The sequence below is a fragment of the Paenibacillus sp. 01T443 genome, from assembly GCF_056398325.1.
In genome coordinates, this window is sequence record NZ_JBFTPE010000014.1 from 1 (window position 1) to 57671 (window position 57671).

Here is a 57671-nt window from a genome sequence, read left to right on the forward strand (position 1 = left end):
AGGATCAAACTCTCCAAATTGGTGTTTGAAATGCTCATTACTTTTTATCGCTTTTTCGCTTATCCCGAAGGATTTGCGAGGCAGTTATTACTCGTTGTTCAGTTTTCAAAGAGCAATCTTTTCTTTCGTGTCGGCCGTGTGTCTCGTTGGCGACCTAGATAATATATCATGTTCGCCTATGGCATTGCAAGTGTTTTTTTCTTTATTTGCGAAAAAGTTTTTGTTTTAGCATTTTGCCCCTTTTTATAACCGGTATTGCTCGCTCAAACTAAGAAATACAACGGGTCGATTCAACAAAATATAATGTCTCCCGTCATTCCTTTATTATTCATACTGCATATAAAAAAAACAGTAAGTACAAGGATACGCAGCTAAAACATAAGTCTCAGCGTGACATGGATGTACTTACTGTTCATTATAATAAGAGTAACTTATCTTAGTACTTCTTTAATATGAAGATGTCGCTCCACGATTAGGTTTACGATTACCCCTTCAATGGATACCCATGGCCTCGTAGGGTAGTTGCGTTCCGAAAACACAATCTCTCCAACACGCTCATCGCTAAGCCTGACGATCGTGCCATTATGGAACTGAGTCGCCTTCTCTACAAATGTACGGACATAAGTCGGATCCAGCTTTCCGAACGAATCACTTTGAATTTGTTCAAGTACGAGATACGGAGAGGCAGCCTTCCTATATGCCTTATTCAAGGTCATTGCGTGGAAAATATCTGCAATAGCTACAATCTTGGCATATGGGTTAATTTTCGTCGCATCTATGCCAAGCGGATATCCCGAACCGTCAACCTTCTCATGATGCTGCAGGGCAGCCATCTTTACCCCCTCGTTCAGGGCAGGGACATTTTTGAGCAGCTGGTAACCAAGAACGGTATGCCTCATCATTTCTTCTTTCTCTTCCGCTGATAACGGATTGGGCTTGGTGAGAATCATCTTATCGATCCTAACGTTCCCAATATCATGCAATAAGCCGGCAAATGCGATTTGCATCCAATCCTTTTGAGGAAAACCCGTCCATTGCGCGATTTGATAAGAAGTTAATGCACAAGTGATACTATTATGGATCAAGTAATCCTTCTCCACAAATTGACGCGGTACAAAGGTCAGCAAGTTATAGCTCTTAATATGCTCCAGCATCTTCTCTAGCTGTTTGCGGATGTCCATTACTGGCATTGCTTGCCCAGCTACAAAAGAATTGAATACTTGGCGCAAAACAATGACCATTTTGTCATACTCTTCATGCAAGGGAGATTCCACGAATACCGGAGTTGCTTCCTGGCTTGAATCTTCAACTGTATCCTCGCGTGTTTTGTTTGACGCTTGGTTTGATTCAATTTCAACACTTGTAATAAGGAATGCCTGCAGTATTTCTACTTCTTTAGGTGTAACGACTTTACCTTTTTGAAATAGAACACCGCCAAGCGGGGTGAGGACATCTTCAATGATTTTATCGCCTAATTTAAGATGTGATAACGTTACCGCCGCCACAAGAGTCCTCTCCCCTGTAAGTGAATATATTCGACATATGTATTAAAATTGCAAAACACAAGCTGATCCGTACGATGACGGTATCAGCTGTGTCTTTTATCATTATTCTGTTGGTGTTTCGCTACCGTCTTGCTCCTCGTTCTCATCAAGCACTTCATTCTCTTCGCTGCGAGCTACACGTGTTACAGTTGCTACCGTATCATCCTCACGCGTATTAATGAGCTTTACCCCTTGTGTATTTCGGCCCATCGTTGAGATGCCCTCCATACTCGTGCGAATCATCGTACCAGAAGCGGTCATGATCATAAGATCCTCATCGTTCTCAACGACTTTAAGGGATACGATCGGTCCATTCTTATCGGTAACGTTAAGCGTCTTAATGCCTTTACCGCCACGATTTTGAATACGATAATCGGCCACTGGAGTCCGCTTTCCGTAACCTTTGGATGTAACAATCAGAATATCCTTTTCTGGTACGATAACGTCCATATCTATAACGGTATCGTTATCATCGAGCTGGATACCTTTAACGCCTGTAGCTGAACGTCCCATGGATCGAACATCCTGCTCCGAATAGCGGATGGACATCCCTTGCGCCGTACCCATAATAATTTCCTGATTACCATCAGTCAACTTCACGCCAATGAGATCATCATCCTCACGAAGCGAGATAGCAATTAGTCCGACCTTCCGGATGTTAACATAATCGTCCAGAGGTGTTTTCTTCACAACCCCTTGTCTTGTTGCAAAGAACAAGTAGTGCTCAGAATCGAACTCCTGCACCGGTATAACCGCATTAATCGTCTCGCCTTGTTCAATTTGAATAAGGTTAATGATTGGCGTTCCGCGAGCAGTACGATTAAGATCAGGAATCTCATAGGCTTTTAGCTTGTACACCTTACCCTTGTTTGTAAAGAACAATAGATAATGATGCGTATTAGAAACGAATAGATGTTCAACAAAGTCATCATCCTTCGTGCCCATGCCGACTACGCCTTTACCGCCCCGCTTCTGGCTGCGATAAGTACCTACCGGCAAACGCTTGATATAGCCTGTATGAGTAATCGAAATGATAACATCCTCGCGAGGAATGAGATCCTCGTCTAGAATTTCTTCATCACTCGCCATTAGCTCTGTACGGCGCTCATCACCGAAGCGTTCTTTTAATTCATTTAGCTCCGTGCTGATAATATCAAGAACAAGCTGTTCATCGGCCAAAATCGCTTTATATTCAGCAATTTTACGCATTAGCTCTGCGTATTCCGCTTCAATTTTGTCTCTTTCCAGACCAGTCAGACGCTGTAAACGCATATCTAAAATCGCTTGCGCCTGCTCATGTGAGAGTGAGAATCTTGTGATCAATCCCTCGCGGGCTTGATCGGCCGTCTGAGAAGCACGAATTAATGCAATAACCTCATCCAGATGGTCAAGCGCAATGCGCAAACCTTCCAAAATGTGAGCTCTTGCCTCAGCTTTTTTAAGTTCAAACTCGGTACGACGACGAATAACCTCGATTTGATGCTGCAAATAGTGATAAAGCATATCTCGGATGTTAAGCGTCTTAGGCTCTCCATTTACGAGCGCCAGCATGTTAATCCCGAAGTTGGACTGCAGCTGCGTATGCTTGTACAAATTATTCAGCACGATGCTTGGGTTAACGTCTCTACGAAGCTCAATGACGACACGCATTCCGTTGCGGTCAGATTCATCGCGTAAATCCGTAATGCCCTCGATCTTTTTCTCGCGAACGAGCTCAGCAATCTTCTCAACCAAACGAGCTTTGATAACTTGATAAGGCAGCTCATGCACAATAATGCGCGCTTTGCCGTTATTCTCCTCAATGGTTGCCCGCGCCCGCATCGTTACCGAACCGCGCCCTGTCAAATAAGCTTGACGAATGCCTTGGCGGCCCATTACGAATCCGGCTGTTGGGAAGTCTGGACCTTTTATATATTCCATTAACTCGACTGGCGTAATGTCAGGGTTAACAATTAGAGCCTGTACTCCATCGATAACCTCGTTCAGGTTATGTGGAGGAATGTTCGTAGCCATACCTACCGCAATACCCGTAACCCCGTTTACGAGCAAATTCGGATAACGTGCCGGAAGTACTACTGGCTCCGATTCTTCACCGTCATAGTTGGGTGCGAAATCAATTGTTTCCTTGTTAATATCACGTAACAGTTCCATTGCTATTTTCGAAAGACGAGCTTCCGTATAACGCATGGCTGCTGCAAAGTCGCCATCAATTGAACCAAAATTACCATGTCCGTCAACGAGCATATAACGCATAGAGAAATCCTGCGCCATCCGTACCATCGATTCATATACTGCTGAATCACCATGCGGATGGTACTTGCCGATTACTTCTCCTACGATTCTCGCCGACTTCTTATGAGGCTTGTCCGGTGACATGCCTAGCTCTGACATCGCAAACAAAATACGTCGATGCACTGGCTTTAGACCATCCCTAACATCGGGAAGAGCACGGCTTACAATGATACTCATTGCGTAATCCATAAAGGAATCCCGCATCTCCGTACCAATATCCCGATCTCTTATAGATATACGTTGTTCTTCCGCCATGATTTACCTCCCTGACGCCATCTATAGCTACTCTTAAATCAACATAACTCTTATATTACTTTCTCAAAAAGCGAGCATATAAACATTTTTAGCTCTTGCTTTTGAAATTCCGGTAAAACAGGCTTCATTCTTCAAAAAAAATAGGTAAATTCCCGCTATCCATACATGGAAAACCGCCATAAAATAAACAGACCCAACTTTCATTATACCACTCAATTCCAAGTCTGTCTCCTTCATCATTTGAATTCCGTTCGGAGAAAAGAAACAACGCGAGAGGAGAAAAACCGTTGAGCATTCGACGTGTTAAGAGCAAATGGGCTAAAACAAATATCATGCTCAAATCAGAGTATTTAAGTCAATATATGCCTACAACGAAGTTATTTGGACGCACTAATCTTCAATCCATGCTGAGTGAATATGGAATGGTCTACTTCAAACCTATTAACGGTACTTTTGGCAATGGCGTTACTCGAATAGAAAGAACGACTGAACCCGCCCTCGGTTACCGCTATCAGCTAGAAAAGCGTATTTTGTTCTTCCCTACTTTTGAGGAGCTTTACCAAAAGCTTGCGAAACAAAAGAAGAATCGGCAATACATCGTTCAAAAAGGAATCCACTTGCTTCGTCATCAGAAACGCCGCTTCGACATTCGTGTCATGGTGCAAAAAAATCCAAGCAAGGAATGGGAAGCAACAGGAATTATCGGACGTCTTGCGCATCCAGCAAAAATTGTTACAAATTACCACAGCGGCGGAACCCCTATGGCGCTGGAGCGGTTAATGAGCGACCATACCAACTCTTCAGAGCTGGCTGCGTTCAAAAACAGATTGCGAAAACTAAGTATTGCCATCGCAAAAAATCTCGAGGCTGCTTATCCTAACATAAAAGAATTAGGAGTCGACATTGCAATTGATGCCAATCTTCATCCATGGATCTTAGAAGTCAATACATTACCTGATCCCTTTATCTTTCGAAAGCTGCCCGACCAAAGCGTGTTTCATAAGGTATACCGCTATGCAGTTGCCTATGGCCGTTTCAAAAAAAGAAGCAGACGTCCATAATTGGCGGCTGCTTCTTTACCATTTACACGCTTTAGAAATCTAGATTCGTTACGTATCTAGCGTATTTCTGGATGAACTCACGGCGCGGTTCAACGTTATCACCCATAAGCGTATCGAAAACGACATCAGCTTCAATCGCATCTTCGATCGTTACCTGGAGCATCGTACGGCTTTCCGGGTCCATCGTTGTTTCCCAAAGCTGAATAGCGTTCATCTCGCCGAGTCCTTTATAACGCTGGACGTTTACTTTGACGCCTTCGCCAAATTCAGCAATAATCCGATCGCGTTCCTTCTCGGTTTGCGCGTAACGAATCACTTTATTGCGCTCAATTTTAAATAGCGGAGGCTGAGCAATATAAATATAGCCCGCATCAATAATTTGACGCATATAGCGATAGAAGAACGTCAGCATGAGCGTTCGAATATGAGCGCCATCGACGTCGGCATCAGTCATGATTATGATTTTGTGATAACGAGCCTTAGCCAAATCAAATTCATCGCTAATGCCCGTACCAAGCGCTGTAATGATAGCCCGGATCTCCGCGTTGCCCAAAATCCGATCCAAACGTGCTTTCTCTACGTTCAAAATCTTACCCCGAAGCGGCAAAATGGCTTGGAAGTGACGATCACGACCCTGTTTAGCAGAACCGCCGGCAGAGTCACCTTCTACGATGTAAAGCTCACTGATTGAAGCATCCTTGGAGGAGCAATCTGCAAGCTTACCAGGCAATGAACCTACTTCGAGTGCACTTTTCCGACGAGTCAGCTCACGCGCTTTTCGCGCTGCTTCACGGGCACGTGCGGCTTGTAAGCCTTTCTCTACGATTTTGCGTGAAACCGACGGGTTCTCCTCTAGGAATTCCTGCAGCTTCTCGGCAAAAAAGGATTCCACAATTCCGCGAACTTCACTGTTACCAAGCTTGGTCTTTGTTTGTCCTTCGAATTGCGGCTCTGGAATTTTGACCGAAATAATCGCAGTCAAGCCTTCACGCACATCGTCTCCGGAGAAGTTGGAGTCATTGTCTTTAATCAAGTTCGATTTGCGTGCATAGTCATTAATAATACGCGTAAGAGCACTCTTAAAGCCGGATTCATGCGTACCGCCCTCATGCGTATTGATATTGTTCGCAAAAGAATAGATGTTCTCTGTATAGCTGTCGTTATACTGCAATGCGACCTCTACATGGATATGGTCCTTGGAGCCTTCGACATAAATCGGCAGCTCATGAAGCGGCTCGCGATTGCGGTTTAAATATTTTACAAATTCGATGATTCCGCCTTCGTACATAAACGTATTCGATACGCCCGTGCGTTCATCGGAAAGAACGATCTCAATGCCTTTATTCAAAAACGCCAGTTCACGAATACGCGACTGCAGCGTTTCATAATCATAAACGGTTGTTTCCGTAAAAATCTCGCTATCCGGCGTAAACGTGACCTGTGTGCCCGTTTCCGTCGTATCGCCAATTATTTTAATATCATACTGCGGAGCACCCTTGCGGTACTCTTGCTGATAGATGTGGCCCTCGCGTTTTACTTGAACAATGACGAGCTCGGACAGCGCGTTTACGACAGATACACCGACGCCGTGCAAACCGCCGGATACTTTATAGCCCTCACCGCCGAATTTACCCCCGGCATGCAAAACGGTCATAACGACCTCTAGTGTCGATTTTTTCAGTTTTGCATTCTCGCCTACAGGAATACCGCGGCCATTATCAATAACGGTTACGCTGTTATTCTCGTGTACGATAACCTCGATTCTTGAGCAATAACCAGCCAAAGCCTCGTCAATACTGTTATCGACAACCTCCCATACGAGATGGTGAAGACCTTTGCCACTGGTGGAGCCAATATACATCCCCGGACGTTTGCGTACCGCCTCTAATCCTTCCAAGACCTGTATCTGACTCTCGTCATACGTATGCTGCTCCAAAGACATGCAACTTCACTGCTCCTCTCAACTGCTGTTCCTGATCGCCTTCGCTCTAGCCGTTCGCCGCAAAATGATGGGCGCGTTTCTTCAACGTAGAGGATGAAATAGGCGAATAATATATTTTCTGCTTCGTTACAACGATCGATTTCGGCTCTTCCTCGCCTATCGTTTCAACGTCCTTGCGCTTGCGTGCTCCCGCAACAAATTGCTTGGAAAGTTTGGAGGATTGCTCGATAGAAATATCAAAAATGGCCACCAGCTCCGCAGCCCTAATTATTTTCTCGCCGCCCAAATGGATGTACATGTCCTCTTCCTCACCTCTCCTATTCGCACCTAACGCGTCACTCGGCCGCCATGCACATGGTAGATGCCGGCATCCTGAAGCCTGCTTACATTCACGCTTTCAAGGCCGGTCGTTGTAATAAAGGTTTGTACTTTGCTTTGAAACGTCTCAATAAGCTGTGTTTGACGGTTCTGATCGAGCTCCGATAGCACATCGTCAAGCAGTAAAATCGGATATTCACCAATTTCCTCGTTAATGAGCTCTATTTCTGCCAATTTTAAAGATAAGGCCGTCGTTCGCTGCTGCCCTTGGGATCCGAATGTCTGTGCTTCTTTGCCGTTTATAAAAAACGCCAGATCATCGCGATGCGGCCCCACTAGCGTAACCCCTCTGCGAATCTCCTGATCTTTCACCTGTGTTAACTTTATCATAAATTGATCAAATAAAACAGGTTCATCTTGCTGGGCATCCGTATCGAAAGAAGGGCGGTACTCAATTGTGAGCTGCTCAGCACCGTTCGTTATGCCCGCATGGATTTGTTCTGCAAACGTTTGTAATTTATGTATGAAGTGTTTCCTTTTTTTCATGATTTTAACACCATGCTCTGCCAGCTGCATATTCCATACATCCAGCATCGTCTGATTTGCCCCTCCAGGATACGATGCTTTCAGAAAATTATTTCGCTGCTGAAGCACCTTCCCGTACTGCTGCAGGGTATATAAATAGCCGGGCTGCACCTGACCGATTTCCATATCGAGAAACCGTCTTCGCACACCCGGCGTTCCTTTTACAATTTCCAGATCCTCCGGCGCAAACATTACAACGTTGACTGAACCGATAAAATCACTTAGTTTACGCTGCTCAAGTCCGTTAATTTTAGCCTTTTTCCCCTGCGCCGAATAGAGGAGATCGAGCTTAATCGATCCGTATTTCTTATCGACCTCGCCTGAAATGCGCGCAGCATCGGCTTGCCAGCCAATAAGCTCCTTATCTTTGGAGGTTCGATGTGATTTCGTTAGTGCTAGTACGAAGATGGCTTCCAGCAGGTTTGTTTTTCCCTGGGCGTTGGGCCCGAGAAATACATTTACCTTATTGGTCGTTTGCAAATCAAGATCACTATAGTTCCGATAATTTTGCAGCTGTATGTTCGTTAAAAACACGTTTCGACCTCCCGGTCCATTGGTGCGTTACGCTTTACCAACCGTAAATACGCCGCAGCCTTCAACCTCTACTTTATCCCCAGCATACAACTTTCTGCCTCGCCGATTATCTGCTTCTCCGTTAATGATAACGGTGCTCTCTTGAAGAAAAAACTTAGCGTGTCCGCCGGTTGAGATGCAATCGGACAGCTTTAGAAACTGCCCTAGCGTTATATATTCTGTTTTGATGCCAATTTCTTTCATCGAAAAGCTCATTCCTTTCTTGGGCTGGACCTGGTATTAACCGGTTGTGCGGTAAGGCAGGATGACATACATGCTGAATGCATGATCCATAGGACGAATAATAATCGGGCTCATAGCCCCTGTAAAGCCGATGAATAACTGCTCGCTGTCAATAACTTTAAGAACATCAAGCATATATTTAGAGTTAAATGCGATTCTAAGCGGCTCGCCATTGAACTCTTTTGGTTCAAGCTGCTCCGTAACCCGGCCAAGCTCCGTGGAGCTAGAAGAGATTTCAATCGCCCCGTCTTCCAGTGTTATAAGGCGTACGATATTGGTCTTTTCTTCACGGGACATCAGATAGGCACGGTCGATCGCATCCATCACATTTTTTGTATCCAGAACAAGTTCTGTTTTGAAGGTTTGCGGAATAATCTTAGAAGTATCGGGATAGGTGCCGTCAAGAATCCGCGTATAGAACAATACGTTGCCAAGCTTAAATAGAACCTGATTGTCTGCTACAACGATATCTACAAGAGCGTTATGTTCCGGAACGAGCTTTGAAAGCTCAATGAGCGTTTTTGCCGAAATAACGACATTGCTGAATTTAAATTGTGCGTCCGTATCTACTTGAGCCGTGCGGCTTGCAAGCCGATGGCGGTCGGTTGCTACAAATTTAAGCTCGCCTTCGAGCAAATTCCAAAGCACACCTGTCAAAATTGGCGTTTGTTCGCTTGCCGAAGCAGCTAGAACGGTTTGACGAATCATCGCTTTTAATAGATCGCCCGGCATTTGCAATAATTCGTTTTGCTCGATGGAAGGTAGCACCGGGAATTCTTCTGGATCGAGTCCAACCATCTGAATTTCAGTCGAGCCGGAGCGAATGATGGTTTGATAAGTATTGCTTACGTCAATAACGACTTGCTCGGAAGGAAGCTTTTTTACAATTTCGACAAAAAATTTAGCTGGCAGTACTACGCTGCCGGGTTTATCCACATGTGCAATAACGAATTGATCTCTTTCCACAGGGATGAAGCTTTGAATGGAGATGTCGGTGTCGCTCGCGGTAAGTGTTACGCCAAGATGGGTAACCTCGATTTTGATACCGCCGAGAATAGGTATGGCAGGACGTGAAGAAGCAGCTTTGGCTACTTGCTGGATCGCATCGTTTAATTCATTTTTTGAGATTGTTAATTTCATGGTTTCACTCCTAGCGTTCTTATAAATTCATCCAAGTAAGAGCCTGCACGAAACGATAGTTTTTAGAAAAGGCGTTTGCTGTTAATTTTTAAAAGATGAGCGTATAAATTTGAACGTTGTACAAAGCTTGTATAACGTCGCGAAACGAGCTTTTATCGCTGAAGGAAGGAATCTTCCGTTAACGCTTATTTGATGATGTTTTTTTAAAGATTTTTAGTAGTCGTAGTAGTAGGGGCCCTGAATATGTGGATAACCCCTTGGAAGACTGATAAAGCAAGCCTATCCACATGTGCATAGCGTGTGCATAGGCTTGCTTAGTTGTTCACATATGATTTTTGATTTTTTCGGTCAGGTTTTGGACGATTTTGTACAGGTCCTGATCGATCTTCAGCTGCTGCGTAATTTTCTCATGCGCATGAATGACTGTCGTATGATCACGGCCGCCGAATGCTTCGCCGATTTTGGGAAGTGAGAAGTCGGTGAGCTCTCTCGATAAATACATGGCGATTTGCCTCGGATACGCAACGGCTTTTGTCCGTTTCCGCGCTTTAAACTCTTCTAGCCGCAGCCCGTAGAATTCTCCAACCTTCGTCTGTATGTCATGCATCGTAATCATTCTAGGCCTACTGGACGGAATAATATCCTTAAGCGCTTCTGCAGCCAAATGGGACGTAATATCCGCATTTATTAAGGAGGAATAAGCGACTACCCGTATGAGGGCACCCTCCAATTCACGGATGTTCGTATCGATCTGGTTTGCGATATAGATCATCGCTTCGTTAGGGATATCTAAATTTTCAGCCCTAGCTTTCTTTCGCAGAATTGCAATCCGCGTCTCCAGGTCCGGCGGCTGAATATCGGTAATGAGCCCCCATTCAAAGCGTGAGCGAAGCCGTTCCTCTAGCGTCGGAATTTCCTTTGGCGGACGGTCACTCGAGATGACAATTTGCTTACGTTCCTCGTGGAGCGCATTAAAGGTGTGGAAAAACTCCTCCTGCGTTTGTTCTTTCCCAGCGAGAAATTGAATATCATCGATCAGTAGAACGTCGATGTTGCGGTACTTTGTACGAAAGCTTTCGCCCCTGTTATCACGAATGGCATTAATGAATTCATTCGTAAATTTCTCTGACGAAATATATAGAACCTTCGTATTTGGATTGTGATCCATGATGTAATGGCCGATTGCGTGCATTAAGTGGGTTTTTCCAAGCCCTACGCCGCCATACAAAAACAATGGATTATAAGCTTTGGCCGGTGCTTCCGCTACCGCAAGCGATGCCGCATGCGCAAAACGGTTGTTTGCCCCGATGACGAATGTATCAAACGTATACTTCGGGTTAAGCATATGAGTAGGTGTCGCTTCTTCGTTCATAACAGGGGAATTTACCGTTTTTGGCTGGAACGTATAAGCAGGCTCCGCACCCTTCGGTTCCTCAATAGAGAAGCGAACATCAACCTGTCTGCCCAAAAATTCAAACAATGTTGTTCTTATTAGCTTCGTATAACGGCCCTCCAGCCATTCGGCCGCAAATGTTGTCGGCGCTGTTACTTCAAGCATAGAATCATCGACAAAAGAAGCTTTCGTTGCTTTGAACCAGGTGTCAAAGCTCGGTTTGCTTAATTTAGTCTGGATGATCGACAACACTTGCTGCCATAAATCATAGGTATGGCTGTCCACAGACTGTCACTCCTTATCCAATCGCCACGAATGGCGCAGTTGCAAGAAAAAATGTCGAAAATCAGGGTATTATAACGAAAACATCCACATTATACAGAATAATAATTGGATGAGTTATAAATAGGGGATGAGTTTGTTCACAATGTTATCCACAGGCTGTTGATAAAACTGAGGCAATAATGATCTAATCCACAATGAAAACATAATTATCATAGCAAAAGATCCCTTATATTTCAACGAATTCGCATATTTTATCCACATTCTCAACTGCTTGTGCATAAAAGTTATCTACACCACTACATATTGTTTATATCTTGTTAAGATTTCGACAAAGTTCGTTCAAGGTGCCTGTGGATTGTGCACATGTTATTAGTTTTTGATAAAAGAAGATATTTCATGCGTTTATCCACAGAGGCATTCGAAAAACATTTATCAACAATTTGGCGTGAGACCTGATCATTGACTTTTGGCGGCCAACATGGTTTAATAAAAAAAGCGTTTTTTTAAATATAAGACTTTATAAGTAGCACACTTATATCGCTGCTTATATTACACCGCGAAACGATGCTGCTCCGTCCATTAAGACGGCGAGAGCCGTTTACGCTTAATTGGAAACACGCAGTATAGGAGGTGCAGAACGATGAGACCTACATTTAGACCTAATGTTAGCAAACGTGCGAAAGTGCATGGATTCCGCAAACGGATGAGCTCGAAGAACGGACGTAAAGTTTTGGCAGCGCGTCGTCAAAGAGGAAGAAAAGTACTGAGCGCATAAGCAGAAGACCACGTCCGGTGGTCTTTTTTTTTTGCTTATGAGGATGAGGAGTGGGTGAGCAGCTGCTTATGCTGCTCATTTACTGGTGATACTTAGAAGATCAATGAGGGAACGGTGGCCATCAGTCGTGCATAGAAAATTGCGTCTTCGCAACCGTGAAGACTTTAGCCGTATTTATCGAGGCGGTAAATCGTTTGCGAATGGGCAGTTTGTCGTTTATTGGTCTAAGCAGCCATCGGCGGAACCTTTTCGTTTAGGTGTGTCCGCGAGTAAGAAAATAGGCAATGCGGTTGTGCGCAACCGGATGCGCCGAATGATAAAGGAAATCGTTCGTCATCAAGCAAATCGAATTGTTCCAAGGACCGACTTCATTCTAATAGTAAGAAAGCCAGCTACATTGATGAAGATGAAGGAAATGGAGAAAAGCGTTCTTCATGTATTGAAGAAAGCCGGTTTGCTGAAGAGCACAGCGAGCACAAAGGAAAAGCAGGCAGATTGACGTGATTTTGCCGGCTTGCTTCGTGTGCTTAAAATGTCTTCTATAACATGAGTAAAGAAAGCGGATGCAAGGAACGACTCGTTGTTTCTTTGTCCCATAAATTATGGTATAGTCGAGATTGAAAATGTAGTATTGTATAAGTTATACAATGCCTGTATTTTGTCTTGAATCACATGCTGCGCCGCAAGGGTACGGACTTAGCCGTTAGAGCTTGAAATGTAAGAAAGGTATAAGCTTTTCTTCTATACATAACTTATGTTTCATTGCGATACGCGTTTTGCCGAAAGAACGGCCTCAGCCGTTTACGCTTGATGTAAATGCTCTCAGAGAGGAGTTTTAATGTTGTTGTTTTGGACTAAAAACAAGAAATGGATTATGGTGCTTGGTCTTGTTCTGCTTATGGGTGTGCTGGCAGGATGCGGGGCTCCAACAAACCAGACGACGGAGACTGCCGATTTATTGAAGGGCAACTTCTGGGAGAAAAACGTTGTTTACTATTTTGCCTTAACGCTTGATACGTTCGCAGGCTGGTTCAACGAATCCTACGGACTTGCTATATTGCTTCTGACGATTATTGTAAGAACGTTAATTTTGCCGTTAACGCTGAAACAATATCGCAGCTCCAAGGCGATGCAAGCTCTGCAGCCACAAATGGCTGAAATCAAAAAGAAACACAAGGATAATCCGCAGAAGCAGCAAGAAGAGACGATGAAGCTTTTCCAAACCCATAAGGTAAATCCTATGGCGGGCTGCTTGCCTCTAATTGTTCAAATGCCGATTTTTATCGCGTTGTACAATTCCATCTACAAAAACCCGGATATTCGTGAGCATACGTTCTTATGGCTTCAACTGGGAGAGAAGGATCCTTATTATATTCTTCCGATTCTCGCTGCCGCTACGACTTTTATCCAGTCCAAAATGATGCAAAAGCAGCAAACGCAAACTATGCCGGGTATGGGCATGATGCTGGCGATCTTCCCTGTGCTTATTTTTGTAATGGCACTTTCATTCCCAGCAGCACTGCCGCTATACTGGGTTTACAGCAACATTTACACGATTGTTCAAAACTACTTCCTGTACGTTCGTTCATCTGACAAGGGTAAGGAGGTCCCTGCGAAATGAAGAAAATCGTCGCATCAGGGAAAACGGTAGAGGATGCTGTACGTAATGGATTAACACAATTGCAAGTCACTGAAGACCGCGTTAAACAAGTTGTGCTTGAGCAGCCCACAAAAGGTTTTTTTGGACTGTTCGGTGCAAAAGAAGCGAAAGTCGAGCTTGAGCTTATTCCCGATCCTATGCTGGAAGCGGAGCAATTTCTCCGTGAAGTAGCTGGTACGATGGGGCTGCAAGTAAACATCGATCGAAAGCAAACAAGAGAAGGAACCCACCTGTCCGTAACTGGAAGTGGCGACCTTGGTATGCTGATTGGACGTCGCGGACAAACGTTGGATGCATTACAGTACTTGGTTAATATTGTGGCTAATCGTTACTCTGACAGTCATTTGCGTATCGTGCTTGATGCAGAAGATTTTCGAGAGCGCCGCCGCAAGACGCTAGCGGATTTATCCGATCGTTTGGCGGGACGAGTCATTCGAACTAGGAAAGAAGTTGTCCTGGAGCCGATGTCTCCGCATGAGCGCAAAGTCATTCATTCGCAGCTTCAGAACCACCCTAAGGTGAAAACGTTCAGTAAGGGCGACGAGCCTAACCGGCGAGTTGTTATCGCTTTGCGACAATAAGTTACACAATATAAATCAATACGATTCAATACGCTATCCACAGCAATGGCTCATAATGGTCATTGCTGTTTTTCCATTTGAGAGGTGCTGACAGCAATGGTACATGATACGATAGCAGCCATTTCGACAGCCGTCGGAGAAGGCGGTATCGCTATAATAAGAGTTAGCGGGCCGGAGGCAATTGCCGGAATCGCATCGGTTTTTCGTTCGAAAATCAATCTAAATGAAGCAGATACGCATACGCTGCATTACGGGCACATCCTTGACCCGGCTTCAGGTGAAGAGGTGGAAGAGGTGTTGGTTACGCTAATGCGCGGACCACGTTCCTTTACTGCGGAGGATGTCGTTGAGATTAATGCACATGGCGGCGTCATTGCCGTTAAGAAGGTTCTCGATGTGGTGCTGCAGCTGCAGGGATACCGCACGGCGGAGCCGGGAGAGTTTACGAAGCGTGCTTTTCTAAATGGTCGAATTGACCTCATGCAAGCAGAGGCGGTCATTGATTTGATCCGTTCCAAGTCGGATCGCGCTTTTTCGGTTGCAAGGAAACAAGCAGAGGGTATTTTGTCGAAGCGGATTAAAGCTTTAAGGCAGACGGTTATAGAGCTGCTAGCCCATATTGAAGTGAACATTGATTATCCGGAGCATGACGTAGAGGAAATGACGAATTCTTTTATTCGTGACCAATGCGATTCTGCTATTGATGAAATAGATCGTTTGTTAAAAACCGCAAATGAAGGCAAGATATTAAGAGAAGGTATCGTAACAGCAATCGTGGGCCGCCCCAATGTCGGAAAGTCATCGCTTATGAATGTACTGACGCAAGAAAATAAAGCGATTGTTACTGATATTCCTGGAACGACCCGTGATGTCATTGAACAGTTTGTGGCGTTAAATGGCATACCGCTTCGGCTGCTCGACACAGCTGGTATCCGTGAAACGTCGGATGTTGTCGAACGAATAGGCGTAGAGCGTTCGCGCAATGCTCTTGAAGAAGCGGATCTCATTTTATTGGTGCTTAATTATAATGAACCGCTGCAAACGGATGACAGGGAACTTTTGCTCCAAATGAAGGACCGTCCGGTCATTGCGATCATAAATAAGACTGACTTGCCGCGTCAATTAGAAATTGAGGTGGTGGAGGAGTCGATTCCTGCGGATTCCATTGTAAAAATGTCGGTCCTTGAGGAAGACGGGCTTGATCGTTTAGAAAAGACAATAAGCGACATGTTTTTTGAGGGTCAGCTTGAATCCGGTGATTTGACATATGTAAGCAACGTTCGACACATTGCTTTATTGAAGAGAGCGAGACAATCGCTTGTTGATGCTATTGAAGCATCAGACACCGGGATTCCAATCGATCTTATTCAGATTGATGCGCGATCCGCTTGGGAATCGCTTGGAGAAATTCTTGGTGACGAGGCTGGAGACTCATTGATTGATCAGATATTCTCGCAGTTCTGCTTAGGGAAATAGTTGGAAGTAGGCTTTTTTAGATCATTTGCATTATGCTTACTGAAGACAGTTGGGGATTAGTGGTAGTTATCATGCAAAACATTACAGCATTCGAGCTTGTTTTCCATAGAAATGTTCATCTATAGCCAAGCTATAGGAATGAAAGAGGCTATCAGGCTTTCATTAAAAGCCTGATACATGCTTAAGAGGTTTGTTTTCTCGAAAACCTCTGCTTAAGCTTACGAAGTAGGTTTTCTTTGAAAACCTTTAGGAGGGTAAGGATAATGAGATATATTGCTGGTGAATATGACGTTATCGTCATTGGAGCGGGGCATGCGGGTTGTGAGGCGGCGCTTGCTGCTGCACGTATGGGATGCGAAACGCTTCTGCTTACGATAAATTTAGACATGGTTGCATTTATGCCTTGTAATCCATCAATTGGCGGCCCGGCTAAAGGCCATGTTGTCCGTGAAATTGATGCTTTAGGCGGAGAAATGGGCCGTAATATCGATAAAACATTTATTCAAATGAGAATGCTTAATACGGGCAAAGGTCCTGCTGTACACGCTTTGCGTGCACAAGCTGACAAGTTTGATTATCAGCATTTAATGAAGAAAACAATTGAAGAAACACCGCATTTGACACTTCGCCAGGGTATGGCGGAGGAGCTTATCGTAGAAGATGGCAAATGCTTAGGTATCGTTACAAAGACAGGTGCGGAGTATCGTGCTCGAACGACCGTTGTTACAACAGGAACCTATTTGCGCGGTAAAATTATTATGGGCGAGCTGATGTACGAGAGCGGTCCGAATAATCAACAGCCTTCGGTTAGACTTTCTGCAAGCTTGAAGGAAAATGGCCTTGAGCTTGTCCGTTTTAAAACAGGCACACCGCCGCGTGTCCATAAAGACACCATCGATTTCTCAAAAACAGAGATTCAGCCAGGCGACGACAAACCTAAGTTTTTCTCTCATGAGACAGAGTCTTCTACCAATGAACAGCTGCCTTGCTGGTTGACGTATACTTCGGAAGCAACCCATAAAATTATCAATGACAATTTGCATCGTGCTCCGATGTTCTCTGGTGCGATTGAGGGAACGGGTCCACGTTATTGTCCTTCGATTGAAGATAAAATTGTGCGTTTTGCAGATAAGCCTAAGCATCAAATTTTCTTAGAGCCTGAAGGCAAAAATACATCCGAATACTATGTGCAAGGTCTATCGACAAGTATGCCGGAGGATGTCCAGCTCGGCATTTTACGATCAATCCCAGGTTTGGAAAAAGTTGAAATGATGCGTAACGGCTATGCCATTGAATATGATGCGGTTGTTCCTACGCAGCTGTGGCCGTCTTTAGAGACAAAGATTATCGACAGTTTATTTACGGCAGGGCAAATTAACGGAACTTCTGGCTATGAGGAAGCAGCTGGTCAAGGTGTTATGGCCGGCATTAATGCTGCACGCAAGGTACAAGGAAAAGAGCCGATTATTATCGGTCGTTCAGAAGGCTATATTGGCGTAATGATTGATGACCTTGTAACGAAAGGCACTAATGATCCTTACCGTTTGCTTACTTCAAGAGCGGAATATCGTTTGTTGCTTCGTCATGATAATGCGGATTTACGTTTAACGCCAACCGGTTATGAAATAGGGCTTATTTCGGAAGAACGCTACAATAAATTTTTAAGAAAAAAAGAATTGGTTGAAATCGACATTGAACGGCTGCGCGGAACAAAAGTAAAGCCTGATCAAGTGAATGAAATGCTGATTGCTGCAGGAACTGCACCGATGGAGCATGGCACAGATGCGCTTTCCTTACTTAGACGTCCGGAGGTTACCTATGCGATGCTTGAGACGGTAGTGCCTTCTGTCCCGGAAATGACTGAGGAAATGAAGGAGCAAGTTGAAATTCAAATTAAGTACGCGGGATATATTGAAAAGCAGTTGGTGCAAGTGGAGCGCTTGAACAAAATGGAGAAAAAGCGGATTCCGGACGATATTGACTACAATGACGTACGCAGCTTAGCTTCTGAGGCAAAACAAAAGCTTTCTGTTATCCGGCCTTTATCCATTGGGCAAGCTTCCCGTATTGCTGGTGTAACGCCGGCTGACATTTCCATACTGCTTGTTTACTTGGAACACTATAATCGGGTGACTGCGGCGAGAGGTTCTTAATATGGATGAGACATTGCTATGGTTTACAAAACGAATGGAGGAGAGCGGTATTCCGCTTTCCTCTGCTCAGCTTGAACAATTTGAGCTGTATTATCGTTTGCTTGTTGAATGGAATGAAAAAATGAATTTAACTGGAATTACCGAAAGAGATGCTGTTTATGAAAAACATTTTTATGATTCTGTATCGCTTTCCTTCTATATGAAGATGAATAGCGTTCGCAATATTGCAGACATTGGCTCGGGAGCGGGTTTTCCCAGTATTCCTTTGAAAATTTGTTTTCCTCATCTGAAGGTTATGATCGTAGATTCTTTAAATAAAAGAATTCAATTTTTATCTTTCCTTACAGAGCAGCTTGGTTTACACGATGTTTTGTGTTTGCATGGACGAGCTGAGGATATTGCGCAGTTACCTGAACATCGTGACAGCTATGATTTAGTAACAGCAAGAGCGGTTGCGCGTTTGAATGTGTTAAATGAGTTCTGTTTACCTTACGTAAGAAAAGGCGGCGTATTCGCTGCCATGAAAGGTTCACAATCGGATGAAGAAGTTGGCGAGGCAGCGTATAGCCTAAGAGAGCTTAAAGGGAAAATCAAATCGCAACATCAACTATCCCTTCCGAACGAACAATCAGAGAGGCACATTGTTTTAATAGAAAAGTTTGATGCTACTCCGCGTAAATACCCAAGAAAAGCGGGCACTCCACTTAAACAACCGCTTATGTAACAATCATTGCAATGTTCCACGTGAAACAAATGAGAGATTATATTAACAATTATCATTCATATATGAATCGCCATATTTATACAACAATTATTCATTCAGAACTAGTGTCAAGCAGGAGATCGTCCAGCTGTAGTCGAATTCTTAAGATAGATGAAGAGACTGGACGACACCGTTAGGCAGCGAACAAAATAGCATGTCATGAAAAGGCAGCTGTTCGCAGCGCGGATAAATATAAGCATCGTATAAGTTACACAGCTATACTTGATTATATTTGAAACAAAGCCTCTCCTATCATTTCCGAATGAATTTTGTTATGGATGTTCGCCGTGCAGTTGACGATTATTACCTGAGATAGGTTCTCGTAACCGAATTAATCCAATTGGCAATGAACCAATCTTACTGCTGAAGCGTATTTATTGCAAAAACCTTGTAATTGCTTTTTAATAGAATAGCAGCCCTTCTTACTACATAATTGTCTGGGTGCTGCATTTTATATGAAACGCATGATTTCCATGATCTTTAGGAAAGAATGGTTTCATTTGAAGTGATTAAAAACAAGGTTTATCTCATGATCGGGTGGTAATTATCGATATGAAAGAACAATTTTCTCGATTGTTCGGCCTGTCCGAGCAGCGCATACCGCAAGAAGAAGTTCGACAAATACCGATTCAAGAAATTGACGCTAGTCCATTTCAGCCGCGTACAATTTTTGATGACGACCGAATTGAAGAATTATGTCAGACGATAAAAACACATGGTGTTATTCAGCCTATAGTTGTACGTATGCGAAACGGAAGATATGAAATTATTGCTGGGGAGCGCCGTTGGCGTGCGGTTACCAAGCTTGGTTATGATACCATCCCTGGTATCGTTCGTGAATTCAATGATTCGCAGACGGCATCTATCGCATTAATTGAAAACCTTCAAAGAGAAGGCTTGTCGGCTATTGAGGAAGCGATTGCATATCAGAAACTGATCGAGCTTCATCAATTAACACAAGAAAGTCTTGCCCAGCGACTAGGAAAGAGCCAATCCACTATTGCCAACAAATTGCGATTGTTAATGCTAAATGATACGATTAAGATGGCATTAATGGAACGCAAAATTACAGAACGACATGCTCGTGCATTGTTGTCATTAGATAATGAAGAGCTTCAGCTTAAGGTACTAGAAGAGGTTATCACAAAAGACTTAAATGTAAAGCAAACCGAAGTTCGAATTGCCTTCTTAAAGGAATCGACTAAATTAAAGAAAGCGAAGCGTATCTCTTTTACAAAAGATGTACGTTTGGCTCTAAATACAATTAGGCAATCGATTGAGATGGTTTCTGGCTCTGGTCTGCAAATTAAAACGAACGAAAAGGATCACGATGATCATTATGAAATTGTCATCAAAATCCCTAAACGATAAAATTAAATTAAGCATTTGCCATAATAAAACGTTTATTTTGTGCCGCCCTCACCGAGGGCGGCGATGCCATTTATAGCAGAAGTCATTTTTTAATAGAGTAACCATTAATATTGAAATCACTATTAAAATCAACGGGTATTGATGTATCATATTTATATCTTATCAACTTAGGGTTAGACTTTCTTAAACTTCTTAGAAATCGCACATAAAAGCTGTACACATTGAGGTGAGCCGGTTTTGTCGAAAATTATTGCAATAGCCAACCAGAAGGGCGGTGTCGGAAAAACGACAACGTCTGTCAATTTAGCTGCTTGTCTAGCATCGCTTGGTAAAAAAGTACTGCTAGTCGATATTGATCCACAGGGGAATACAACGAGTGGATTAGGTATTAACAAGGGCGATGTAACGAACTGTATTTATGATGTGCTTATTAATGATGTCCATCCAAAGGATGCCATGTTTGAAACCAGTGTCCCTGGATTGAAAATCATTCCGGCAACCATTCAATTGGCTGGAGCGGAAATTGAGTTAGTTCCTACAATATCGAGAGAGCTTCGCTTGAAAAAATCTTTACATATGGTCAAGGATGATTTTGATTATGTGTTGATTGATTGTCCTCCTTCACTGGGTATTTTGACGATTAACTCGTTAACTGCAGCGGATTCTGTTCTTATTCCAATTCAATGTGAATATTATGCGCTTGAAGGGTTGAGCCAGCTATTGAATACGGTTCGACTCGTTCAAAAGCATTTGAATACATCTCTTCAAATCGAAGGCGTTCTTCTTACCATGTTGGATGCAAGAACGAACTTGGGCATTCAAGTAATTGAAGAGGTTAAAAAGTATTTTCAACAAAAGGTGTATCAAACGATTATTCCACGTAATGTTCGTTTGAGTGAGGCGCCATCACATGGACAAGCTATTATCACATATGATCCACGTTCTAAAGGTGCGGAAGTTTATCTTGAACTCGCAAAGGAAGTGATTATGTATGAGCAAGCGGCTAGGTAGAGGGCTGGATGCGCTTATCCCATCGCTTTCTGTGAATGACGATGACAAAGTGATTGAAATTTCTTTAACGCAGCTAAGACCTAACCCGTATCAGCCAAGAAAAACATTTGATGAGGATTCCATAAAGGAATTAGCAGAATCCATAAAACAACATGGCATTATTCAACCTATTATCGTTCGTACCGTTTTGAAAGGTTATGAAATCATTGCAGGGGAGAGACGCTTTCGCGCTTCTCAATTTTGTGGAAATGCAACCATACCTGCTGTAGTTAGATCTTTCACAGATCAACAGGTAATGGAAATAGCTTTGATAGAAAATCTTCAGCGTGAAGATTTGAATGCAATTGAGGTTGCCGTTGCTTATCAAGCTCTTATTGATAAGTTCAAACTCACACAAGAAGAACTTTCGATGAAGGTAGGCAAGTCTCGCTCGCACATTGCAAACTTTGTAAGGTTGCTTTCATTGCCAACAGAAATTAAAGACAATGTTTCACGTGGAACAATTTCCATGGGACATGCAAGGGCATTGGTGGGTATCAAGGATGACAAAACACAGAAGGAATTAGCTGATCTGACCGTTTCACAAGAGTGGAGCGTACGTGATTTGGAAGAGGCTATTCAAAAACTCGATTCAAAGCAGCCTGAAGATATAACCAAGCCAACCCAACGGAAGCGTGATCCTTATATCGATCATCTTGAGGAATCATTGCGTGAACGATTTAAAACAACAGTTAAAATCAAACAGCAAAAAGATAAAGGCAAAATAGAGCTTCAGTATTATAGTAAACAGGATTTGGAAAGACTGCTAGAGCTGCTTCAAAATTTGGCATAATCTATACCAAACAATGGCATACCTAAGTTGTAATCTTGCTTTTGAAAGATTAAACTAAGGTATGCCATTGTTGTGAAAAGATAGCTAGGAAAGGTGTGAATTTGTGATTAATAACGAACAATCGGTCATTTACTTAGACCATGCAGCAACCTCTTGGCCTAAACCGCCCGAGGTAACAGAAGCAGTCATTAATGCTATGTTGAATGACGCCGCTAATCCAGGTAGAGGAAGTCATGCTATGGCAGTGCGGGCCAGTCGTATTTTATTTGAGACGCGCAAGCATCTAGCTAAGCTGTTCAACATAAAAAACCCGAATGATATTGCATTTACCTCCAACACAACCATGTCATTAAATATGGCGATAAAGGGCTGGCTAAAACCAGGCGACCATGTCATAGCTACTTCGGTTGAACATAACTCAGTAAGACGACCCTTATATTACCTAGAGCAAACAATCGGCATTGAAGTTACCTACGTAGAATCGGATGAACGTGGATTTTTGAAAATTGATGATGTTGCCAGCGCCATTCGTTCAAATACAACGCTCATCGTAGTTAATCACAGCTCAAACTTGCTTGGAACGATAATGCCTGTTGCAGAAATTGGGGAGCTTACAAAAAAACATGGCATTAAGCTGCTTGTAGATGCGGCCCAAAGTGCAGGTATAATTCCTATTGATGTTAGAGGGATGGGGATTGATATGCTGGCTTTCCCAGGACATAAGGGGTTGCTTGGCCCACAGGGCACAGGAGGGCTGTACATCAATCCGGAACTTGATTTAGTGCCTTTATTACATGGYGGAACCGGGAGTCAGTCAGAGACGCGTGAGCAGCCTCTAGTTAGACCTGATCGATATGAGGCCGGGACACAAAACACACCAGGTATAGCGGGACTCAAAGCCGGTGTTCAGTATGTTTTGAATGAGACGGTTGAGAAAATCCATACTAAGGAATGGACATTGACACAGCGGCTTTTGGAAGGTCTTAAGTCTGTTAATGGTGTCAAATTATTGGGGCCTGGTCTTGGTGAGCAGAGAACAGGAATTGTGGCTTTTAACTTAGGCGGAGTTGATCCATCGGAGCTGTCATTTATTCTGGATCAGCATTACCGGATTGCCGTGCGAGCCGGCTTTCATTGTACACCGCTCGCACATGCTTGTGCTGGAACAACGGAGACGGGAGCTATACGTGCTAGTGTTGGTGTATTTACAACAAACGAGGAAATCGATGCTTTAACAACTGCCATAAAGGAAATCGCACAGCAGTATGGGGTTTAGCACTGAATTGGGGGCGGATTAACAACGATGGAAGACTGGACATCAAATCCGATGAATGCTGTTACGGTAGGATTAGCTTTATTTGTTATCATATTATTTATTTGGATAGCAGTCATAGGCGGGCGGCTGAAAAAGCTGCGTAAGCAGTATACAGCGGTCATGGGGAACACAGGAGTAACAAATTTTGAAAATGTGATTGTTGAATTGAAGGAAGGCTTAGCTGAACAGCAACAGGAAAACAAACAATTAAAATCACAATTAACCGACGTACAGGCAACTTTGCCTAATCAAAAAGGAAAGATTGGCGTTATTCGATATAATGCTTTTGCCGAGCAAGGTAGTGATCTTAGTTTTTCAATTGCCATTATTAATGATGAAAAGGACGGAGCCGTTTTCTCAGGTATACATAGCAGGGAAACCAGTTATGTGTATGCAAAGCCAGTGGAAAAAGGCGAATCGGCTTATCCTTTGACACCAGAAGAGCGTAAAGCCATTTTGGAAGCGAAATAAGCAATCGGTTATCCTTAAATATTATCCGAGGCAGCGGTTTGTTCGAGAGCAGTGTTGATAAGATGCGCGTTATTTGCAATCGCCGTAAAGAGACTAAGGGATATAATATCCGACATTTTCATTACGAGATGCAGACGTGTGTTCTGCAGCACGAAATACTCCATGAAGCCGCCTACGTTAACGATACCGGTAATATGAATATCGCCAACCGGAGGGAGATCCTTATTAACGCCTGCACCGGGACGCACAGGGCCGACGCCCACTTGAATACTGCCTACGCTTGAGACTTGACCGAGGCAAGCATCGATACCGATAACAAAAGGTTTATGATAGCGACGATTGATCTCTATAAGCGTATCATCTAAATTCATGGCATGGACAGGGTTTTCTAATGTACCGAATAATGAAAAATGAGGACTGCGGTATTTGGATAAATTCGTTCCAATGAGAGGCCCTAATGAATCACCCGTTGATCGATCTGTTCCAACGCATACGACCACGATGGGGCGGTTGCCGGCCATTTCTTCCAGCATAGCGGTTAAGCGATTAACAAGCATACCTATAACGTTAGCTGTAGTGTAAGGTACCTTCAAAGGCGTTTCTTTAATAAATGAAAGTTTCATAGAATCCCTCCGATAATACCGATATGTTACTAGTATATGGATGGGACAACCATTTTATACGTCAGATAGTTTTGATATTTTGTTTGCGAAATGGTTTGTCATCTGAAAAAATGGAGGTCTTGCACGTGTTAATTGCGTTTGACTCTACGCAGCAGGCATTGCGTGCGGAGATGCTGCTCGAATATGCTGAAATCGAAATTGATATTTGCCCAACGCCAAAAGAAATAACAGCTGGTTGTGCGTTATCGATTCATTTTCCGGAAGAGGATTTATTAATGGTGAAGGAAGTCATCGTGCAGGAAAACGTAGAGGTAAGAGGCATTTTTAAAGCAATCGATGCCGGATACGAGCAAGTTATGATGTAGAGTTAATTATGGTTAGATAAGGGAGGAAAAACGATGTCAACGATGTCAATCAAAGAACGATCTGATAAAATTGTTGCATGGTTGACAGATAATGAGTTATGGACTGCCTTCGGCAGCTCAGCCTTGCGCGTCATATTATTTTTGTTTATTGGACGATTAGTTGTATGGGTTATACATAAAACAATTGATCGGGTTATATTGGAGCGTGAGAGTAAAAGACCGGTTAGTCATACACGAAGAATGACAACTGTAGGCAAACTCTTGAAAAATGTAGCTTCGTATGTTGTTTATTTCATTTCCGTTATGCTGATCCTTTCTGAGTTTGGTATTAATTTAGGACCTTTGCTTGCGGGAGCAGGAGTGCTGGGTCTTGCCATTGGTTTTGGAGCTCAAAGCTTAGTAAAGGATATTATTACAGGATTTTTCATCGTACTGGAGGATCAATTTGCCGTCGGCGATGTCATTCAAACGGGTCAGTTTAAAGGAACAGTAGAGGTTATTGGACTACGCACAACCCGTATCCAAAGCTGGACGGGGGAGGTTCATATCGTTCCTAATGGTATGATTAATGAGGTCACGAACTTCTCGATTAATAACAGCATCGCTGTTGTAGATATTTCGATAGCCTTTGAAGAAGAGGTTGAACGCGCGCTTGAAGTAATTCGCCATACGATGATAACGATGCAGGACGAGAATTTGATTAATGCACCAGAGGTTCTAGGGATTCAGACCATCGCTCCTACTGGCGTGACATTGCGCGTTATTGCTGAATGTCGCCCCAATACTCATCCGGTTGTGGCTCGCAAATTAAATATGGAGATTAAGAAGTCATTGGATGCTAGCGGCATTGAAATTCCTTACCCGAGAATGGTTACTTATCATCGCAATGAAAAAGGGGGCGTGAAAAGTGGAGCGTAAGCAGTTTGAGCTGGGCGATGTTGTTCAAATGAAAAAGCAGCATCCATGCGGCTCTAATGAAATGGAAATCATTCGAATGGGTATGGATATTCGCATTAAATGTGTAGGCTGTAAGCACAGCGTTCTTATACCGAGAGCGAAATTCGAAAAAAACATGAAGAAGGTGCTTCGCTCTAAAGCAGCAGGCGAAAGCATATCCGAAAGCTAGTAAGCATCAGTTGTTAAAAAATCCGAATAAGTACTTGCATGAAGACAATCTGTATGATAAAATAAATTTTACATGCGGAGAGGTACCCAAGAGGCCCAAGGGGGCTGACTCGAAATCAGCTAGGCGGGTCAAACCGTGCGTGGGTTCGAATCCCACCTTCTCCGCCATACAACAACAGTCAAACGATTCGATTGCCGAATCGTTTTTTTTATTTACATATGAGTTTTCGGGGAGGCCATTATTATGAGTGCACCCAAGCTGCCCTTAACGGATGATGAGCGCAGGCAATTAAGACAAGCAAAGATTAAGCTCATTGATTTTAAAGATTATTCCGCAAATGAACTAAGCGTCATATTAGAAGTACCCGTGAAGAGAGCCGAGCAGTTACTTGCGCTTGCTATCTTTCAAAGCGTGCCATCCATTGGGCCAAGACTGTCCGTTAATTTAGTTGAGCTGGGCTTTTATTCATTGGAACAGATTAAAAGCGGCGGGGAGAGCGGAGCCCAGCTTGTGGAGCGTCTGGAGCGCCTGCACGGCGTTTGGATGGATCCATGCGTGGAAGATGTGATGAGGCTTGCCGTGCATCATGCGCACCATCCAAGGAGTGATAAGCAATGGTGGGACTTTACGCAGGAGCGAAAGTTGTACCGAGCGCAGCATGGCTATCCTGCTGATCGCCCAAGTAAAGGCTGGCACGAGTAAAAAAAGAGAAGAGGGCTCTCGCGAGCCTTCTTCTTGACGGTGGTTAATGGTTGAGTCGATCAATTCTCACGACAAGCATATGAAACCTTGGTTTCTTCATTCGTCAATCGGAGCAAATTAGCCAGGGCTTCATTCAATCCTTTTGAGCACAATGTTAGGTGGCCGCTTGAACGGTTGTTCCTAACGATGCTCGAATGTGCGTGTGTTACAGACATGTGTCTTTGGCACAACCCTCCGCTTCTATCCTGTGTGAACGAAATCCTCTTGAGGCTGTACTCGTTGCGAAACGAATGCTGATCCGTCAGAAGACGGGGCCGGTCGTTTACGCATGCCAAAATGGTTCAACGGAACCACACCTCTCTTACACCGTCGACAATTAGAATGACCAAGGAAGCCCTTCACCATTCATTAAAACAGAAAAAACTAATGCCCCATACGCTTCCATTTGCGTTCATGGTTGCTTGTTTCCGGAAAGCGTTCTCCCTTGTTAAGCCTAACTTTTTTCGGATTTTGAATGCCCATGTGAAATGAGTTCACTCCATCTTCGATATAGGTGCCATCGTTCGGAGCTCTGTCTCCCGGCGAAAAGATTGTACCTTCACCCATCATGATCATCCTCCAGTTTCATTTTGGCGCGTTATAGAGAAGCACGCTTCATCTGTCCGCTAGGGTAGTATTTGCAGTAAGGATGATTTGCATAAGTAGCAGATATCGGCTAAAAAGCTTATTTGAGCAAGCTCTCTGTTATTTTTGCTTGTCATAGGCGTGTAGATTTGATATAGTATTGAGATGCGAGCAGAAGCTCGTTCCTTGCTCCATTTATGGGGCCGTTAGTCCAAGAGGAGGTGAAACAATATGCGCAAATATGAAGTAATGTACATCGTTCGTCCAGACGTTGAGCAAGAAGCCTTGCAAGCGATCGTTGACAAATTCCATGGCATTATCTCCAACGGCGGAGAGGTCACAAAGCAAGATGTGAGCGGAAAACGTCGTCTTGCGTATGAGATCAATAAGCTTCGTGATGGGTACTTTGTACTGGTACATTTCAACGCAACGACTGAAGTTGTGAATGAACTTGACCGCATCATGAAGATTACGGATGAAGTTATCCGTTCGTTGATCGTCAGAGACGTCGCTTAATCCACGCTGGATTGTTCGATTGGGAGGTCAGAAACGATGTTGAATCGTGTTATACTAATTGGTAGATTGACGAGAGACCCAGAGCTTCGCTATACGCCTGCAGGTGTTGCGGTTACACAGTTTACGTTAGCAGTAGATCGTCCGTTTACGAGCGGCGGTCAAGGCGAGCGTGAAGCGGATTTTATTCCGGTTGTAACATGGCGTCAACTGGCCGAGACTTGCGCCAACTACTTGCGTAAAGGCCGCTTAACGGCGGTTGAAGGACGCATTCAAGTGCGGAATTACGAGAACAACGAAGGCAAACGCGTCTACGTAACGGAAGTTATCGCTGATAACGTTCGGTTCTTGGAATCCAATAAAGACGGCGGCGGCTCGCGCGAAGAGGGCGGAAGCAGCTACAGCGGCGGTACAAGCAGCGGCGGCGGATCTTACGGCGGCAACGCTTCCCAAAGCAGCGGTAACCGGCCATCTGGCAATAACTCACGTAACGACAGCCGTGATCCTTTCCAGGATGACGGACGCCCGATTGATATATCAGAGGATGATTTGCCCTTTTGATATCGAAGTAGCTTCTACTTCGTGTATCAATGGAACGGTTATGCGGCCTTTATTGAAATATAAAGCAGCTGCGTAATTGTAAAATTTTCAACGATAAGGAGGATACCTATCATGGCTTTCAAGCAAAGAGATAACGGTGGCGACGAGCGTCCAGAACGTAAGTTCAGCGGACGTAAAGGCGGACGCAACAAACGCCGTAAAGTGTGTTTCTTCACTGTAAACAAAATCACTAAAATTGACTATAAAGATGTAGATTTGCTGAAAAAGTTTATCAGCGAGCGCGGCAAAATCTTGCCACGTCGTGTGACTGGTACAAGCGCGAAATACCAACGCTTGCTTACAATCGCAGTTAAACGTTCACGTCAAATCGCATTGCTTCCTTACACGACTGAATAGGTCGATAAGTGAATATGCACAAAACGGAGGAGCCTGTCACCAAGGGCTCTTTTTGTTTTTTTAGGGGCCTGTATGTATACAGGCCTTTTTTTGTTGCATGCTAATTCAATCGATATGGGAGGCGTACGTGTATGCAGTTTATATTTTATCTTGCTCTTATTATCGCAGCTACAAAGGCGGCAGGGCATTTATCAGTACGATTAGGGCAGCCTGCAGTGCTTGGAAAGCTGCTCGCGGGAATTATCCTTGGGCCAGCCTTGCTTGGATGGGTACATCCTGATGATTTCATTGGTCATTTTGCGGAAATAGGCGTACTTTTACTCATGTTCATAGCGGGCTTGGAAACGGATTTGGAACAGCTTCGGAAAAATTGGAAAGCATCATTTGCCGTTGCGATAGGCGGAATAATTCTTCCGTTTATTGGAGGGTATGCCATAGCCGCTGCTCTCGGCATGTCAAATACAGAGGCATTATTTCTAGGATTGCTGCTATGTGCGACATCGGTCAGCATATCGGTTCAAACGCTGAAGGAAATGAACCAGCTTAATTCCAGGGAAGGAACGACGATCCTCGGGGCAGCGGTTGTAGACGACGTCGTAGTCGTCGTACTGTTAGCTGTGATGATGAGCTTGCTTGGCGCTTCGGGCGATGTATCAATACCGGCTTTAATTGGAAAAAAGGTATTGTTCTTTATCATTATCGTAGTCATTTCCATTTGGGTCATTCCATTCTTTATGAAGCAGTTTGCTCGGTTTAGAATAACGGAAGCGGCTATGAGCGGTGCACTAATCGCTTGTTTCGCGTTTTCTTATTTTGCTGAGAAAATGGGGGTAGCCGGTATTATTGGCGCCTTTGCAGCGGGAATTGCCATTTCGCAAACCTCGTTTAAGCATGATGTGGAATCGAAGGTGGAGCCGATCGCCTATACGTTATTCGTGCCTGTTTTTTTCGTAAGCATCGGTTTAAATATTACATTCGTCGGAGTAGGCAATCAGCTCGTCTTTATTCTGCTGTTATTCCTTGTTGCTGTTCTGACGAAGCTGTTTGGCGGAGCATTAGGTGCAAGATTGACAGGTTTCAATAATCACTCATCTATTGCAATTGGCGCTGGAATGGTATCAAGGGGTGAAGTTGCCCTTATTATTGCGGCATCAGGTTTGGAGTCAGGGTTACTGCTTCCGCAGTATTTTACGGCAGTGGTCATCGTGGTGATCTTGACGACGCTTGTCACGCCACCGATGCTGAAATGGTTATTTAAATAGAAGAGCAGTATCCTATTTGGGATACTGCTCTTCCTTTGATTACGATGGGGTGAAGGGTCTTGTTTAACGCCTCCGCGTTATTCTGCTTTTTCCGGTCTTCACGGAAGGTTTTGATGTACGCGGCTTTGTGTACACTTTATTTGATTTGCTTGATTTATTGGTTTCCCTTACAATTTTCCCCTTAGAGGAAGGCTTGGAGGTGATTGTATTTTTATCGGTATTCGTTGTCGTTGTTGATCCGACGTTGGATTTGGAACCTGTTTGCGTTCCTGAACTTGCTGTCGCTGACGAAGCGGATGCGTTGGCATCCTTGGATCTTTTAAACACCGAGCCGGTTCGATTCACCGTAACGGGCGGTGCCAGCTTCTTATCTTCTACCGTAGGGGTACGGTATGAGGTATTTGGCTTATATTTGTCCTTGGTTGTATATCCGCGATATTTGCCTTTGCCGTACTTGCCGTGGTCGAACAAGTCGTCAAGAACACTGGCAATGAGATAACCTTGGAGAAAGCTTGAACTGTAATTTTGACGTACATATTCGGTTGAGTTAATCTCGATGAGTGTGTCTGCCGGATCGTCAGGAGCTTGATCCAGTTGAATGACTTCATCCGAATAAACGAGAAACATCCGTTCCGTACTCACATCGCTCTGCTGCTCGGGCGTACGCTGATCAATGAAATTATTAGCGACATCAGGAACAGAGATATTATCGGCACGATACACATAAGAGGTTTCGTTGCCGGAGCCGTTGACCGATTGTAAAGGATATTGATCCTTCACGCTATCCGATACAGTGCAAGCCGTGAGAAGAGGGATGATAAAGCTCAGTAGAAGCAGGTACTTAATCGATTGATGCCACCATTTATTCATCATATCCTCCTATCCGCCCCGTAGCACGCGTACATCGGCAGGCAGAACCCTTTCTCCTTCATAAAGCATGAAGCGTCCGTTTTGCCATTCGATACGAAGTAACCTCATATCATCTGATTGATATTGCCAGACATGCTGTTCGCCTCCCTGCATGTAAGGCGTTTTGCCGCTAGCCAAAATAATGCCGGAGAATTGCTCCTCCATGTGATAATTACGGTCATCTAGCTCCAAAATGGTTGGTACCTCATCAATGGAGTCCAACCGGCCGTCAATGGGATCATAGAGTGCAAATACCGTTTTTTCCCGTTCCTCTACAGTCAGGTAGCGGATGGTTATGCCGTCTTGCAGCGTAAGCACGATCGCATTGCGGGATCGGTTATGTGTTCGGCCTGTTACGTTATAAGTAATTAAGGAAACCTCGCACACATCGCCAGGAGACAGCGTCATAATGCTTTTCTCAGCAATGGGCGCTTCAACGGGAGTTAGCAGGTTTTTGATCCTTTTGAACAAGCTCATCTTATATGCTCCTTCATTTCATTAGATAGATCCGATGATTAGTGCGCCAGCAATATGAAGCGATCCGGCAAATAATGCGTATCCGATCTTGCCTTCATGTATCCCTTGCTCCAGCTTCATTCCGCTTATAGCAATGACAACTTTCTCCACGATCCACTCCAGTACGAGCAAGAGGACAAAAGAGACGAGGGAGATGACAAAAGCTTCCCACATTTCACTGGATTTGCTGATGGATTGGGACAAAATGTACGCTTGAGCAAATAGCTTAAGCACAAAGCGAGTCGTTACGGCTGTATTCCCATTTTTAATTTCTTGCAAATCATTGTACTTCGTAAACCGGGAGTCCAGAAACATAATGATGACGAGTAAAAGGGCTCCTGCGCCTGTCCAAACCGGAATACGGATAAGATCAATCCATGACATCGACAATTCCTCCAAGGTTTTTAATTTATAAAAATGACCGCTTTTTGTTAAAACCGGGGAGTCCGATTCCTAACACCAGCGGTCATACTGTACAATATTTCCTAGTTTATTGGAAGAACTATTGTTTTTCGTACTGCTTCATCAGCGCGGCTAGCTCATCTTCGACTGCTTTGTCCTTGCCGAGCTTCTCAAATTCATCATCAAGCGATTTGCCTTTAGCGTTAATCTCATTGCTTGCTTCGGCTTGAGCTTCCATTTGCAGCATTTTCTCCTCCATGCGTTTCATGCCAGCTGCAGCAGAATCGGTGCCAAAGCCCGACATCGCTTTATTGATTTCTGTCTGAGCCTTGGCCGTATTGTAACGAGCCACGAGTGTTTCACGCTTGTTCTTCAGATCGGTAAGCTGTTTACGCATTTCATCAAGCTTGCCGCGCAAATTATCTGCCAGCATTTTATTTTGGTCAAAGCTGGCTTTGTATTCAGCAGCCTTTTGTTCAGCGGATTTCTTTTCTTCCAGAGCGCGGCGCGCAAGATCGATATTTTGGGACTGTGCCGCAAGATGCGCTTGCTCACCGCGCTTCTCTACAAGCTGTGCTTGCTCTTCATACAGCTGCTTAAACTTCTTCTCGATAGCAATTTGCGCGGCAACAGCTTTCTCTGCATCTGCAAGATCCTCTTGCATATCGCGAATATATTGATCGGTTAGTTTTATTGGATCCTCTGCTTTCTCGATTAGAGAGTAAACATTCGATAAAGTAAGGTCACGCAGTCTTTTAAATATAGACACTTGAATCCCTCCTAGGATGGTTGATCACATAAATAATGATACGCTAAATAAAGGAAATAAGTTGCAAGTGATAATCGGCCATCACGTGATTCGCGTTTTTATTTGCAGTAATGCTACAATGAATCAAATTGATTACCTTTCGGAGAAGAAAGAGGGGCATCACGATGGAAAACACCAAATCAGGAACAGAGCGGTTCAAACGGTTTATTTTGAACAACAAATTCGTATTGTTTCTGCTCGTACTGTTGCTCGTCGGGCTCAATATTATGGTGCTGACGAAAATATCCTATATTTTCACGCCGGTTACGGTGCTTCTAAAAACCCTGCTGCTGCCTGTCATCTTAGCGGGAATCGCGTATTATCTCTTGAACCCTATTGTCGATTACTTGGATCGAAAGCATGTGAAACGAGTTTACTCCATAATATTGCTCTTTCTGGTGGGAGCAGGGCTTATTACGATCTTGTTGGTCGCGGTAATCCCGTTTCTGAATGAGCAGGCGGTAAGCTTCGTTAATAATTTTCCTAGATACGGAGATCAATTGCGGGAAAACTTTGAGGACTTTATGGGCAGCGCCGGTTTTCTGCAAATTCAAGAGTGGTTCAATATGAATCCGGCTGAGCTGTCTGGCAATATAACGGAGCAGGCGACTTCGCTGCTGAATGGGACATTGTCGAGCTTGGGCTCGATTGTAGGGGCGCTTAAGGAGATTATACTGGCCATCGTAACGCTTCCGTTCATTCTATTCTACCTGCTCAAGGATGGAAAGCAGCTGCCGCAAACGATTGTTGGGTTCCTGCCGAATAAGCTGCAGCCGCAAACCAAACGGATCATGTCCGAAATGAATGGTCAAATCAGCAGTTATATTAGAGGGCAAATTATTGTGAGCTTCTGTATAGGCATGCTGTTGTACATAGGCTATTTGGTTATCGGACTTGAGTACTCGTTGGTGCTCGCCCTAGTTGCGGCCTGCACGAGTGTCATTCCATACCTAGGACCTGCAATAGCGATTACGCCTGCATTGGTTGTGGCGTTAGTTACCTCACCTGTTATGCTGCTGAAAATGGTTGTCATTTGGACGATTGTTCAGCTTATTGAAGGGAAGTTCATTTCACCGCAGATTATGGGCAAAAGCTTGCAGATCCATCCGATCACAATTATTTTTGTTATTTTAACGGCGGGCAATTTGTTTGGACTCGCGGGGATTGTGCTTGCTGTGCCGGGCTACGCGGTTTTAAAGGTTATCGTTATCCATTCGTATGAATGGTTCAGAAGCCATTCATCGCTCTACCAAGAGGAGAAGAGGGACGAGCAGCCTTTATAACCCTTATACAATTCGGAATCGCTCCAGCAGCTTAAAGTACAGGAATACGATGCTAAAAGCGAGTAAGTAAGACAGGAAGGTAAAGCCTACATTCCAGCCGTTGCCGTAGGTTACTTTACTAACGAGAATGCCTATATATTCTAGCAGCGTTGTACACAAAACAAACAAAAGCATTACAAGCGCTGTTTTATTCCGGTGGGCTTGAATCGTCCAAATCAGGTAGCTGCCGAGTACGGGATAAAGGCCAATATCGAGCGGTAAAGCTGAAATTGATTCGTCATTGGGTATAAGCGGCGTGAAATCCCAGAACATCATTTGGAAGCCAAAAGAGTTAATGACTAAGGAAACGACTGCGCCAATGGGAGAAATGAGAAGTAAGGTTTTCGGTTTTTTCACAGCTATGGGAATGGCGGCAAGCCAAGGAATAATGAAACCACAAATGAGATTAATTACCATTTCATAATGCATCTCAAATTCCTTTCTTGTACATTTTTTTATTAAGGTGCCCCATAAACGACTATGCATACCCATAAAAAAACAAGGCAGATGCCGCTGTGGCAACTGCCTTGTTTTTAGCTGACTTCCGGTTTCAACAGATTCGTGCGCGGAGCTATCGTCAGCTCCACCTTATTAATCCGATGCTTGCTTACTTCTCGGATGGTGAAGGTTAAATGATGGAATCCGAATTGTTTCCCGGGCTTTGGCTCTTCCATTTCACTGTACAGCCAGCCGCCGATCGTATCTACTTCCTCATGAGCGAGCTCTGTGCCGATCAGGTCACCAAGCTCAGTCAGCGATACCTTGCCGTCGAGAAGATAAGACGTTTCAGACAGCATCTCAATGTCTTTACGCTCATCAGCGTCAAACTCATCCCTAATGTCTCCGACAATTTCCTCTAATATATCTTCAATCGTAACAAGTCCGGATGTGCCGCCGTACTCATCGACTACAATCGCAAAATGGACGCGCTCTTGCTGCATTCGTGTCAGAAGAGTTTTTACAGGCAGAACCTCAGCAACAGACATCACGGGCTGGATTAACGTTTGCATATCGATATCTTTATCCACATGATATTGCAGAAATAATTGTTTCGTATTGATCATGCCTACAATATTGTCTTTACTGTCACCTGCAACGGGGAAGCGGGTATACTGCTCTCGGCGAATAATTTCCATGTTTTGCTGCAGCGTGTTGTTCTTATATAAAACGGCCATATCCGTACGCGGGACCATGATTTCCTTTGCCAAAATTTCGTCAAACGCAAAAATCCGATTTACGTAGCCATACTCGGTATTGTTGATTTTACCACTCTCGAGGCTATCGCTTAAAATAATTTGAATTTCTTCTTCACTGTGGGCATTCTCATGTTCCTTTGCCGGCTTCAAGCCAAACAGGCGGACTAAAGCATTAGCAGAACCGTTTAGAAGCCATATAAACGGGTACATGACTTTGTAGAAGAAAATGATCGGTTTAACGACAGCAAAGCTGACGAATTCGGCTTTCTGAATCGCAATGCTCTTGGGCGCAAGCTCACCGATGACTACATGGAGAAAGGTTACACCGATGAAGGCGATGAGAAACGATAATATATGACTGATATCGCTGTTCAGCTGCCATTGATCGAAGAGCGGGAGAAGAAGCTTTTCCACTGTTGGCTCCCCTAGCCATCCGAGGCCGAGCGCCGTAATCGTAATGCCAAGCTGACAGGCGGATAGATAACCATCTAAATTACTAACTACACGTTGAACGGCAAGCGCATTTTTCTTTCCTTCAACGACTAATTGATCGACTCGGCTGCTCCGAAGCTTAATAATGGCAAATTCCGTAGCAACGAAAAAGGCAGTCAGCACAATTAGTAAAGCAAATAATAATAGATTAAGTCCTATACCCATATGAAATCGTCACAATCCTTCTTATTTTTATTTTATTTATTTAATAATACGAACATTCTGCAGATTCATCAAACAGCTAGATTAAGGAATAAAAGTGATGTATGGCCGATTACCTCCATATTGAGCGTTCAGCAGTTGGATATTAGCCTATATCTCCAGATTACGAGGCATTATGATTATTTATATGACAAGTTCTTTTGAACTTATTTTGAGAACAAAAAAAGAACGGCATAAGGCCGTCCATTTTTTGGAATATAAGTAAGTATAAATTATAACGTTATACTATGCTTATATTTCACCGCGAAGCGAGCTTTTGCCGCCAAGGACGGCGTCAGCCGTTTATGCTTGGACAGCAAGATTAAAACTTATTGGCTTGCTGCTCGGACCAGTCGCCGATAACGGGAAGCTTGTTCAGCTTGCCTTGCAGCGTCAACAGCATAAGTCCGATCCATAAGATGAAGCCGATCGGCGCAAGCAGCAATCCCAGCAGCCATCCGATAATAGGGATAAAACCGAATAAGATATTAAGGACGATAAGTGCAACAGAAACAACAATCGACTGAACAGCATGCAATCTGACAAAGCGACTATTTTTCTCGATTACAAGAAATATAATGCCAGTTATGAAGCCTCCCAAGTAACATAACAAGCCTGCTACTTTTGGATCAAGACCGGTGGAGGAGCTGTCCGGTTTTAAGGATGGAGGTAAATTCAAACGTTTCACCCTTTCTATGCTTACATATTCTTGCAATGATTGTATTCGTCATTTGCTATTCATAGACCTTTTTATTTATATATAAGAATTTATATGTTTTCACATATAAATGTGCTTATATATCTCCGCGAAACGACTGCTTTTGCCACAGAGGACGGCGACAGCCGTTTACGCTTGTATAAAATAATATCCAGAATTGGTATGAATACATTGTAAAAGATTTGTAACCTGTTTCGACAAATTATCGTCTAAAATAAGAGTGCATATTTATAAAAGAATCGTTTCAGATAGGAGAAGTTATCATATTATGAATAAACGCAGATGGTTGTACGCGGCATCCGCCGCCGTCGTTATCCTTGTCGTTGCAGGTTTTTTTAACCGCAGTACCTTGGCTATGCTGGGCTTTGATTGGTTCCTTGAGGGTCATGTAACAAAGCAGCTGGAGCAAACCTATAAACCGATAGATGGACGGGAGCCCATTCAGGTTAGTACAATAGATAAGAATCAGGATCCATTTTCCGTGCTTTTGCTTGGCGTTGATCAACGCGGCAAGGAGATTGGACGCTCCGATACCATGATTTATACGGTCGTTCGTCCGAATGACGGAGAGCTTCTTATGGTTTCGATTCCTAGAGATATGTATGTGGACATTGTCGGGAAAGACAAAAAGGATAAAATTACGCATGCTTACGCATTCGGCGGAGCAGGAATGGCTATGGATACCGTTGAAGAGTTTCTAGATGCTCCAATTCAATATTACGCTTCTATTAACTTTGAAGGTTTCCGCCAAGCGATCGATACGCTTGGAGGAATATCGCTGCCCATTGAAGAGGACATGGTCAATGATGACCCTGACCATGAGAAATTCGTCATTAAAGCGGGTCAAGACAATTATAATGGTCAAGATACCCTAAACTACGTGCGTTACCGCGAGGATGCAGGCGGAGATATTAATCGTACGGAGAGACATCAAATCTTTTTGAATCTTCTGATGGATAAAGCGAAGCAAATGAATCAATGGTCAAAAGTACCTGAGCTTATGAATATTATGGGTGATAACTTTAGTACGGATATGCGTCCGCAGCAGCTTGTCGACCTAGGCCAAAGCTTGCTGCAGGCAAAAGAACGCCATATTTACAGCCACTCGCTGCTTGGCAACGGGCATCGCCTAAAAAGCGGGGGAGCTTGGTATTATTTTGCCGATGAAGATGATTTGGCGAAGGTACAGACGATGATTAAGAGTTGGTTAAATGCAGACACGCCTGCTGCCAGCCTTATATTGCCGGATAAGTACACAGTGAACAAGGTGAAAGAGGTAGGCACGCTTACAAGCAGCGAGGAAACCTCCAAGCAGTAATTGAACTGCTTGCTCCGATCCGTCTGCTGCCTTCGACCATAAGTAATGGAATGAGCAAACGGAACGGAGTTGTTGGGGAAAATGAATATCGCGTTTTTTTTATTGCCGAAGCAAGAGGTTGTTTGCCTCACCCAGGATGCGACCTTAAGACAAACGCTGGAGAAAATGGAGTACCACCGCTATACTGCAGTGCCTATTATTAATGATGACGGCGGTTATGCTGGCACCGTTACAGAAGGCGATTTGTTATGGTATGTCAAGGATCATGCCGATCTGACGCTGGATCAGACCAATAAGGTGAGGCTCATCGATGTGCCGCTTCGCATGAACAATAAGACCGTCCGGATCGATGCCAATATGGATGATCTCATCTCGTTGGCGAAGGTGCAAAATTTCGTGCCCGTCGTCGATGACCGGAACCGGTTTATCGGAATCGTGCGCAGAAGTGAAATTATCGACTACTGCCAGAAAATTATTATGGACCAGCATAATATTTTGCAGGATTAATAAGAAATATCAAGTATTCGATACGCCAGCAGGTACTATTTTCAAATCGCGCAGGGCAAACTAATAAGAACAGAGACGGAATGGAGTGACGGTTCCGTCTTTTTGTTTTTTTGGGAAGTGCAGTCGCAGGCGGGAATGTACGTGATATGTTTAGCTTTTATGCTATAATGAGTTGTAAAAGTTTCGTAAGAAACCAGATTATATGAGCAAGAGGTGAACGGTTTGAGAACCGGCTTGAAACCAGTGCTGTGGAGCTGTGCGGCACTCCTTTTATTATTGTCCCTTCTAGTACCGCTCTTAAATGTCATTACCATGCTGCTGCTTATGGTGCCTTATGTCGTGCTCTATACGACCCTGTCGCCAAAGGCATTTGTACTGCATCTGCTTCCTGTATGGGTGCTGGCATTCATTATCGGTGGACCGGCCACGCTTATTATCGGGTTATTTTTTCTAATACCGTCTATCGTGATGGGTCACTTGTATATGAAGCAAGCACCCGCCTCAAAGGTTATTCGGACGGTTGGCGTTGTCGTTCTCGCGCAATTGATGCTTGAGCTGCTCATATTCGAGGTGTTCTTGGATATTTCGCTCATTAAAGAGCTGAGCTCATTCGTTCGCGTTTCTGTAGAGGATCTCATGTCACAGAGCTACCTTCCAACAGAATGGGATTCAGAGCTGACGGATATCGTGATCCATACGATGGTGAACTCTATTCCGATCACCTTCATTATGATTTCACTCATGATCACCGTTGTTGGGCAGTTTGTGGCCCGCAGGGCGGTAAAGTGGAGCGGCGGACCGGATGTGCCAAGGTTTACACGCGCAAGAGAGTGGCGTTTGCCGCGTTTGCTGGTCGTATTGTACTTGATTTCTTACATCATGGAGATGTTCTCGTCTACGACAAATGATTCTTTTTTTGCTGTCGCATTGCTTAACCTGGTTCCGTTGCTTAGTTTTGTTTTTGCGTTTCAGGCTGTCGGATTTTTCTTTTTCCTTGCTCATCAGCGAGGATGGAATAAAGCGGTACCGGTTCTTATTGCGATTCCGGTGTTATTGATCCCGCCGTTAAGTTTAATTGGCGTGCTGGATACTGCTTTTCCAATCCGCAAGTCGTTTACGAAACCATAGCACAGGAGCGGATAGGAAATGCCGAAGTTTTTGGTTACACGTTGGCACGGCATGCATCAGGTATGGTCGTTTGTACTGATGGTGCTTATGTCGGTGACGCTTGCCTGGTTCGAGTGGCTGTTAGGCCTGCTCGGACTGCTGTTCACCGGCGGTGTTTTATTTTATACGGTAATGGCGGAAAAAGCCTTTCGCAAAGACCTTAAATCGTATTTGGGCACGTTGTCTTATCGAGTGAAGAAAGCGGGCAACGATGTTGTCAGCGAGCTTCCTTTCGGAATTATTTTATATAATGAGGATCGAATCGTAGAATGGCATAATCCTTATATTGCAGGCATGGCGAATCGGGAAACGGTCATCGGCATGCCGCTTGCGGAGCTCTTTCCGTCCCTGCAGCAGGTGAAGGAGCGGGAGGGTACCATTGAAGCAACGGTAGGTTCCCAAGTATACCAACTGATCTTCAAACCGAAGGAACGCATTCTATACGTCAAAAACATTACGGATCTTTGGCAGCTTGGCCGAAAATACGATGATGAGAAGCTTGTTCTCGGCGTTGTGATGATCGATAATCTAGAGGAAGTTACACAGGGTCTGGACGATCACCAGCGCAGCTCAATGCTGGCGAAGGTCACCACGGAAATTACCGAATGGGCGCAAAAATTTCAAATTTATTTGAAAAGACTCACCTCGGACCGCTTTCTTTTGGTGACCGATCAGCGAACGCTCAAACAGCTTGAACAGTCACGATTTGTCGTTCTCGACGAGGTAAGGGAGATTACCGGTGACCATAAAATCCCGGTAACGCTCAGTATCGGGTTTGCGGCGGGGGCTGGGCATATTACCGAGCTTGGCCAGTGGGCGCATACAAGTCTTGATATCGCGCTCGGGCGCGGTGGTGATCAGGCCGCAGTCAAGGTCGGAAGCCGGCAATCCTTTTACGGAGGCAAGTCGAATGCAGTGGAGAAGCGGACACGCGTACGCGCGCGGGTTGTTGCCCATGCCCTTCGCGATCTAATTAAAGAGAGCCACAATGTGGTCATCATGGGGCATAAGATGCCCGATATGGATGCCATCGGGGCAGCGATCGGCGTGATGAAGGCTGCGCAGATATTCGGCAAGGAAGCCTACATCGTGTTGGAAGGCGTTAACCCCGCCATTCAGAAAATGATGGAGCTTATCCGGGAAGACGAGAAGCTGTCTAAGCGGTTTGTTTCACCGGAGCAGGCATCCGCATTGATTACCCCGCAGACATTGGCTGTGGTTGTGGATACCCATAAGGTATCCATGGTGAAGGAGCCAAAGCTGCTTACGCAGACTGAGCGTATCGTCGTGGTCGATCATCATCGCCGCAGCGAGGAATTTATCGCTAATGCCATCTTAGTCTATATGGAGCCTTATGCTTCTTCGACTTGCGAGCTCGTTACGGAGCTGCTTCAGTATATTCATGACCGTGTCGTGCTTGATGTCAGAGAATCAACGGCACTCCTTGCCGGCATTACGGTCGATACCAAGAGCTTCTCGCTTCGTACGGGAGCGAGAACGTTCGAGGCTGCATCATTCCTGCGCCGAAATGGCGCCGATTCGATGATGATTCAGCGGATGCTGAAGGAAGACCTTGAGGAATATGTGCGCAAGGCGGAAATTATCAAGCATGCCGAGGTGCTTTATGAGCATGTGGCTATTGCAGTAACAGAAACCGGTCGTAAATATTCGCAGCTGCTCATCGCTCAATCAGCGGATACGCTGCTGAATATGACGGATATCCTTGCTTCCTTCGTTATTGGGGAGCGGGCAGACGGTCTCATCGGCATTAGCGCTCGTTCGCTTGGCCATATGAACGTACAGGTTGTTATGGAAAGAATGGGCGGAGGCGGCCATTTGACGAATGCTGCCGCACAGCTTGAGGGGTCCGTAGTCGAAGTAGCAGAACGTCTAAAGAAGGTTTTGGATGAAATTGAAACGGAAGAGGGGTTATTTGAATGAAAGTGATCTTTTTGCAGGATGTTAAAGGACAAGGGAAGAAAGGACAAGTGAAGGATCTTTCCGAAGGGTATGTACGTAATTTTCTATTGCCGCAAGGACTGGCGAAGCTGGCATCGGACGGCAACCTGAAGACGCTTGAGGTTCAGCATGCTTCCGAACAGAAGCGTAAGGAAAAGGAAAAAGAAGACGCGCAGGCGCTTGGCAAGAAGATGGAAGAAATGACTGTCGTAATCAAGACGAAGGCTGGCGAGGGCGGAAGATTGTTTGGCGCCATCACGAGCAAGCAAATCGGCGAAGCTTTGGCAGCACAGGGCATTAAGATCGATAAACGCAAAATCGAGCTGGAGGATCCAATCCGTACGCTTGGCGTCACGCAAGTTACCGTAAAGCTGCACCCTGAAGTAAAAGCAAAGCTGAGCGTTCAGGCGGCTGAAGAATAGAAAGCGATTAGGCTTGTGAAGCAGCATTGCTACGCAAGCCTTCGCTTATGCTTAAGAAGTAGGTTTGCTCCGCAAATCTTTTAGGAGGTTCCCATGAGTACTGAGCTGATGTTTGACCGTGTTCCACCGCAAAACCTAGAGGCTGAACAAGCTGTCATCGGAGCCATATTGCTGCAATCGGAAGCGCTCATAACAGCCATGGAGCGGGTGCGCAGCGAAGACTTCTATAGCGGTCCTCATAGACAAATTTATGAAGCAATGGTCGAGATTGCCGAGAACAATCAACCGGTCGATCTCGTGACCTTGACCGCGCATTTGCAGGATCAGCATCTGCTTGAGGAAATCGGGGGAGTCAGCTATTTAGCGAAGCTGGCCAACTCGGTTCCAACGGCAGCTAACGTTGACTACTACGCACAAATCGTTGAAGAAAAATCAATGCTTAGGCGCTTGATCCGCACCGCAACGAACATCGTATCCGACGGTTACGCCAACTCGGAGGATGTAGGCGTCCTGCTTGGGGATGCCGAGAAGAAAATTCTTGAAATATCGAACCGACGCTCAGGCAGCGGGTTCATCTCCATTAGGGATGTATTAATGGAGGTATTCGAGAAGGTTGAGCAGTTGTATCAGGACAAAGGAGGCACGACGGGTATTCCGTCGGGCTTTACCGATCTAGACCGAATGACAGCCGGCTTCCAACGAAGCGACTTGATAATCGTTGCTGCCCGTCCTTCCGTAGGTAAAACAGCATTCGCGCTTAACGTTGCGCAAAATGTCGGCGTTCGCGCCCGGGAGACGGTGGCTATCTTCAGTCTGGAGATGTCAGCGGCTCAACTGGTTCAACGTATGATCTGTGCCGAAGCGAATGTTGATGCACAGCGCATGCGTACAGGCCATCTGGAAGGCGATGATTGGGAAAAGCTGACGATGGCGATCGGCTCCTTGTCGGAAGCACAAATTTTTATTGATGATACACCGGGGATTACGGTAGCTGAGATTCGTGCCAAATGCCGTCGCCTGAAGAAGGAAAAAGGGCTTGGCATGATTATGATCGATTACTTGCAGCTCATCTCCGGCCGCGGTAAAGCGGGCGAGAACAGGCAGCAGGAGGTATCCGAGATTTCACGGACGCTGAAGCAAATCGCACGTGAACTTGAGGTGCCGGTCATTGCACTTTCACAGCTTAGCCGGGGTGTTGAGCAGCGGCAGGATAAACGCCCGATGATGTCCGATCTTCGGGAATCAGGTTCGATTGAGCAAGATGCTGATATCGTGTCCTTCCTTTACCGGGATGACTATTACGATAAAGAGTCCGAGAAAAAAGATATTATTGAGATTATCATTGCCAAGCAGCGGAATGGGCCAGTAGGTACGGTCGAGCTGGTATTTCTCAAAAAATACAATAAATTCGTTAGCATTGACCGTGCGCATCAGGATCCGATGCAGGCATCTTGAATTTCCGAACAATTGCATGGGTAACTATGCGATTGTTCGTTTTTAGTTTGACTTCTCGCAGATGGACTGCTACACTATTAATGCTGTCTTTTGACTTGTATCACGATGCGATTGAATCCTTTAAATAAAGGAAATCTCGTGCTGCAGCATTTGAACGGTAATTTTCGGTGCTTATAAACACCGGACGGGGGTATAATTATGTCTACGGTTGTTGTTGTTGGTACACAGTGGGGAGACGAAGGTAAAGGCAAAATCACTGATTACTTGGCAGAGGGAGCCGACGTCGTCGCTCGTTACCAAGGAGGAAACAATGCCGGACACACGATCCTTATTGATAACAAAAAGTATAAATTGACGATGATTCCATCGGGTATTTTCAATCATAATAAAACTTGCGTCATCGGTAACGGAATGGTTATTAATCCGGAAGCACTGATTGACGAAATTAACTATATCCATGATAACGGCTTCTCGACGGACAACTTGAAGATCAGTGACCGCGCTCATGTTATTATGCCTTATCACCTCGTGCTTGACGGGCTTGAAGAAGACCGTAAAGGCGATAACAAAATCGGTACGACTCGCAAAGGGATCGGCCCTTGCTACATGGATAAAGCAGCGCGTAACGGTATTCGTATCGCTGATTTAATGGATGCAGAGGAATTCGAAGCAAGAGTTCGCAGCATCATTATCGAGAAAAACCAATTGATCGAGCAAGTATACGGCGGATCGCATTTGGATGCGGATTCCATCGTGAGTGACTACCTTGGTTATGCGGAAATTTTACGTAAATACGTAACGGATACATCGGTAGTTCTTAACGACGCAATTGATGCAGGACAGAAGGTATTGTTCGAAGGCGCTCAAGGCGTAATGCTTGATATTGACCAAGGAACATACCCGTACGTTACGTCCTCTAACCCGTCTGCTGGCGGTGTATGTATCGGTTCTGGCGTGGGTCCATCGAAAATCAAACAAGTTATCGGTGTTGCAAAAGCTTACACGACTCGCGTAGGCGATGGTCCTTTCCCAACGGAGCAGGATAATGAAATTGGCCAATTGATTCGTGACAAAGGTCATGAATACGGCACGGTAACAGGTCGTCCTCGCCGTGTAGGTTGGTTCGATACGGTCGTGGTTCGCCATGCGCGCCGTGTCAGCGGAATTACAGGTCTTTCCCTTAACTCGCTAGACGTTCTTACTGGCCTTGAAACCGTGAAAATTTGCACAGGCTACAAATTACGCGGCGAAGTGATTGAAACGTACCCTGCAAGCCTGAAAATGGTTTCCGAGTGCGAAGCAGTTTACGAAGAACACCCAGGCTGGTTAGAGGATATTTCAGGCGCGAAAACGCTTGATGATCTTCCAGTCAACACACGCAACTATTTGAACCGTGTTTCTGAGCTTACCGGTATCCCAATTGCGATCTTCTCCGTTGGCCGTAACCGTGAGCAAACGAATCCCGTTCGTCCAATTTACGAATAGAATCTTTATAGAAAAAGGATGGCTCATAGGAGCCATCCTTTTTTTGTTTCCTGCGTAGACAGATTGACCGTGCAGCACGCCGATATTAGCAGGCATAATGCCGTTAGTTCAGTGGCAAGCAGTCACCGCTGTTTGGCAATAATGGCTGCTAATTCTTGATCAGGCTGCTCCTTGTCTTGTCCAGATTGCTCGTTTTTCAAATCTTTCTCCCACTTAACCTTAACAAGTAGATTGCGCAGATGGAGCACAAAACATGCAGACAATGGGAATATAATGCGGAAAAGAGAATGTCTGTCCCTAATCTTGACCATAATGGTATATAACAGATTATGGTAACTACAGTTGATATTTTCCGTGGTAGAGGCTGTGGGACGAAGGGATTGTTGCTCATGTTAAAACGAGTGGGATGGCTGGCTAAACTGGTTGCCTCAGGGCTGATTTTAAGCTTTTTGTGCATTTGGACAACGGGATATATTGTCACAAGCTATGTCGAAACGATATTAAAGCAATTCAATTTGCCGCTTGAGGTGCCGCCAATGGCCATGTCGGGAGTATGGGGTAAGCTTTGGGGTGCAGATCCGCTGGTTACAACCGATACGGCAGTGAAGGAAGAAATAAAAACGACTGACGAAAAAGAGCAGCAAACCAATGAGGAAGAGACCAGCCAAAGCGACCCTCCGGCCTCGGTAGACGCTTTTAGCCAGGCCTCCGATCCTCCGCTTACCGATATCGGAATCGGCGGCGGCACCCAGGCGGGCAGCAGTGCTGCACCTGAGGATACCGGGAACGTAGAAGAAGGAACCGCAGGAGCAGAGGGCACCGAAACGGCGATGACGACAGAGGAATTAACGGAAGTAAAGGAACAAATGAGCGATGCCGACAAGGATGAGCTATTTGGCCTATTAATGAGTAAATTGCCCCAGGAATCGTGGCAAACCATCTCTCAATATATCGAAAATGGTCTGACGGAACAAGAATTGACAGCGATTCAACAGATCATGGCACAGCATCTCGACAAGACGGAATATACCCAAATGATGGACATTCTGAAGAAATATTAATATTTTGAATGTTGTGTAAAGGTTGCCCCAATTGTTGGGCATATGTTAAAGTATTAGGCGAGCGATCCGACGGGATAATTCGCCTTTTTTTATTGTCGGAAGCCGGAAATTTAGTAGCATAAGCGCGAAAAGGAGACAATCATGACCGATTTCAGGGACCAAGGTCGGATTCAGAAGGTATGGAATCAAACGATCCAGTACTTTCGGCATGACCGATCGCAACACTTGAATGGCAAGACACAGCAACAACCCGTAAGCGATAAGGTCAAAACGCCATTTTGGCGCAAGAAACCGGTCCAGCTAGCGGGCGGAGCTCTCGTACTCCTCACAGTAGCCGGCTTTAGCGGAATCCAATATGTCCAAGCAAACACAGTCGAATTTTATAACGTATATATGAATGGCACAGCAGTTGGAACCGTGAATGATCCACAGGAAGTAGAGCAGCTTGTTCTGCTAGAAACCGAAGAGGTTCAGCAAGCCAATCCTGGAATTAACATGGTGCTGGATACTGGAACAATTACATACGAAGCGGATCATGCTTTTAAAGGAACACCGGATACGGATGGTACGTTGGACAAGCTTGAAGGCTTGTTTGCTTCCCATGCGGTTGGTGTCGAAGTAAAGGTTGATGGTAAAGTCGTTGGCATTGTGAAGGATCAGCAGACAGCGGATGAGGTTTTAATGCGTGTGCAGAGTAAGTTTGCACCCGAGCTTGCCGCAGCGAAGAAAGATACAAAGGAAGTCAAATCTCTCTCCTTTGACGCCAGCAGAACCGCTGCTCCAGCGGCAGAGACTAAGCCGGCATCCAAGACGCCTGGCCGCGAGGTCACCGAGGTCGAGTTCATTGAGGCAGTTATGACCGAGTCCATTGATACGGATCCCGAGCAGATCATGGAAGCGGAATCGATTTACAAGATGCTCGTGCAAGGCAGCATTCAGCCTACCAAATACACGGTACAAGCTGGAGACTGCGTGGGCTGTATCGCACAGAAGTTTGATATTTCACCAGAGGTTATTTATAAGAACAACGCATGGATTAAGGATGATAAGATTACGATCGGCGATGTGCTTGATTTGACGGTACTTCAGCCTGAGCTTACGGTGAAGACGACGGAAAACCTGGTGGAGGTTGAAACGATCGAGCCGCCAGTTGAAATTAGGAAAAATGAGGACATGCGCGTAGGCGAGTCCAAGACTTTATCTGAAGGAACGTCAGGCTCGAAACGATTAACATATCGCATCGTCAAGCAGAACGGATATGTGGTCTCCGAAGAGCTTCTTACCAAAGAGGTCATCAAGGAAGCTACTCCGAAAATTGTCGTGCGGGGCACAAAGGTTATTATCGGCGAAGGAACGGGCAACTTTGCAATGCCGGTTTCCGGTTCGCGGCTAACCAGCAAGTTCGGTCAGCGCTGGGGTCGTATGCATAACGGCATCGATTTAACGGGGAGCAAGAACATTCATGCTTCCGATAACGGCATCGTCGAATTCGTCGGAACGAAGCCAGGACTAGGCAAAACGATTATTATCAATCATAAAAACGGCTATACCACGGTTTACGGCCACCTAAGCTCATACAAAACAAAGGTAGGCGCTGTGGTTGAGYAGGGTGACACGATTGGCATTATGGGCAGCACGGGAAATTCCACAGGCGTTCATTTGCATTTTGAAGTGCACAAGAACGGTGTTTTGCAAAACCCGTTAAAGTACTTATAATATATACCCAAATTAGATCAGGAAGAATCACTCTCGCATAAGGCGAAGTGATTCTTCTTTTTTTATATAGATGTTTTCACTTGTAAATTTACTCATATATCTCTTCTAAACGACAGCTTATGACAATGAGGACGTCGACAGTTGTTTACGCTTGTTTGACCAAAGGGTGTCTTATATAAGATTAGAGGAAAAACCTTGCTAACATGAGGGAAGTTTCATTGTGAAGTAAAGGATAACGTGTGTTAAAATAGAAGTTACAAGCGTAAACGGCTGTCGCCGTCTTTTGGAGGCAAAGTTCGTTGCGCGGTGAGATATACGAAGACATAAGACGGCAAATTAAAACTTATCAATTCTTGTGTTTTTACAAAGGACAAGCGACGGGCGGGTGTGGCGATGCACGGAAAAATATTAGTGGTCGATGACGAACAGCCGATAGCCGATATTATAAAGTTTAATTTAGAGAAGGAAGGGCATCAGGTCATCTGCGCTTTCGATGGCGGAGAAGCGGTGCGCCTTGCGTTTGAAGAGCTTCCGGATTTGATTTTGCTGGACCTCATGCTTCCGGTAAAGGACGGTATGGATGTTTGCCGCGAAGTGCGGGCCAAGCTGCAAATGCCGATTATTATGCTCACAGCCAAGGATACGGAAATTGATAAGGTGCTTGGTCTTGAGCTGGGCGCTGATGATTATGTGACAAAACCGTTCAGTACAAGGGAGCTGCTTGCCCGGGTTAAGGCGCATCTGCGCAGACAGCAGAAGCCGGCGGCGGGAGCTATCGGCGATGATCATGCGAGTGCGGCAGGTGGGCCTGCTGAGCAGGAACAGCAGGGCTTTAAGCTGTTCAACCTATTTATTGATACGGATATGTACGTGGTATACAAGGATGGCGAGCCTCTCGACCTGACTCATCGGGAGTACGAGCTCGTTTATTATATGGCTCGCAACAGTGGTAAGGTCATGACGCGCGAGCATTTGCTGCAAGCCGTGTGGGGATTCGAGTATTTCGGCGATGTGCGGACAGTCGACGTTACGATTAGGAGACTCCGTGAGAAGATCGAAGATGATCCAAGCCGTCCGGAGTACATTATGACCCGGCGCGGTCTCGGTTATATGATGCGCAATTCCAAGTCTGGGGGCTTCGCGTAGGATGAAGGGCAAGAGCTTCTTCCGAACCATTCAAGTTAAGCTGGTCATTATTTATTTGCTGCTTATACTCGTAGCGATGCAGCTGATTGGCGTTTATTTCATCAGCACGGTAAAAAACTCGCTGATCGACAGTTTCACCAAAAATTTAAAGGAGCAGGCCGATATTCTATCGAAGTTTGCTGCTCCGAGCTTAGCGGCTAAGCCGGATACCGAAGGCGATTCATCAGAAAGCACGACGGAGGATCTTAGCCTTGTGGTACGCAATCTGTTCAGTATCAGCGGCGCTGAGGTACAGGTGCTGGACTCGAACGGCAAGATGGTAGCAACCTCTGTCCAGGGCAACCAGTCATATATCGGCCAGAAGAACAAGTCGCTGGCCGTGAGCAGGGCACTCCAAAACATAACCGACAACGAACAAGAAATTATTGATGAAGATAATACACGCAAGAAGATGATTGCGCAGCCGGTGACGATCAACGACAACAAGGTGGTCGGGGTTGTATATGTCGTAGCATCTATGAATGAGCTCTATGAAACGGTAAACCGGGTCAATCAAATCTTTTTTTCGGGAACGTTGATAGCGCTGGGACTTACGGGTGTGCTGGGCATTCTGCTGGCACACACCATTACGAGTCCGATTCAGGGTCTGACGCGGCAAGCAGAGGCAATCGCGCAGGGGAAATTCGATCTTCAGGTTCCGGTGCTCGGCGATGATGAAATCGGCAGCCTGAGTGTCGCTTTTAACGACATGACGATCAGGCTGAAGGAAGCGCTGTCGGTTAATGAAGAGGAGAATGAGAAGCTGGCTTCCATTCTATCGAATATGAGCGATGGCGTCGTTGCGGCTGACGAGAATGGCAAGGTCATTGTATGGAACAGGCGGGCACTGGAGCTGCTTGATGTACGCACCTTTGAAGGGCTTTTGTTATCTGAGCTATTCGATTTGTCGGAGCAGCGTTTGGACGAGCTTCAGCAAGGGCGGGGCCAGACACTGCTAATTGAGCGGAATATGGATGAGCAGGATATGAGCGACAGCGACGAGGGTCATCTGCGGGCGACTTTTACACCGATTCATCGCCGTGACAAGGGGATAACGGGAACCATTGCGGTACTTCAGGATGTAACGGAGCAAGAGAAGCTAGAGCAATCGCGACGTCAGTTCGTAGCAAACGTATCGCATGAGCTGCGTACCCCTCTAACGACAATCAAGAGTTATGCAGAGGCTCTCAATGACGGTGCGCTCGAGGAGAGGGAGCTGTCGGAGCGCTTTGTCGGTGTTATCCGCAACGAGACGGAACGGATGATTCGGCTCGTTACCGATTTGCTGCATCTCTCGCGGCTTGATTCGAATCAAGCACCGCTCCGCCGGCGGCAGACCAATGTGCATGACATGCTGGACGAGGTAGCCGACCGGTTCTCATTCCAGCTTAGACAAAAGTCTATAAAGGCTGCGGTTCGCGTGGATAATGGGCTTGAATCTGCTTGGCTGGACCGCGACCAAATTGACCAAGTGCTAGATAATTTATTTTCCAATGCGATTAAATACACACTGGACGGCGGCACCATTGAGCTAACGGCGAAGACCCCGGCTGATTCGGCATTGCTGGCGATCAGCGTTAAGGATACGGGAATCGGGATCCCTAAAAAGGATTTGGATCGTATTTTTGACCGGTTCTATCGGGTGGATAAGGCACGTTCGCGTAATATGGGCGGTACAGGTCTCGGACTTTCGATTGCCCGGGAAATTGTGAAGGCACATGGCGGTACAATTTCGCTGCATTCCGAGCTTAATGAAGGAACAACGGTTACGTTCACACTTCCGCTGCTGCAGGAAGGGGGTGTGCTGGCATGAAGGAAAAAATAAAGACAACCATGCTTATCGTTCTTGTGGCATTGAGCCTTTTGCAAAGTTATTTGCTGGCTTACAGTATGCCCGGCCTCGGCGCAACGGTGAGAAGCGACCAGGATTACGTCAATGCCGAGCCGATGGGTACGGCAACGAGCGTAGAGAGCGTTATTTTTCCGGAGGAGCTTGTCATTCATTTGGGCGGAAATAAGCATACCGTTATTTATCCAGGCACACAGTTCTACGAGATGATTCTTAATCAGCGTATTCAGGGTAGAGAATTTAAGGGGTTCCAGCGGAGCCCGTCAGATGTGCTGGACTGGGAAGAAATTCGGAAGAATGATATCGGGATCGAGCTGCGGTTCGAAAACGGTATTCCGGTGGAGCTTCTGCAAAAGCTGCTGAAGCTGGAGGGTGATCTGCTGTTTTTGAACGAGACGATTGACCGCATCTGGATATTCAAGACAACAGGTACGGAGGAAATCCGAACTTTCTTCTTTAGTTCAGACGGTGAAATGGTCTACGAATCGGTTCGCGCGGATTTGACGGTACGTGACGTGCAGGATTACGTTGGCTTCGGGCAGTACCAGCCGAAATATTCCATGACGGGAGACGGCCTCTATATCCCGCTTATGCCTCTTCAATCAACCGAAATGCTCTTTCCATACGAGACCTACTCGCCGGATTTGATGCAACGAAGCTTGTTTTTTGATCCAAGCACGACAAGAGCGCTGGAGGACCGAGGCGGCTCGCAAATTTACACAGATGGCAAACGTGGCTTGCAGGTGGAGCAAAACGGCAAATGGATCAGCTATACCGATCCGAGTGCGCCGCAAATTACAGAAAACCTGTTAAGCGATAATGTATATGCATCTGTGGACTTTGTAAACCAGCATGGCGGATGGGATGGCGTACACCGGTTCGTGAACGCGATTCCTGGTGGCGAAGGCAAGGATATCAGGTTCAAGCAGTATGTGGAGCAGTATCCGGTCATTCAGACGCCGCCGTTCCGGTATGGCTATATGAAGCTTACTCTCCAGCAAGGCGTTGTAACGGAATATTCAAGATCGCTCATAACGCTGGGACCGCAGTCGGAATCCCGAAGCGTGCGGTGGCTGCCGGGTGGCGATGAGCTGCAGGAAATTCTTAAAGCTTACAAAAGCCGCAACGAGGTCACTGCCTTGTTCCCGGCTTTGCAAGCAGCACCGGTTGATGAGAAACAGCTCCGGCTCACTCCCGTTTGGGCAGTCCGCTTGAAGGATGGTACGGAAGAAATGCTGACAGCCGCGTATCCGATCGGCTACGAGCCGCCTGATCAGCAGCTGGACTCGTCTGCGCAAGGCTCGGTTGACGGCGGCAGCGAAGATACAGACTCGGCAACAGCAGCACTCGGGACAGGAGCAGCGGCATTGTCTGGCAGCGGAGCAAACCAGTTCTTCGGAGATGGGAAATAGCGAGATTATGGACGGTCGGAGGTGAAGGCGAGTGGATTGGGGAAGAGCGAAAACCGTGCTTATTATTTCGTTTTTGCTGCTTAATATATTGCTGGGGTATCAGCTTTGGCTGGATATTAGAGAGCAGCTCAACATGAACGTTAACACGGCAGAGCTGCCGCAGGATAAGGTGCTGCTTATGCAGCAAAAACGTATTTCGCTTGAAGCCAGTCTGCCGCTGGAAACGCCGGAGCTGGGAGATCTACCCTACATTTTGCACTCCGACAGCCGAAAAAATGCAGAGCCGATTATTTTGGACAAGCCGGTAGACAGCACGATTATTTATTCGAAAAAAGAATTATTAAAGACGCTTGGGGATTATATCCCCGAGCTTGACCAATATGAGTTTGATTTGTTAAACAGCAGCGTGGATCAATTTGTCCTCTACCGGGTCGTAGACGGGCGTCCGATGTTTGATGTGAAGCTGATGCTGTATATCAGCGACCAAAAAATTATTTCGTTCCTTCAGGACCGGGTAGAGCTGCTTGGATCTGGTGAAGCGAAACAGGTATTGCCTGCAGCTAAGGTCGTAGCGAGCTTGATTGAGACCTATTTGCCGGATGGGGCGGTCATTTCTGATATTCAGCTGGGCTATAAAGGTCAGATCTTTGATTCGGAGAAACAAGTATCCGCACCGTCATGGCGTGTTATGCTGGAGGACGGCCATTTATTTTATGTGCATGCGATTAACGGCGAGGTTGCAACGGATGAAGAGCAAGGGGAAGCGGCAGCGAACGGTTTACGTTAACGGGAGCGGGAGAAGGGACAGGAAAGAGCATTATGGGACTTCGATTTACGGTTTTGGGAAGCGGTTCAACCGGCAATGCGACAATTGTTCAAGGAAACGAGAAGATGGTCATTGTTGATGCAGGAATGAGCGCAAAGAAGCTGGATGAGCTCATGCGCGAGCGGGGAGTGGCGGGCCATCAATTGGACGCGCTGTTTGTTACGCATGAGCATTCCGATCATATTAAAGGCTTGGGCGCCTTTGCCCGCAAGTATGATTTACCGATTTATGCAAACGAGGCAACATGGGCCGCAATGGAAAGACATGTCGGCACGATTGCCCCAGAGAAACGTGTACTTATGCAAACGGGCGAAGAAGTAACCTTCGGTTCAATGGCTGTGCAGTCCTATCCAATCTCGCATGATGCGGCTGAGCCTGTTGGCTATTGCTTCGTTGAGAACGGCGAAAAGCTAAGTTTGGCGACCGATCTTGGCTATGTTAGCGAAAAGGTCAAGCGCCACATTATCGACTCGGATGTGCTGGTGCTGGAGGCGAATCATGATACCGAGATGCTGAGGATGGGCCGCTACCCCTGGAATACAAAACGCCGGATATTGAGCGATGTAGGCCATTTATCCAATGTGGCAGCAGGCGAAGCGCTGCTGGAGCTCATGACGGATCGAACGAAACGTGTCTATTTGGCTCACTTGAGCCTTGATCATAACTTAATGGATTTGGCGATGCTGACCGTGAATACTATCTTGGAGGATCACGGAATATTTTATAAGAAAGAGGAGCATCCCCTGCGGGCAACGTACCACGATAAGCCTACGCCATGGGATGAAGTGAAGCGGAAATAACCGATTCCAGCTGGGCATCGAGTGCATCGGCTTTGGCGCTTAGCTCTTCTCTAGTTAGAATGCCCTTATCTATGAATAACTCTAGCATAGCGCTTAAGGTCAGAACGGTACGATAGTGGTCATCCTTTAAATCTGCTAGTTTTGCAGCAAGCTGCACATGCTCCCATGCAACGGGGGTTTTCGCTTTCATCTCAGCAACTCTCCTTTGGCGGATCGACTATTTAGAAACAAAAAGAAATATTTTTGAAAATATAAGAATTTATAAGTTTTTGAAGCTTATCAGGATTCTTATATTTCTCCGCGAAACGAGCTTTTGCCGCCTAATGAAGGCGATAGCCGTTTACGCTTGATCGTCCGAATCTATTATTATTTTAGTCATTTCTTCCGAAAACATTCCTAGATTGAAAAAAATAGTCTTGATGTCTCAGACATCGAGAGGAGCGATAGTCATGAGCTTATTCGACGACGATTTTTACTCGACCAAAGTTTCCAAGCGTGCTGCTCGCGAGAGTAAGAAGAGAGACTTTGTATTTCCATATAGAAGCGGCGGGCGCAAATGGTCCAATGTCCGCATTGCGTTCGTATCGTCGATTACAAGCGCGGTTGCCGCTACGCTGTTGTTCGGCGTTGTTTTTGGAGGCGGCGGGGGTATCGGCAATGGCGCAGGGACAGTAGCGACTGCTGGCGGCGTTCAAGCGATTGATCCGCTCGAGCGTCCCATACAAGCTTCCGCGAAAGTAAGGCCGGCCGTCGTAAGCGTCATTAATCAACAGATGTTTGCACTAGGGATCGGCAATGGCGAGGCGCTTCCTGAGGGTTCGGAGGAAAAGGGGACGCTGCGTGATGTGGGCGTCGGATCTGGCGTCATTATTAGCAAGAAGGATGGCAAAGCGATCATCATAACGAATTATCATGTCATAGACCAGGCGCAGGCGGTGATGGTCGTTCTTATGAACGGCGAGGCTCGCGAGGCCCGCGTCGTCGGCAAGGATCAAATTACGGATCTAGCCGTGCTTGAGATTGATGCCAAGGGTATTGATGTCGTTGCGGAAATTGGCGATTCATCCGCTTTGCGTCCAGCTGAATATATTATTGCGATCGGTAATCCGTTAGGGCTAGGGGAGTCTGTTACAACGGGCAGCGTGAGCAAGACAAAACAAATCGTCCCGGTATCACTGAACCAGGATGGCGTGTACGACTGGGAGCAAGAGGTTATCCAGATCGACGCATCCATCAATCAAGGAAACAGCGGCGGGCCGCTTATTGATTTGAACGGACGCGTGGTTGGGATCAACAGCATGAAAATAGCTGATCTCGGCGTTGAAGGAATCGGCTTTGCTATTCCGATCAATCTGGCTATGCCTATTGTGGAATCCTTGATCAAGCTTGGCCATGTACCGCGTCCTTACCTTGGTGTCTATACGATGGACCTGGAGCAGTATTGGGAGCAGCAGGGCTTTGCAGACGACGGTGAAGGAGAGCTGCCGGATGCTGAAGGCGGAGCGCCTGAGGAGGACGCAGAGGGCGTTACGGAAGGGGCTATGCCCGAGCTTAAACTGCCCGATGAGATCTATGACGGCGTTATCGTGCTCGAAGCCGTGGGTCCAGCTAAGGATGCAGGGTTGTTGTTTAACGATGTCATCGTTAAGCTTGATCGGCAGTCGATCGCCAGTACGATAGATCTTCGCAAATATTTGTATGGGCAGAAGAAGATTGGCGATGAAATCGAAATTAGCTTTTACCGAGACGGAGAGCTGAAGGTTACGCATTTCAAGCTGGGTGAAAAGGAAGAAGAGGAATAAGCTTTTTAGATGCTGCAATGTGCGAATGGGCAACCGTTTGGGCGCTGCAGCTTTTTTTTGTTTTTGGTCGAGTGCGAAAATTGTCGTCTTCACATGGGGAGGCGTTTTCTGCTATGCTGTGTATAGATATTTTGGACAGACTGGTAAGACGGAAGTTAAACGAAAACGAAAAAACGGGTGCGCGGGTATGCGCGGTTTAGAGGAAACGGAAGACAATCAACTAGGATAGGAAGCGTGCAGACGATGTATTGTGTATGTAAAGAGCATATGGAAACGGCATTGGACCGATTTGTAGATGAGTATGAGGATGCGCCGGATGTTGTCGATTTAAAGGAAACGCAGTTCGCAGATTGGGATCCGCCGCGGAAATGCGATTTTTGTGTGGAGCCGGCTACTTTTTTGGTGGTTTAGGGAAGATGAAGCGGAATTATGCGTAAAGGCATGAGTGACGTGGAATAATGAGATATAAGAGATGTAGAACAAGGAATAATGAGATTTAGAGTAATGTAAAACATGGAATAATGAGAATTAAAGTAATGTAAGACATGGGTTAATGACAGATATAACGGATGTAAAAATGAATAAATAGGTTAGTCGGATTTTGGAGACAGCAAAAGGGAAGTGTCAGGTTTGCATATACAGATCGCTGCCGTCGGCAAGCTGAAAGAAAAGTATTTGGTGCTAGGCATAGCGGAATATGCCAAGCGGCTAGGGCCTTACGTGAAGCTTACGCTCACGGAAGTGCCCGATGAGAAAGCGCCGGAGACGATGAGTCCGGCGGAGGAAGCGATTGTGCGCGAGCGAGAGGGCGAGAGGCTTCTAGCGCAGCTGAAGCCTGATGCGCACGTAGTCGCGCTCGCGCTTGAAGGCGAGCTCTGGTCCAGCGAGGATCTCGCGGGCCAGCTCGATAAATTAGCCACGTATGGGCGCAGCCACGTGGCTTTTGTTATTGGCGGGAGCAATGGTCTTGCTCCCGCGGTGTTGAAGCGCGCCCAACAGAAGCTTAGCTTTGGGCGCATGACCTTGCCACACCAGCTGATGCGCCTGGTGCTGGTGGAGCAGATTTATCGGGCTGTGAAGATAAATCGGGGGGAGCCTTATCACAAGTGAGGCGAAATTTTTGGCCTTTACCGCACAAGGGACGTGGAAACTTGTCTCAGAGGGGGAGGGTGGGGTGAGGCCCCACTCAGGGGGAGATCACCGTTTAGGCGACCCGTCACCTAGTCGTTTTAATCCGTTTTCCTATCTTAACAGAAATGACCTTCCTCCTCGGAAGCGACTATTCGCCATTGTACGCGGTTTCGACTTACTTAAGGTACTTAAGATTATATTTTATTATTCAAATTGATTGTTTCATATATCAGCATAGACCCGTGATCGTCATCGGGTACAGCATAAAGCCGCATCTCTTGCCCAGCGTTCTCCACGAACACCGGATTACGAGTAATCACGTGCCCTTGTGGAGAAAACTCAGTGATGGGTGCTTCATGAATCGTATCCAACGTATTCATATCTATCATGGCTAATCCACCCAACTCGTACGGTTTAGAATTGCGGCCTGCAGGGTTGGGCAGCTCCGAGATACCGCTCAAAATCATTTTCCCCTCGCCTACATAATGACCGTCTTGATAATCCACAAAGTGACCCGAATTTTCTTTAACAAGCAGCAGCTGCCCCGTTTGGTTCCATTCATAGAACTTACGTGAACCCCAGCTGTTACCGATTAGCTTTCCATTTTGTTTGTCACGGACCAATCCTCCGATATGATCATGGACTCGAAACGATTCTTCTGCTTTCATAGTCTTCGGATCAACTTTGTAAACAATAGATTGGCTGTTGGGTCGGTATTCGGCGACAGGTACCCAAATATTATTACCATCGAAATCAATGCCGCCTGGATGATAGATGTCCCCTTCACCCAAGAGCGTCTCA

General features: G+C 45.6%; 58 protein-coding genes and 1 tRNA gene (1 of these 59 running past the window's edge). 40 read left to right on the forward strand and 19 right to left on the reverse strand.

Features of this window, described 5'->3' with window-relative positions:
• Positions 1-431 precede the first annotated feature (431 nt).
• Both AC1DLI_RS23755 and gyrA read right to left on the reverse strand, forming a co-directional pair.
• Positions 432-1505, reverse strand: coding sequence for an HD-GYP domain-containing protein (locus tag AC1DLI_RS23755; RefSeq protein ID WP_477606970.1), 1074 nt, complete (start codon positions 1503-1505; stop codon positions 432-434).
• 102 nt (positions 1506-1607) lie between these two features.
• Entirely contained in the window at positions 1608-4091 is a 2484-nt protein-coding gene (gene gyrA / locus AC1DLI_RS23760; RefSeq protein WP_477606971.1) for a DNA gyrase subunit A, read from the reverse strand.
• A gap of 287 nt (positions 4092-4378) precedes the next feature.
• Between gyrA and AC1DLI_RS23765 the strand changes: the two genes are divergently transcribed.
• The gene (locus tag AC1DLI_RS23765) at positions 4379-5152 is read left to right on the forward strand and encodes a YheC/YheD family protein (protein WP_477606972.1); all 774 of its coding nucleotides are present in this window, start codon (positions 4379-4381) and stop codon (positions 5150-5152) included.
• A 31-nt stretch (positions 5153-5183) separates the two neighbouring features.
• Here the strand turns inward: AC1DLI_RS23765 and gyrB are convergent, their stop codons facing one another.
• The 6 genes from gyrB to dnaA all read right to left on the reverse strand — a co-directional run bounded on the left by gyrB (position 5184) and on the right by dnaA (position 11631).
• The gene (gene gyrB / locus AC1DLI_RS23770) at positions 5184-7094 is read right to left on the reverse strand and encodes a DNA topoisomerase (ATP-hydrolyzing) subunit B (RefSeq protein ID WP_477606973.1); all 1911 of its coding nucleotides are present in this window, start codon (positions 7092-7094) and stop codon (positions 5184-5186) included.
• Positions 7095-7140: 46 nt separating this feature from the next.
• A complete protein-coding gene (remB, locus tag AC1DLI_RS23775) occupies positions 7141-7392 on the reverse strand; it encodes an extracellular matrix regulator RemB (protein WP_012772007.1) in 252 nt (83 codons plus the stop codon).
• Positions 7393-7421: 29 nt separating this feature from the next.
• Entirely contained in the window at positions 7422-8531 is a 1110-nt protein-coding gene (gene recF / locus AC1DLI_RS23780; RefSeq protein WP_477606974.1) for a DNA replication/repair protein RecF, read from the reverse strand.
• 27 nt (positions 8532-8558) lie between these two features.
• Positions 8559-8774: a S4 domain-containing protein YaaA gene (gene yaaA, locus AC1DLI_RS23785; protein WP_477606975.1), complete on the reverse strand. Its 216-nt coding sequence runs from the start codon at positions 8772-8774 to the stop codon at positions 8559-8561.
• 36 nt (positions 8775-8810) lie between these two features.
• The gene (gene dnaN, locus AC1DLI_RS23790; protein WP_477606976.1) at positions 8811-9953 is read right to left on the reverse strand and encodes a DNA polymerase III subunit beta; all 1143 of its coding nucleotides are present in this window, start codon (positions 9951-9953) and stop codon (positions 8811-8813) included.
• A 322-nt stretch (positions 9954-10275) separates the two neighbouring features.
• A complete protein-coding gene (gene dnaA / locus AC1DLI_RS23795) occupies positions 10276-11631 on the reverse strand; it encodes a chromosomal replication initiator protein DnaA (RefSeq protein WP_308997690.1) in 1356 nt (451 codons plus the stop codon).
• 640 nt (positions 11632-12271) lie between these two features.
• Between dnaA and rpmH the strand changes: the two genes are divergently transcribed.
• From rpmH to AC1DLI_RS23855, 12 genes are all read left to right on the forward strand, one after another.
• Positions 12272-12406, forward strand: coding sequence for a 50S ribosomal protein L34 (gene rpmH / locus AC1DLI_RS23800; RefSeq protein WP_308997689.1), 135 nt, complete (start codon positions 12272-12274; stop codon positions 12404-12406).
• A 127-nt stretch (positions 12407-12533) separates the two neighbouring features.
• A complete protein-coding gene (gene rnpA, locus AC1DLI_RS23805; RefSeq protein ID WP_477606977.1) occupies positions 12534-12905 on the forward strand; it encodes a ribonuclease P protein component in 372 nt (123 codons plus the stop codon).
• Positions 12906-13244: 339 nt separating this feature from the next.
• A complete protein-coding gene (locus AC1DLI_RS23810) occupies positions 13245-14027 on the forward strand; it encodes a YidC/Oxa1 family membrane protein insertase (RefSeq protein WP_477606978.1) in 783 nt (260 codons plus the stop codon).
• Positions 14024-14647: an RNA-binding cell elongation regulator Jag/EloR gene (gene jag, locus AC1DLI_RS23815; protein WP_308997686.1), complete on the forward strand. Its 624-nt coding sequence runs from the start codon at positions 14024-14026 to the stop codon at positions 14645-14647. The genes AC1DLI_RS23810 and jag overlap by 4 nt, the downstream gene beginning before the upstream one ends.
• A 96-nt stretch (positions 14648-14743) precedes the next feature.
• A complete protein-coding gene (mnmE, locus tag AC1DLI_RS23820) occupies positions 14744-16123 on the forward strand; it encodes a tRNA uridine-5-carboxymethylaminomethyl(34) synthesis GTPase MnmE (RefSeq protein WP_477606979.1) in 1380 nt (459 codons plus the stop codon).
• A gap of 263 nt (positions 16124-16386) precedes the next feature.
• On the forward strand, positions 16387-18276 hold the full coding sequence (gene mnmG / locus AC1DLI_RS23825; protein WP_477606980.1) for a tRNA uridine-5-carboxymethylaminomethyl(34) synthesis enzyme MnmG: 1890 nt from the start codon (positions 16387-16389) through the stop codon (positions 18274-18276).
• 1 nt (position 18277) lies between these two features.
• Entirely contained in the window at positions 18278-19000 is a 723-nt protein-coding gene (gene rsmG, locus AC1DLI_RS23830) for a 16S rRNA (guanine(527)-N(7))-methyltransferase RsmG (RefSeq protein ID WP_477606981.1), read from the forward strand.
• 591 nt (positions 19001-19591) lie between these two features.
• Positions 19592-20410 carry a nucleoid occlusion protein gene (gene noc / locus AC1DLI_RS23835; RefSeq protein WP_477606982.1) on the forward strand — a complete coding sequence of 273 codons (819 nt, stop codon included), beginning with the start codon at positions 19592-19594 and terminating at the stop codon, positions 20408-20410.
• A 237-nt stretch (positions 20411-20647) separates the two neighbouring features.
• Positions 20648-21421 (forward strand): ParA family protein, encoded by a 774-nt coding sequence (locus AC1DLI_RS23840; RefSeq protein ID WP_308997681.1) that lies wholly within the window; start codon positions 20648-20650, stop codon positions 21419-21421.
• On the forward strand, positions 21402-22253 hold the full coding sequence (locus tag AC1DLI_RS23845; protein ID WP_477606983.1) for a ParB/RepB/Spo0J family partition protein: 852 nt from the start codon (positions 21402-21404) through the stop codon (positions 22251-22253). Before AC1DLI_RS23840 ends, AC1DLI_RS23845 begins: the two co-directional genes overlap by 20 nt.
• Before the next feature lie 106 nt (positions 22254-22359).
• The gene (locus AC1DLI_RS23850) at positions 22360-23529 is read left to right on the forward strand and encodes an aminotransferase class V-fold PLP-dependent enzyme (protein WP_477607086.1); all 1170 of its coding nucleotides are present in this window, start codon (positions 22360-22362) and stop codon (positions 23527-23529) included.
• Positions 23530-23556: 27 nt separating this feature from the next.
• Positions 23557-24039 carry a DUF4446 family protein gene (locus AC1DLI_RS23855; RefSeq protein WP_477606984.1) on the forward strand — a complete coding sequence of 161 codons (483 nt, stop codon included), beginning with the start codon at positions 23557-23559 and terminating at the stop codon, positions 24037-24039.
• A gap of 14 nt (positions 24040-24053) precedes the next feature.
• On the opposite strand, the gene yyaC is transcribed toward AC1DLI_RS23855, so the two are convergent.
• Entirely contained in the window at positions 24054-24662 is a 609-nt protein-coding gene (yyaC, locus tag AC1DLI_RS23860; protein WP_308997678.1) for a spore protease YyaC, read from the reverse strand.
• Positions 24663-24772: 110 nt separating this feature from the next.
• On the opposite strand from yyaC, the gene AC1DLI_RS23865 reads away from it, so the two are divergent.
• The 5 genes from AC1DLI_RS23865 to AC1DLI_RS23885 all read left to right on the forward strand — a co-directional run bounded on the left by AC1DLI_RS23865 (position 24773) and on the right by AC1DLI_RS23885 (position 26855).
• Positions 24773-25027, forward strand: coding sequence for a putative Se/S carrier protein (locus tag AC1DLI_RS23865; RefSeq protein ID WP_477606985.1), 255 nt, complete (start codon positions 24773-24775; stop codon positions 25025-25027).
• A 33-nt stretch (positions 25028-25060) separates the two neighbouring features.
• A complete protein-coding gene (locus AC1DLI_RS23870) occupies positions 25061-25945 on the forward strand; it encodes a mechanosensitive ion channel family protein (RefSeq protein WP_477606986.1) in 885 nt (294 codons plus the stop codon).
• The gene (locus AC1DLI_RS23875; protein WP_477606987.1) at positions 25935-26153 is read left to right on the forward strand and encodes a DUF951 domain-containing protein; all 219 of its coding nucleotides are present in this window, start codon (positions 25935-25937) and stop codon (positions 26151-26153) included. The genes AC1DLI_RS23870 and AC1DLI_RS23875 overlap by 11 nt, the downstream gene beginning before the upstream one ends.
• A 76-nt stretch (positions 26154-26229) precedes the next feature.
• A tRNA-Ser gene (locus tag AC1DLI_RS23880) sits at positions 26230-26320 on the forward strand.
• A 76-nt stretch (positions 26321-26396) separates the two neighbouring features.
• Positions 26397-26855, forward strand: a complete 459-nt coding sequence (locus tag AC1DLI_RS23885) for a helix-hairpin-helix domain-containing protein (RefSeq protein WP_477606988.1) — start codon at positions 26397-26399, stop codon at positions 26853-26855.
• 423 nt (positions 26856-27278) lie between these two features.
• On the opposite strand, the gene AC1DLI_RS23890 is transcribed toward AC1DLI_RS23885, so the two are convergent.
• A complete protein-coding gene (locus AC1DLI_RS23890) occupies positions 27279-27461 on the reverse strand; it encodes a YjzC family protein (RefSeq protein WP_308997703.1) in 183 nt (60 codons plus the stop codon).
• 249 nt (positions 27462-27710) lie between these two features.
• On the opposite strand from AC1DLI_RS23890, the gene rpsF reads away from it, so the two are divergent.
• The 4 genes from rpsF to AC1DLI_RS23910 all read left to right on the forward strand — a co-directional run bounded on the left by rpsF (position 27711) and on the right by AC1DLI_RS23910 (position 30211).
• Positions 27711-27995 (forward strand): 30S ribosomal protein S6, encoded by a 285-nt coding sequence (gene rpsF / locus AC1DLI_RS23895; protein ID WP_053373427.1) that lies wholly within the window; start codon positions 27711-27713, stop codon positions 27993-27995.
• Positions 27996-28031: 36 nt separating this feature from the next.
• Positions 28032-28553 carry a single-stranded DNA-binding protein gene (ssb, locus tag AC1DLI_RS23900; RefSeq protein ID WP_364152640.1) on the forward strand — a complete coding sequence of 174 codons (522 nt, stop codon included), beginning with the start codon at positions 28032-28034 and terminating at the stop codon, positions 28551-28553.
• 111 nt (positions 28554-28664) lie between these two features.
• A complete protein-coding gene (gene rpsR / locus AC1DLI_RS23905) occupies positions 28665-28949 on the forward strand; it encodes a 30S ribosomal protein S18 (protein WP_053373429.1) in 285 nt (94 codons plus the stop codon).
• 131 nt (positions 28950-29080) lie between these two features.
• Entirely contained in the window at positions 29081-30211 is a 1131-nt protein-coding gene (locus AC1DLI_RS23910; protein ID WP_477606989.1) for a cation:proton antiporter, read from the forward strand.
• A gap of 63 nt (positions 30212-30274) precedes the next feature.
• On the opposite strand, the gene AC1DLI_RS23915 is transcribed toward AC1DLI_RS23910, so the two are convergent.
• The 4 genes from AC1DLI_RS23915 to AC1DLI_RS23930 all read right to left on the reverse strand — a co-directional run bounded on the left by AC1DLI_RS23915 (position 30275) and on the right by AC1DLI_RS23930 (position 32807).
• Positions 30275-31081 (reverse strand): DUF4247 domain-containing protein, encoded by an 807-nt coding sequence (locus tag AC1DLI_RS23915; RefSeq protein ID WP_477606990.1) that lies wholly within the window; start codon positions 31079-31081, stop codon positions 30275-30277.
• Positions 31082-31090: 9 nt separating this feature from the next.
• Positions 31091-31597, reverse strand: coding sequence for a DUF4178 domain-containing protein (locus AC1DLI_RS23920; RefSeq protein ID WP_477606991.1), 507 nt, complete (start codon positions 31595-31597; stop codon positions 31091-31093).
• 21 nt (positions 31598-31618) lie between these two features.
• Positions 31619-32020 carry a DUF350 domain-containing protein gene (locus tag AC1DLI_RS23925; protein ID WP_477606992.1) on the reverse strand — a complete coding sequence of 134 codons (402 nt, stop codon included), beginning with the start codon at positions 32018-32020 and terminating at the stop codon, positions 31619-31621.
• A 118-nt stretch (positions 32021-32138) separates the two neighbouring features.
• Positions 32139-32807, reverse strand: coding sequence for a PspA/IM30 family protein (locus AC1DLI_RS23930; protein ID WP_477606993.1), 669 nt, complete (start codon positions 32805-32807; stop codon positions 32139-32141).
• Positions 32808-32971: 164 nt separating this feature from the next.
• On the opposite strand from AC1DLI_RS23930, the gene AC1DLI_RS23935 reads away from it, so the two are divergent.
• Positions 32972-34129: an AI-2E family transporter gene (locus AC1DLI_RS23935; RefSeq protein ID WP_477606994.1), complete on the forward strand. Its 1158-nt coding sequence runs from the start codon at positions 32972-32974 to the stop codon at positions 34127-34129.
• A 3-nt stretch (positions 34130-34132) separates the two neighbouring features.
• Here the strand turns inward: AC1DLI_RS23935 and AC1DLI_RS23940 are convergent, their stop codons facing one another.
• The 3 genes from AC1DLI_RS23940 to AC1DLI_RS23950 all read right to left on the reverse strand — a co-directional run bounded on the left by AC1DLI_RS23940 (position 34133) and on the right by AC1DLI_RS23950 (position 36736).
• Entirely contained in the window at positions 34133-34597 is a 465-nt protein-coding gene (locus AC1DLI_RS23940) for a CBO0543 family protein (protein WP_477606995.1), read from the reverse strand.
• 104 nt (positions 34598-34701) lie between these two features.
• A complete protein-coding gene (locus AC1DLI_RS23945) occupies positions 34702-36021 on the reverse strand; it encodes a hemolysin family protein (protein WP_477606996.1) in 1320 nt (439 codons plus the stop codon).
• Between the two features lie 358 nt (positions 36022-36379).
• On the reverse strand, positions 36380-36736 hold the full coding sequence (locus tag AC1DLI_RS23950) for a DUF4870 domain-containing protein (protein ID WP_477606997.1): 357 nt from the start codon (positions 36734-36736) through the stop codon (positions 36380-36382).
• Between the two features lie 307 nt (positions 36737-37043).
• On the opposite strand from AC1DLI_RS23950, the gene AC1DLI_RS23955 reads away from it, so the two are divergent.
• The 14 genes from AC1DLI_RS23955 to AC1DLI_RS24020 all read left to right on the forward strand — a co-directional run bounded on the left by AC1DLI_RS23955 (position 37044) and on the right by AC1DLI_RS24020 (position 53937).
• Complete coding sequence (locus AC1DLI_RS23955) at positions 37044-38093, forward strand: LCP family protein (protein ID WP_477606998.1); 1050 nt, start codon at positions 37044-37046, stop codon at positions 38091-38093.
• Between the two features lie 81 nt (positions 38094-38174).
• Positions 38175-38600, forward strand: coding sequence for a CBS domain-containing protein (locus AC1DLI_RS23960; RefSeq protein ID WP_308997662.1), 426 nt, complete (start codon positions 38175-38177; stop codon positions 38598-38600).
• Between the two features lie 222 nt (positions 38601-38822).
• Entirely contained in the window at positions 38823-39728 is a 906-nt protein-coding gene (locus tag AC1DLI_RS23965) for a DUF2232 domain-containing protein (RefSeq protein WP_374992132.1), read from the forward strand.
• Positions 39729-39746: 18 nt separating this feature from the next.
• Positions 39747-41708, forward strand: a complete 1962-nt coding sequence (locus tag AC1DLI_RS23970; RefSeq protein ID WP_477606999.1) for a DHH family phosphoesterase — start codon at positions 39747-39749, stop codon at positions 41706-41708.
• A complete protein-coding gene (gene rplI / locus AC1DLI_RS23975; protein ID WP_308997659.1) occupies positions 41705-42148 on the forward strand; it encodes a 50S ribosomal protein L9 in 444 nt (147 codons plus the stop codon). Before AC1DLI_RS23970 ends, rplI begins: the two co-directional genes overlap by 4 nt.
• A gap of 93 nt (positions 42149-42241) precedes the next feature.
• Entirely contained in the window at positions 42242-43603 is a 1362-nt protein-coding gene (dnaB, locus tag AC1DLI_RS23980; RefSeq protein ID WP_054025738.1) for a replicative DNA helicase, read from the forward strand.
• A 198-nt stretch (positions 43604-43801) separates the two neighbouring features.
• Entirely contained in the window at positions 43802-45088 is a 1287-nt protein-coding gene (locus tag AC1DLI_RS23985; protein WP_477607000.1) for an adenylosuccinate synthase, read from the forward strand.
• A gap of 389 nt (positions 45089-45477) precedes the next feature.
• Positions 45478-46149, forward strand: a complete 672-nt coding sequence (locus tag AC1DLI_RS23990; RefSeq protein ID WP_477607001.1) for a hypothetical protein — start codon at positions 45478-45480, stop codon at positions 46147-46149.
• A 141-nt stretch (positions 46150-46290) separates the two neighbouring features.
• Positions 46291-47865, forward strand: coding sequence for a peptidoglycan DD-metalloendopeptidase family protein (locus tag AC1DLI_RS23995; RefSeq protein ID WP_477607002.1), 1575 nt, complete (start codon positions 46291-46293; stop codon positions 47863-47865).
• Positions 47866-48258: 393 nt separating this feature from the next.
• Positions 48259-49011, forward strand: a complete 753-nt coding sequence (gene yycF, locus AC1DLI_RS24000; protein WP_477607003.1) for a response regulator YycF — start codon at positions 48259-48261, stop codon at positions 49009-49011.
• A gap of 1 nt (position 49012) precedes the next feature.
• Positions 49013-50863, forward strand: a complete 1851-nt coding sequence (walK, locus tag AC1DLI_RS24005; RefSeq protein ID WP_477607004.1) for a cell wall metabolism sensor histidine kinase WalK — start codon at positions 49013-49015, stop codon at positions 50861-50863.
• A complete protein-coding gene (locus tag AC1DLI_RS24010; RefSeq protein WP_477607005.1) occupies positions 50860-52311 on the forward strand; it encodes a YycH family regulatory protein in 1452 nt (483 codons plus the stop codon). The genes walK and AC1DLI_RS24010 overlap by 4 nt, the downstream gene beginning before the upstream one ends.
• Positions 52312-52342: 31 nt before the next feature.
• Positions 52343-53098 (forward strand): two-component system regulatory protein YycI, encoded by a 756-nt coding sequence (gene yycI, locus AC1DLI_RS24015; protein ID WP_477607006.1) that lies wholly within the window; start codon positions 52343-52345, stop codon positions 53096-53098.
• A gap of 32 nt (positions 53099-53130) precedes the next feature.
• The gene (locus AC1DLI_RS24020) at positions 53131-53937 is read left to right on the forward strand and encodes an MBL fold metallo-hydrolase (RefSeq protein WP_477607007.1); all 807 of its coding nucleotides are present in this window, start codon (positions 53131-53133) and stop codon (positions 53935-53937) included.
• On the opposite strand, the gene AC1DLI_RS24025 is transcribed toward AC1DLI_RS24020, so the two are convergent.
• The gene (locus AC1DLI_RS24025) at positions 53906-54127 is read right to left on the reverse strand and encodes a hypothetical protein (protein ID WP_477607008.1); all 222 of its coding nucleotides are present in this window, start codon (positions 54125-54127) and stop codon (positions 53906-53908) included. The genes AC1DLI_RS24020 and AC1DLI_RS24025 overlap by 32 nt on opposite strands.
• Positions 54128-54386: 259 nt before the next feature.
• On the opposite strand from AC1DLI_RS24025, the gene AC1DLI_RS24030 reads away from it, so the two are divergent.
• From AC1DLI_RS24030 to rlmH, 3 genes are all read left to right on the forward strand, one after another.
• A complete protein-coding gene (locus tag AC1DLI_RS24030; RefSeq protein WP_477607009.1) occupies positions 54387-55739 on the forward strand; it encodes a S1C family serine protease in 1353 nt (450 codons plus the stop codon).
• A 243-nt stretch (positions 55740-55982) separates the two neighbouring features.
• A complete protein-coding gene (locus tag AC1DLI_RS24035; RefSeq protein ID WP_183563336.1) occupies positions 55983-56150 on the forward strand; it encodes a CxxH/CxxC protein in 168 nt (55 codons plus the stop codon).
• Positions 56151-56369: 219 nt separating this feature from the next.
• Positions 56370-56849, forward strand: a complete 480-nt coding sequence (gene rlmH / locus AC1DLI_RS24040) for a 23S rRNA (pseudouridine(1915)-N(3))-methyltransferase RlmH (protein WP_364152549.1) — start codon at positions 56370-56372, stop codon at positions 56847-56849.
• 215 nt (positions 56850-57064) lie between these two features.
• Here the strand turns inward: rlmH and AC1DLI_RS24045 are convergent, their stop codons facing one another.
• Positions 57065-57671, reverse strand: partial view of a DUF6454 family protein gene (locus AC1DLI_RS24045; protein ID WP_477607010.1) — the 3' portion only. It continues 260 nt past the right edge of the window; the window shows 607 of its 867 coding nt (coding positions 261-867); its start codon lies beyond the right edge, outside the window; the stop codon is at positions 57065-57067.

What these genes read in the sequence shown, in the direction of transcription:
- gyrA (WP_477606971.1), bottom strand. Translation starts at nt 4,091, where the DNA reads ATGGCGGAAGAACAACGTATATCTATAAGAGATCGGGATATTGGTACG.
- gyrB (WP_477606973.1), bottom strand. Translation starts at nt 7,094, where the DNA reads ATGTCTTTGGAGCAGCATACGTATGACGAGAGTCAGATACAGGTCTTG.
- remB (WP_012772007.1), bottom strand. Translation starts at nt 7,392, where the DNA reads ATGTACATCCATTTGGGCGGCGAGAAAATAATTAGGGCTGCGGAGCTG.
- yaaA (WP_477606975.1), bottom strand. Translation starts at nt 8,774, where the DNA reads ATGAAAGAAATTGGCATCAAAACAGAATATATAACGCTAGGGCAGTTT.
- dnaN (WP_477606976.1), bottom strand. Translation starts at nt 9,953, where the DNA reads ATGAAATTAACAATCTCAAAAAATGAATTAAACGATGCGATCCAGCAA.
- rpmH (WP_308997689.1), top strand. Translation starts at nt 12,272, where the DNA reads ATGAGACCTACATTTAGACCTAATGTTAGCAAACGTGCGAAAGTGCAT.
- AC1DLI_RS23810 (WP_477606978.1), top strand. Translation starts at nt 13,245, where the DNA reads ATGTTGTTGTTTTGGACTAAAAACAAGAAATGGATTATGGTGCTTGGT.
- jag (WP_308997686.1), top strand. Translation starts at nt 14,024, where the DNA reads ATGAAGAAAATCGTCGCATCAGGGAAAACGGTAGAGGATGCTGTACGT.
- mnmE (WP_477606979.1), top strand. Translation starts at nt 14,744, where the DNA reads ATGGTACATGATACGATAGCAGCCATTTCGACAGCCGTCGGAGAAGGC.
- mnmG (WP_477606980.1), top strand. Translation starts at nt 16,387, where the DNA reads ATGAGATATATTGCTGGTGAATATGACGTTATCGTCATTGGAGCGGGG.
- rsmG (WP_477606981.1), top strand. Translation starts at nt 18,278, where the DNA reads ATGGATGAGACATTGCTATGGTTTACAAAACGAATGGAGGAGAGCGGT.
- noc (WP_477606982.1), top strand. Translation starts at nt 19,592, where the DNA reads ATGAAAGAACAATTTTCTCGATTGTTCGGCCTGTCCGAGCAGCGCATA.
- AC1DLI_RS23845 (WP_477606983.1), top strand. Translation starts at nt 21,402, where the DNA reads ATGAGCAAGCGGCTAGGTAGAGGGCTGGATGCGCTTATCCCATCGCTT.
- AC1DLI_RS23855 (WP_477606984.1), top strand. Translation starts at nt 23,557, where the DNA reads ATGGAAGACTGGACATCAAATCCGATGAATGCTGTTACGGTAGGATTA.
- yyaC (WP_308997678.1), bottom strand. Translation starts at nt 24,662, where the DNA reads ATGAAACTTTCATTTATTAAAGAAACGCCTTTGAAGGTACCTTACACT.
- AC1DLI_RS23865 (WP_477606985.1), top strand. Translation starts at nt 24,773, where the DNA reads ATGGAGGTCTTGCACGTGTTAATTGCGTTTGACTCTACGCAGCAGGCA.
- AC1DLI_RS23870 (WP_477606986.1), top strand. Translation starts at nt 25,061, where the DNA reads ATGTCAACGATGTCAATCAAAGAACGATCTGATAAAATTGTTGCATGG.
- AC1DLI_RS23885 (WP_477606988.1), top strand. Translation starts at nt 26,397, where the DNA reads ATGAGTGCACCCAAGCTGCCCTTAACGGATGATGAGCGCAGGCAATTA.
- AC1DLI_RS23890 (WP_308997703.1), bottom strand. Translation starts at nt 27,461, where the DNA reads ATGGGTGAAGGTACAATCTTTTCGCCGGGAGACAGAGCTCCGAACGAT.
- rpsF (WP_053373427.1), top strand. Translation starts at nt 27,711, where the DNA reads ATGCGCAAATATGAAGTAATGTACATCGTTCGTCCAGACGTTGAGCAA.
- ssb (WP_364152640.1), top strand. Translation starts at nt 28,032, where the DNA reads ATGTTGAATCGTGTTATACTAATTGGTAGATTGACGAGAGACCCAGAG.
- rpsR (WP_053373429.1), top strand. Translation starts at nt 28,665, where the DNA reads ATGGCTTTCAAGCAAAGAGATAACGGTGGCGACGAGCGTCCAGAACGT.
- AC1DLI_RS23910 (WP_477606989.1), top strand. Translation starts at nt 29,081, where the DNA reads ATGCAGTTTATATTTTATCTTGCTCTTATTATCGCAGCTACAAAGGCG.
- AC1DLI_RS23915 (WP_477606990.1), bottom strand. Translation starts at nt 31,081, where the DNA reads ATGAATAAATGGTGGCATCAATCGATTAAGTACCTGCTTCTACTGAGC.
- AC1DLI_RS23920 (WP_477606991.1), bottom strand. Translation starts at nt 31,597, where the DNA reads ATGAGCTTGTTCAAAAGGATCAAAAACCTGCTAACTCCCGTTGAAGCG.
- AC1DLI_RS23925 (WP_477606992.1), bottom strand. Translation starts at nt 32,020, where the DNA reads ATGTCATGGATTGATCTTATCCGTATTCCGGTTTGGACAGGCGCAGGA.
- AC1DLI_RS23935 (WP_477606994.1), top strand. Translation starts at nt 32,972, where the DNA reads ATGGAAAACACCAAATCAGGAACAGAGCGGTTCAAACGGTTTATTTTG.
- AC1DLI_RS23940 (WP_477606995.1), bottom strand. Translation starts at nt 34,597, where the DNA reads ATGCATTATGAAATGGTAATTAATCTCATTTGTGGTTTCATTATTCCT.
- AC1DLI_RS23945 (WP_477606996.1), bottom strand. Translation starts at nt 36,021, where the DNA reads ATGGGTATAGGACTTAATCTATTATTATTTGCTTTACTAATTGTGCTG.
- AC1DLI_RS23955 (WP_477606998.1), top strand. Translation starts at nt 37,044, where the DNA reads ATGAATAAACGCAGATGGTTGTACGCGGCATCCGCCGCCGTCGTTATC.
- AC1DLI_RS23960 (WP_308997662.1), top strand. Translation starts at nt 38,175, where the DNA reads ATGAATATCGCGTTTTTTTTATTGCCGAAGCAAGAGGTTGTTTGCCTC.
- AC1DLI_RS23970 (WP_477606999.1), top strand. Translation starts at nt 39,747, where the DNA reads ATGCCGAAGTTTTTGGTTACACGTTGGCACGGCATGCATCAGGTATGG.
- rplI (WP_308997659.1), top strand. Translation starts at nt 41,705, where the DNA reads ATGAAAGTGATCTTTTTGCAGGATGTTAAAGGACAAGGGAAGAAAGGA.
- dnaB (WP_054025738.1), top strand. Translation starts at nt 42,242, where the DNA reads ATGAGTACTGAGCTGATGTTTGACCGTGTTCCACCGCAAAACCTAGAG.
- AC1DLI_RS23985 (WP_477607000.1), top strand. Translation starts at nt 43,802, where the DNA reads ATGTCTACGGTTGTTGTTGTTGGTACACAGTGGGGAGACGAAGGTAAA.
- AC1DLI_RS23990 (WP_477607001.1), top strand. Translation starts at nt 45,478, where the DNA reads ATGTTAAAACGAGTGGGATGGCTGGCTAAACTGGTTGCCTCAGGGCTG.
- yycF (WP_477607003.1), top strand. Translation starts at nt 48,259, where the DNA reads ATGCACGGAAAAATATTAGTGGTCGATGACGAACAGCCGATAGCCGAT.
- walK (WP_477607004.1), top strand. Translation starts at nt 49,013, where the DNA reads ATGAAGGGCAAGAGCTTCTTCCGAACCATTCAAGTTAAGCTGGTCATT.
- AC1DLI_RS24010 (WP_477607005.1), top strand. Translation starts at nt 50,860, where the DNA reads ATGAAGGAAAAAATAAAGACAACCATGCTTATCGTTCTTGTGGCATTG.
- AC1DLI_RS24020 (WP_477607007.1), top strand. Translation starts at nt 53,131, where the DNA reads ATGGGACTTCGATTTACGGTTTTGGGAAGCGGTTCAACCGGCAATGCG.
- AC1DLI_RS24025 (WP_477607008.1), bottom strand. Translation starts at nt 54,127, where the DNA reads ATGAAAGCGAAAACCCCCGTTGCATGGGAGCATGTGCAGCTTGCTGCA.
- AC1DLI_RS24030 (WP_477607009.1), top strand. Translation starts at nt 54,387, where the DNA reads ATGAGCTTATTCGACGACGATTTTTACTCGACCAAAGTTTCCAAGCGT.
- AC1DLI_RS24035 (WP_183563336.1), top strand. Translation starts at nt 55,983, where the DNA reads ATGTATTGTGTATGTAAAGAGCATATGGAAACGGCATTGGACCGATTT.